This window comes from Acuticoccus sediminis (assembly GCF_003258595.1).
Lineage (GTDB): Bacteria > Pseudomonadota > Alphaproteobacteria > Rhizobiales > Amorphaceae > Acuticoccus > Acuticoccus sediminis.
The window spans coordinates 1,820,890-1,876,802 of sequence record NZ_QHHQ01000001.1; the positions used below are offsets into that span (position 1 = coordinate 1,820,890).

Below are 55,913 nucleotides of genomic sequence, written 5' to 3' on the forward strand. Positions count from 1 at the left end.
GTCGGACTCGGCGGGCTCCGCGGCGGTGCCGCGGGCGGCGGCGTTGAGCGTCCCGGTGGCGAGTTTCGTCAGCTTCCGGTCGGCCGCGATCTCCTGGTCGCGGATCTGCGACAGCATGGACGCGGCGTCGGCGTGCCCCAGCGTCTCCGCCCATGAGACCAGCGTGCCGTAGCGGGCGATCTCGTAGTGCTCCACCGCCTGCGCAGCGGCGGCGATGGCGGCGTCGCGGACCGCGTCGTCCGCGGACTCCTCCATCAGCTCCTGCGCCTCGTCGACGATGCCGTTGATCGCGTCGCAAGTGACGCCCCGTGGGCGCAGGCCGAGGCTCTCGAACACCTTCGTCAGGGTCTCGATCTGGCCTTCGGTTTCCTCCCGGTGGGCCTCGATGAGGCTGGCCAGCTCGTCCGAGGCCGCCTTGCGCTGCATCGCCCGCATGCCCTTCAGCGCCTTCTTCTCAGCGTAGTAAACGTCGCGAAGCGTGTGGACGAACAGGTCGTCCATGGTTTTCATCGCCATCACCATCCTCCACGCGGACCCCAGGCCGCGCCTCTGAATGGCCGAGCCCGTTCGCGCGTTCCTTTCTTAATCTCGGTCAAAGGCGGCGGTGGTTCGCATGGCCGTTGCGTGGCGAAAATGCGTGACTATCATCAGCCGCAACTAAAATAATCCGGGAGGAAATTATGGAGAATGCAGCCCGCGTGCTGGCCTCCGCGGCGGCGCTCGGCACCGTCTTCGTCGCATTCCCCGCCGCCGCGCAAGCGCCCGGCGCGTGCGAGGCGATGGAGCAGGTCGTGATCGACGGCGCCGACGTCACCTCGGCCCGCGAGATCGACGCCGCCAACGGCCTGCCCGCCTACTGCGAGGTGCGCGTCACCGCCCGGCCGGCCATCTCCATCGAGGTGCGTCTGCCGCTCGAGGGCTGGTCCGGCAAGCTCTACCAGACCGGCTGCGGCGGGTTCTGCGGCATCCTCGGGCGCGCCGACTCCGGCGCCGGCGTCATCAACGCCATGCGCCCGGGCCTCGAGAAGGGCTACGCCACCGCGACCTCCGACAGCGGCCACCACGGCCTCTCGGTGGTCGATGCCACCTTCGCGGACGCCAACCCCCAGGGCGAGCGCGACTGGGGCTGGCGCTCCATCGGCGAGACCAACCGCGTCGCCAACGCGCTCATCGAGGCGTTCTACGCCGCCCCCGCGAGCGCGGCCTACTTCCAGGGCTGCTCAACCGGCGGCCGCATGGCCCAGCGAGCCGCGCTCACCTACCCGGAGATGTTCGACGGCATCATCGCCGGCGCCCCGGCGATCGACTATCCGGGCCTCGTCGGCACCGCCTTCTCCTACTTCCTCCAGGCCAACGCGGACGAGGACGGCAAGCAGATCCTGAAGCCCGGCAAGGAGAAGCTCATCGGCGACGAGGTGATGGCCCAGTGCGACGAGGTCGACGGCACGAAGGACGGCCGCATCGCCGATCCGCGGCAGTGCAAGGTGGACCTCTCGTCCATCGCCTGCACCGGCGAGTCGGGCGACGACTGCCTGACCGAGGCCGAGCTCGAGGTCGTCGCGAAGTGGCGGGCCGGACCCCGCAACGCGGCCGGCGAGCAGCTCTATCCCGGCGGGATTCCCGAAGGGTCCGAGCCGTTCTGGAGCCTCTGGCTGACCGGCAAACCCGGCGGAGCGCCGCTGATGACCCCGTTCGCCACGTCGTTCGGCCAGTACATGGCGTTCCCGACCGACCCCGGCCCGACATGGTCGCCGCTCGACTTCGACTTCGAGAAGGATCCCGAGGCGATCTCGATCATGAACAGTGTCTACAACGCCGACGACCCCGACCTCTCGGCCTTCATCAAGGCCGGCGGCAAGATGATCGTCTACCACGGCTGGGCCGACCCGCTGGTGACGCCTTACAAGACGGTCGACTGGTTCGAGAAGGCGTCCGCCGCCGCGGGCGGACAGGAGACGCTGGAGGACAATGTCCGCCTGTTCATGATTCCAGGTATGGACCATTGCGGCCTGCAGCCCGGCCCCGGCGGGATCAGCCAGGCCAACCTCGACCTGCTGACGCCGATCGAGGCGTGGGTCGAAGAGGGGAAGGCCCCCGACGGCGTTCTAAAGGACTGAGAACGTTCGCCCTCTGGCCGGGTTCGGCTGGAGGGCGACGGTCCGTCTAAGATACTACGAAGGCGCCGGAAGGGCTGAGTGTTTCGCTCAACTTTTAATCTGCGACAAAAATTGTACGCCGCGCGCGCAGATTCCCGGGAACAAAAGCCCGCGCAGAGGACTTCACAGGGAGCCACTTGATCGTTCGTCCCGCTGGGAGGTGCCCCCTGATGTCAACGGAAAATGGATCGCCGCGTCACTTCGTCAAGGCCGCGATGAGCGCTCCCTACCTCGAGCGGGACGAAGAGCACGACCTGGCCGTCAAGTGGCGCGATGACAAGGACGAGATGGCGCTGAGCCGGCTGACCGCCGCCCACATGCGCCTCGTCATTTCGATCGCCTCGCGCTTCCGCCACTTCGGTCTGTCGATGGGCGACCTCATCCAGGAGGGCCATGTGGGCCTTCTGGAGGCGGCCGCCCGGTTCGAGCCGGAACGGAACGTCCGCTTCTCCACCTACGCGACATGGTGGATCCGCGCGTCGATCCAGGACTACATCCTGCGCAACTGGTCGATCGTGCGCGGCGGGACGTCCTCGACCCAGAAGGCGCTGTTCTTCAACCTCCGCCGCCTGCGCGCCAAGATGGCCCGCAACGGCACGGGCTCGCCCGATGCGGCGATGTACGAGGAGATCGCCAACGCCGTCGGCGTGTCGAAGGCGGACGTGGAGCTGATGAACTCGCGCCTCTCCGCGCCCGACACTTCGCTGAACGCCCCGGTGATCGAGAGCGACTCGACGGCCGCCGACCGGCAGGACTTCATCCCCTGCGACGCGCCGCTCCAGGACCAGACCGTGTCGGACCAGATCGACACGGACCGCCGCGCCCGCTGGCTGGAGGACGCGCTGCACGAGCTCAACGACCGCGAATTGCGGATCGTGCGGGAGCGGCGCCTCACGGAGGAGGGCGCGACGCTGGAGTCGCTCGGCGAGAAGCTCGGCATCTCCAAGGAGCGCGTGCGCCAGATCGAGAACCGCGCGCTGCAGAAGCTCCGCTCGGCGCTGCTGCGCGACCATGAGCGCCAGGTGTTCGTGAACTGAGCGACGCCCCGGCGTCCGCTCGGGCGCCCGGCACCGCCGGTCGCGCAACGCGTGCGCGATAGATATCGGATCGCCGTGGCGATCCCTGCTCACAAGCCGTTCCGGCGCCCTCGCCGGGACGGCTTGTCCCGTTTGGCCCTTTCGCGCGGGCGGCATCCCATGCGGCCGGAGGGCGGCGGCTACGGGTGCTTCTAGTCGGCGGTTCCGGCCGTTAGAGTGCCGGCGAACCTGATCCCTTCCAGAGGGCCTGTGCGGGTGCCGCTCTGTCGCGCGGCGGCCGCGGGCGCCGTCGAGACGAAGGCGCCCCGCCGATGAGCCCGTCCCGGAGAACCGAGCGCGTATGGATGTGATCGTCTGGTCCGTGGTGGCGCTCTCGCTGAAGGTCGCGCTGGTGGCGACCGTCGCCTCGCTGCCGCTGGCCCTCGTCGTCGCCGTCGTGCTCTCGCGCCTGCGGTTTCCCGGCCATGCCCTTCTGAACGTCGCGGTCCATCTGCCGCTGATCCTGCCGCCGGTGGTGACGGGCTACTTCCTCCTCGTCCTGTTCGGCCGGCGCGGGCCGATCGGCGCCTGGCTCGCCGACATCGGCATCGTCTTCGCCTTCAACTGGACCGGCGCGGCGCTGGCGGCGGCCGTCATGGCTTTCCCGCTCATGGTCCGCTCCATCCGCCTCGCCGTCGATGCGGTGGACGTGCGCGTCGAGGCGGCCTCGCGCAATCTCGGTGCCGGCCCGGCGGCGACCTTCGCCTTCGTCACGCTGCCCCTCATCGCGCCCGGAATCCTGGCCGGCATGGTGGTCGCCTTCGCCAAGGCGCTGGGCGAGTTCGGCGCGACGATCACCTTCGTGTCCAACATCCCCGGCGAGACGCGGACGCTGCCGCTCGCCATCTACACCGAGCTGCAGGTGCCGGGCGGGGAAGAGCGCGCCCTCGTCCTCGTTGCCATCTCGGTCGGCATCTCGGTGGTGGCGCTGCTCGGCTCGGAGATCCTCGCGACCCGCACGGCGCGCTGGGTCGGCGGTCAATGAAGGTTGCGGTGCGTCTCGTCCGCCGGGCGGGCTTTCCCATCGACGTCGCGTTCGAGGCGTCGGGCGGCATCACGGCCCTGTTCGGCCGCTCCGGCGCGGGCAAGTCCACCGTCATCGCGATGATCGCGGGGCTGGAGCGGCCGGAGGCTGGACACGTCTCCGTCGGCGACCGGGTGCTCTTCGACTCTGCGAGCGGGCGCAACGTGTCGCCCCATGCGCGGCGGACCCCGGTGGTGTTCCAGGACGGACGCCTCTTTCCGCACCTCACCGTCGCGGGCAACCTCGCGTTCGCGCGGCGCTTCGGCGGCGGCAGGCCCGCCGCGCTGGAGCCGATCGTCGAGCTTCTGGGCATCGGCCCCCTCATGCGCCGCCGGCCGGGGCGGCTCTCCGGCGGCGAGAAGCAGCGCGTCGCCATCGCCCGCGCGCTCGCGACGTCGCCCGACATGCTCCTCCTCGACGAGCCGCTGGCGGCGCTCGACGAGGCGCGCAAGGCCGAGATCCTGCCCTATCTCGAGCGTCTCCGGTCCGAGACCGGCCTGCCGATGATCTACGTCAGCCACGCCGTCAGCGAGGTGGCACGGCTCGCCGACCGCGTCGTCATGCTGCGGGACGGCAGGAGCGTGGCCGCCGGTCCCGTCGCCGAGGTGTTCGCCGACGCGTCGGCCGCCGCCATCATGGGCCCGCGCGACGCCGGTGCCATCCTCGAGGGGACGGTCGCGCGCCATCACCCTGCGGACGGGCTCACCGAGGTCACCCTGTCGTCGGTCCCCCTGATGCTGCCGCTGGTGTCCGCCGCGCCGGGCACGCGGGTCCGCCTGCGGCTACGCGCGACCGACATCATCGTCACCACCGGCCCGACGGAGGGGATGTCCACGCGCAACGTCATGCCCGCGCGCGTCACCTTCGTGCGCGAGGGGGAGGGGCCGGGCGCGCTCGTCGGCCTCGTCTGCGGCGAGGACCGGCTCATCGCGCGCCTCACGCAGCGCTCGGTGCGCGAACTGGGCCTGACGCCGGGCGTCGCCTGCGCGGCGATCCTCAAGGCGATCGCGGTGCCTCCGGAGGACGTGACCGTCCTCGGCTGACCGTCCCATTGTCGGGTCAGGGTCGAAGCGCAAGATTATGATCATGGCCGTTTCGGGTTCGCCGGCGCGGCATCGTCATATCGTTGAGTGCCGGGGACCAGATGTTTCACCACCCATCCTTCGACGCGCACGAGCGCGTCCTCTTCGCCTCCGACGAGACCGCCGGCTTCCGCGCGATCATCGCCGTACACAACACGGTGCGCGGTCCGGCGCTCGGCGGCTGCCGCGTCTGGACCTATGCGGACGACGATGCCGCGCTGACCGACGCGCTGCGCCTGTCGCGCGGGATGAGCTACAAGTCGGCCATGGCGGACCTGCCGCTGGGCGGCGGCAAGTCGGTGATGATCGTGAAGGAGCGCGGCGCCGCCACCCCGGCGATGTTCGAGGCGCTCGGCCGCGCGATCGCGGACCTCAACGGCAGGTACATCGTCGCCGAGGATGTCGGCTCCTCGCCGAAGGACCTCCTCAACGTGCGCAGGCATACCGCCCACGTGACCGGGCTCGACCCGGAGGACGGCGGCCGCGGCGACCCGTCGCCGACCACCTCGCGCGGCGTCTTCATCGGCGTCGAGGCGACGGCGAAGGCGGTCGGCTTCTCGAGCCTCGAGGGTGTCCACGTCGCCGTCCAGGGCCTCGGCAACGTCGGCTACGGACTCGCCCGGCACCTCAGGGACGCCGGCGCGCGGCTGACCGTCGCCGACATCTCGTCCGAGCGCGTCGCCATGGCCGAGAGGGAGCTCGGCGCGAAGGCCGCCCCCGTGGAGGCGATCGGCGAGGTCGAGGCGGACATCTTCTCGCCCAACGCCCTCGGCGCCGGCCTCAACGCCATGACCATCCCCCGGCTGAAGGTGCGCGCGGTGGCGGGCGGGGCGAACAACCAACTCGCCACACCGGCGGACGACGAGGCCCTCAGGGAGCGCGGCATCCTCTACGCGCCGGACTACGTCCTCAACGCCGGCGGCGTGATCAAGATGGCGGGCGAGTACTACAGGTGGGACGACGCCGAGGTCGACCGGCGTGTCGACGGCATCGCCGACCGCCTGTCGGAGATCTTCACCGAGGCCGCCCGGACCAGCCGCCCCACCGGCGAAGTCGCCGACCGTCTCGCGGAAGCACGCTTCGCCCGGCACTGACGCGCCGTTCCAGCAACCCCGTGGCACACGCTTCGCCGGATGATGGCGCGCGACATGCGCCCCGCCGCCCGTCGGCCTTCCCCCGGTTCGTTGGCGCCGTGGCGGCCCGGCGCCGTCAGTAGAAGGGCCGCACCTCGACCGGCGCGCGGCATGCGGAGACCGCCTTGCGGCCCCATTCGACCGCCTCGTCGAGGTCGGCGCATTGCAGCACCCAGAACCCGTCGACGAACTCGCCGGCGCGCAGGTAGGGGCCGTCGCTGACGGTGACCTCGCCGTCCGGGCCGGCGGCCAGCGAGCGGGCGAGAGGCGGCGGCCGCAGCCCGCCGACGAACACGCGGACTCCGGCGGCGACCATCGCCTCGTTCAGCGCGTCGATATCGCGGTGCATCGCCTCGTCGTCGAAGTCGGGCACGAAGCCGTCGGGCCGGTGAAGCGCGACGAGATACTGCGGCATGATCCGCTCCCCTGTGGCATGGGCGACCGTTCGCCCGTCAGCGCCCGCGCCGAAACCATGAGCGCCCACGCGAACAGAGGCCGGTCGTCAGTGCGCGTCGGCCCAGCTTGCGCCGGCGCGCGCATCGACGTCCAGCGGCACCGCGAGCTTCACCGCGGGCTCGGCGGCGCCCTTCATCACCGTGGATATGATCTTGATCGCCCTGTCGGCCTCGTCCTGCGGCGCCTCGAACAGGAGTTCGTCGTGCACCTGGAGAAGCATCCTGGTCGACAGACCGGCCCTGGCGAGCGCCGGCTCGATGCGCACCATCGCGCGGCGGATGATGTCGGCCGCCGACCCCTGGATCGGAGCGTTGATCGCGGCGCGTTCGTAGAACGCCCGCAGCGACGGGTTGGAGGTGTCGATCTCGGGGTAGTGGGCGCGGCGGCCGAAGAGCGTCTCGACGTAGCCGTTCTCGCGCACGGTCTTCTTCGTCGCCTCCATGTAGTCCCGGATGCCGGGGAAGCGCTCGAAGTACTTCTTGATGTAGGCCGACGCCTCGCCGTTCGGGATGCCGAGCTGGTTCGCGAGGCCGAACGCCGAGATCCCGTAGATGATGCCGAAGTTGATCGCCTTGGCGCGGCGGCGGACCATCGGGTCCATCCCCTCGACCGGCACGCCGAACATCTCGCTCGCGGTGATGGCGTGGATGTCCTGCCCCTCCGCGAACGCCTCGCGGAGCTGGGGAATGTCGGCGATGTGGGCGAGCACGCGCAGCTCGATCTGCCCGTAGTCGGCCGCGATCAGCGTCGTGCCCGGGGCGGCGACGAAGGCGGTGCGGATCTTGCGGCCTTCCTCGGTGCGGATCGGGATGTTCTGCAGGTTCGGCTCGGTCGACGACAGGCGCCCGGTGGTGGTGGACGCCATCATGAAGGTGGTGTGCACCCGGCCCGTCTCGGCGTTGATCTCGTCCTGCAGCGCGTCGGTGTAGGTGGACTTCAGCTTGGAGATCTGCCGCCACTCCAGCAGCTTGACCGGCAGCGGATGGCCCGCCGCGGCGAGATCCTCCAGCACCTGCGCGCCGGTCGACCACGCGCCGGTCTTGGTCTTCTTCCCGCCCGGCAGGCCGAGCTTCTCGAACAGGATCTCCGAAAGCTGCTTGGTGGAGCCGATGTTGAACTTCTCGCCGGCCAGCTCGTAGATCTCGTCCTCGATCCGCGCCAGCGTCTGCGCGAAGTCGCCGGACATGCGCGAGAGGATGTTGCGGTCGACGCGGACGCCGTTCTCCTCCATGCGGGCCAGCACCGGCACCAGCGGGCGCTCCAGCGTCTCGTAGACGCGGCTGACGCGCTGGGCGACGACGCGCTGGCGCAGCACCGGCCAGAGCCGCAGCGCCACGTCCGCCTCCTCGGCGGCGTGCCGGGTGGCGGCGTCGAGCGTGACCTCGCCGAAGGGGATCTTCTTCTGCCCCGTCCCCATCACGTCGCGGTCGTCGAGCGGGGTGTGGTTTAGGTAGCGCTTGGAGAGCCCCGCGTAGTCGTGCAGCCCGTTGCCGGAATCGGCCGTGTAGGAGAGGAGGCCGACGTCGTCGAGCGGCGTCACGTCGAGCCCGGCGCGGCGCAGCGCCAGGTAGTCGCGCTTCATCGCCGTGGAGACCTTGGCGATGCCGGGGTCGGAGAGGGGGCCCTTGAGGAGCGGCAGCGCTTCTTCCAGCGCCATCCCCTCCGGGGCCGAGATGAGGTCCACCGCCTGCCGCCCGAGCGCGAGGTAGCACGCCTTGTTGGGCCCAACGGCGATGGCGATGCCGGCGAGGGGGGAGCGCATGGCCGGCCCGTCGGCGAGGCGCACCGCGATCCCCATGTTGCCGGTGGCGCGCGCGGCCTCGAGCCACTCGCCGAGGCGCTCGGCGGTGGTGACGGTCTCGTACGCGTCGAGGTCCACCACCGCGCCGGAGAGGCTCCGCTCCAGGTGTGCGGCGAGGTCGGCGGGGCTGCCGGCCAACGCAATCTCGTCGGCGGCTTCCTCCGGGCCGCCCTGGGGCATGCCGATGTTGAGGTAGCGCGGGTCGGCGTCGACCTTGCCGTGGTCGACCCCGAAATCCTCCGCCGCGCGGCGGGTGAGGGTCCCGAAGTCCATCGCCTTGAAGAAGGAGACCAGCGGCTCGGGCGGCACGGGCTGCAGCGTCAGCGCCTCGAGGCCCTGCTCGAGCTCCACGTGGTCGTCGAGCCGGACCAGATTGCGCGACAGGCGCGCCTGGTCGGCAAACTCGATGAGGTTCTCTCGCCGCTTGTTCTGCTTGATGGTCTCGGCGCTGGCGAGCAGCGTGTCGAGGTCGCCGAATTCGGCGATGAGCTGGGCGGCGGTCTTCTTGCCGATGCCGGGGACGCCGGGGACGTTGTCGGTGGCGTCGCCGATGAGGGCCTGCACGTCGACCACCTTGTCGGGCGTCACGCCGAAATATTCGACCACCTCGTCGACGCCGATGCGCCGCTCCGGCCGCACGCCCATGCGGCCCTGGCCGGTGCGGCGGCCCTCGCCGGACGCGGGGTCGTACATGGAGACGCGCTCGTTCACGAGCTGCATCAGGTCCTTGTCCGCCGAGACGATGAGGACGTCGGCGCCGTTCTCGGCCGCCTCGCGGGCGTAGGTGGCGATGATGTCGTCCGCCTCGTAGCCGCCCTTCTCGATCGGGGTGAGGCCGAACGCCTCCACCGCGGCGCGCATCAGCGGGAACTGCGGGATCAGGTCGTCGGGCGGGGCGGAGCGGTTGGCCTTGTACTCGGGGTACATCTCGTTGCGGAACGAGGCTTCCGACTTGTCGAAGATGATGGCGAGGTGGGTCGGACGGATGTCCGCCGCGCCGTCCCGGATGAACTGGTAGAGCTTGTTGCAGAACAGGCGGACTGCGCCGGTGGGCAGGCCGTCGGCGCGGTAGTTGTACTTCCGGTCCTGGTTCATGGACTGGAAGTAGGCGCGGAACACGAACGAGGAGCCGTCCACCAGGAAGACGGTGTCACCGGGGCCGGGGGTCTTGAGTTCGCTCATTGCCGTATTCCTCCAGCGGGCGCGGTCTCGCCCGCTCCATCCCGGCGCGAGGCCGGGCGGGCGGACATTGGGGCGCCTTGCCGCCTCGATCAAGCGCCCGGGCGCCTCCGTCCCGAGCTTGCCGACGTCGCGCGGCGGTCCAGGCGGCGGCCCACGCTCCTAAAGAGGGGCGCTCTCGCCGTTCGCCCCGGCACTGTGGTCGGTGAGGCAGAGGGAGTGGTCGCCCAGCGTCTCGATGATGCGGCACTCGGCGATCGGCCCGGCGCTGCAGTCGTCGATCATGCGGGAGAGCTCGGCGCGCAGCGACACGAGGCGGGCGATGCGCCGGTCCACCGCGTCGAGCTGGCGGCGGGCGATGGCGTCGGCGCGGTCGCAGGGCGTGTCCGGCTGGTCCGCCAGCGCCAGCAGCTCACGGATCGCGTCGAGCGGAAAGCCCAGCTCGCGCGCGTGGCGGATGAAGTTGAGGCGCCGCCGGGCGGCTTCGTCGTAGCGGCGCTGGTTGCCGCTGGTGCGCTCGCCCTCGGGCAGGATGCCGATCTGCTCGTAATAGCGCACGGTCTGGACCTTGATGCCGGCCTCCCGCGCCAGGTCGCCGATCGAATACAGGCCTTTCATGCCGTCCACCCCTTGAACCTACAGCGACTGTAGAGAGTAGGTTTGGCAGGTCCAGATTTCAAAGGGGGTCCCCATGAGTGGGCATTGCTGCGGCCATGACGTCAAATTCGACGGGATGTCCGCCGGATTCCGCCGCGCGCTTTGGGCCGTGATCGCCATCAACGGAGTGATGTTCGGGGTCGAGTTCGTCGCCGGTCAGATGGCCGGTTCCCAGGCGCTCAAGGCCGACGCGCTCGACTTCGCGGCCGACACGGCGACCTACGCGATCAGCCTCGCGGTCATCGGCCGGTCGCTGAAGACCCGTGCCACGGCCGCGCTCGCCAAGGGCGTCAGTCTGTCGCTGATGGGGCTGTGGGTTATGGGGACGACCCTTTACCAGGTGCTCGTGCGCGGCGTGCCCGAGGCCGAGGTGATGGGCTTCATCGGCGCGCTGGCCCTCGCGGCCAACCTCGCCAGCGTCGTCCTTCTGATGGGCTACCGGGACGGCGACGCCAACGTGCGCTCGGTGTGGTTGTGCTCGCGCAACGACGCGATCGGCAACGTTGCGGTGATGGTGGCCGCGCTCGGCGTCTTCGGAACCGGGACGGCGTGGCCGGATCTCATCGTCGCGGGAGTGATGTCGACGCTCTTCCTTTCGTCGGCGTTCCTGATCCTGCGGCAGGGAATTGCCGAGTATCGGCGCGGCGAAGCGGGCGATCACGAGCCGCACGACCATGGTCATGCGCATGCACATGACCATGGGACGCAAACCATCTCCTTTAACCAAGCGCCTTGATTCGGGGGATTTGATTCGCGAAGGGTTCGTTAGCCCTGGTCGGCGACACTGTCGTCGACCGCCCACAGTTATGAGTACGCCGTCATGAAGGACGTCAAGCCGCGAGGCGCGCCTGCATCGGGACGGAGCAAGACCGCGAAATCACGCGTCGCCCCTCGCTTCGGCGAGGACGACGCGGCGGCCGGCCGTTCCCAGCAGTCAAGCGACCCGTTCGCCGGTGCGCCCCGACGCGCCTCCGCCTCCGACCCGGAGCGCAGCGCCGGGAGCGCCAAGCGCGCCGCGTCCGGGACCGAGCGGGCGGCGGAAAGCCGCCGCGCCGCCGCCTCACGCTCCACTCCCATCGACGTGGAGTGGGAGGAGGACGTCTACGAGACGGCGTCGCCCGCCGCGAGCCGCGGCAAGTCCGCCAGCGCCAAGGCGAAGGCGAGCGGCACGGCATCGGCCGCCGGCAAGACGACCGCCGGCAAGACGGCGGCGACGAAGGCGGCGACCGCGAAGACCGCGTCCGGCAAGCGGCCGGCGGGAGACAAGCCCGCCTCGTCGCGCCCGGCCGAAGCGCCGCCCGCCTCCGCGAAGACGAAATCGTCCGGCACGAAGTCGGTGAGGGCCAAGGCGATGCCCGCGCGCGGCCGGGCGGAGGCGGACGAGGCCGACGCGCCGAAGAAGGCCGCGGCACGCCGGCGCAGCGAACCGAAGCGGCGCACCCGGGGCGATCGCCCCCGCCGACGCCGGTTCAGTCTGCTGCGCTTCGCCTTCCGCATGACGTTCACTCTGGCGATCCTGGGCGTCATCGGCGTCGGTGCGATCGTCGCCTACTACGCGGCGACGCTTCCGCCGGTGGCCGAGTGGTCCGTCCCCGATCGCCCGCCCAACGTCGCGATCCTCGCCGAGGACGGCCAGCTCATCGCCAACCGTGGCGACACCGGCGGCCGCGCGGTGAAGCTCGAGGACCTGCCGAAGTACGTGCCCCAGGCGGTCGTCGCGATCGAGGACCGGCGCTACTACAGCCACCCCGGCATCGATCCCATCGGCCTGACGCGCGCGATGGCGACGAACCTCACGTCCGGCCGGCTGGAACAGGGCGGGTCGACGCTGACCCAGCAGCTCGCCAAGAACATGTTCCTGACGCCCTCGCGCACCATCGAGCGCAAGATCCAGGAGATGCTCTTCGCGGTGTGGCTGGAGATGAAGTACTCCAAGGACGAGATCCTCGGCATGTACCTCAACCGCGTCTACCTCGGCGCGGGCGCCACCGGCATCGACGGCGCGGCGCACCGCTACTTCGACAAGCCCGCCGAGGAGCTGACCCTGTCGGAGGCTGCGATGATCGCGGGCCTCCTCAAGGCGCCGACCTACTACGCGCCGACGAACGACCTCGAACGCTCGCGCACCCGCGCCGGCCTGGTCCTCGACGCGATGCACGACGTCGGCTTCATCAACGACACCGACTACGAGTACGCCAAGGCGCACCCGGCCTCGGTGGCCAAGCCCAAGGTCGCCACCTCCGGCGGCTACGTCGCCGACTGGGTGGCCGAGGTGCTGCCGGACTTCGCCGGATCGGTGAGCCAGGACATCGTGGTCGAGACCACGGTGAACCTCGAGCTTCAGGAGCTGGCGCAGAGCGCGCTCCAGGGCATCCTCGACAAGGACGGCGCGGCCAAGGGCGTCAGCCAGGGCGCAGTCGTCATGCTCGACGGGTCCGGCGCGGTGAAGGCTCTGGTGGGCGGCCGCAAGTACGGCGACAGCCAGTACAACCGCGCCGTCTCGGCCAAGCGTCAGCCGGGCTCCTCGTTCAAGCCGTTCGTCTATCTGGCCGCGCTCGAGCATGGGCTGACACCCAATTCGATGCGGATCGACCAGCCGACGCGCATCGGCAACTGGGAACCGCAGAACTATAGCCGCAAGTACCGCGGCCCGGTCTCGCTGCAGACGGCGCTCGCCCACTCGATCAACACCGTTGCCGCGCAGCTCGCCGCCGAGGTGGGCCCGAAGACGGTGGTGTCGGTGGCACACCGCATGGGCATCGAGTCGCCGCTGGAGCCGAACGCCTCCATCGCGCTCGGCACCTCCGAGGTCACGCTGCTGGAGCTGACGACCGCCTTCGTCCCGTTCTCCAACGGCGGCATCGGCGTCATCCCGCACGTGGTCCGGCGCATCCGGACCGCCGACGGCCAGCTCCTCTACGAGCGGCGCGGCGGCGGGCCGGGGCAGGTGGTGGACCTGCGCAATGTCGGCATGATGAACCAGATGCTGCACGCGGTGGTCGCCAACGGCACGGGCCACAATTCGCAGATCGACGGCTGGCAGACCGCGGGCAAGACCGGCACGAGCCAGGATTGGCGCGACGCGTGGTTCGTCGGCTACTCGGCATTCTTCACCGCCGGCGTCTGGTTCGGCAACGACGACAACTCGCCCACCAAGCGGGCGACCGGCGGCTCGCTCCCGGCCGAGCTCTGGAAGACGCTGATGAACAAGGTGCAGGAGGGCATGGTGCCGGCCGACCTGCCGGGCATGGACCAGGTGCCGCAGGTCGTCGAGACCGCGCCGGAGAACTACGAGGTGCAGTACGGCCAGCCCGTCGCCAACGCGCCGCAGCAGTTCGAGCCGAACAGCGCCGCCCGTGGCGGTCCGAGCGACTGGATCCCGCCCGATCAGGGACGGCAGAACCGCGGTGGCGGCTTCCTCAGCCGCCTCTTCGGCGGATGACGGAGCCCGTCGCTTGAGCGGAGAGGACGCCGCCACGGCGCCGCTCGACATCGCGGCGCTCACGCCGATGGACGTCGAGCCGGACGCAGCCGGCGAGATGCCGGCACTGGTCGGCGAGATCGTCGCCCTCTGGGAGGCGTGCCGGCTGACCCGCCCATGGAACGACCCCGTCGCCGATCTGCGCCTCGCGGCGCGTGGACCGGACTCGACCGTGCTGCTCGGGCGCATCGCCGGGCGGCTGGCGGCGAGCGTGATGGTAGGCCACGACGGCCACCGGGGCTCGGTCTACTACGTCGCCGTGGCCCCGCACGCGCAGGGTGGCGGCGCCGGCAGGGCGATGATGGCGGCGGCCGAGGAGTGGCTCAAGGCGCGGAACGTGCCGAAGCTGAACCTCATGGTGCGCCGCGAGAACGTGGCCGTGAAGGAATTCTACGCCGCGCTCGGCTATGGAGAGGAGGACGTGATGGTCCTCTCCAAGCGCTTCTGATTTCAGGTCCCTCGCCGGGTCCTTCCAGCGGCGCTCCGGAGCGGCGTCTACGCCCACTCCGGCCCATCCCCGGTATCTCGGCGCTGAAATACGCCTATGCGGCCCTGAGAGCCGCCAGTACGGCGTCGAGCAGGGTCGGGTCGCCGACGGCCACCACCTGACCGGCGAAGCCGTGCGGCAGCGTCGGTCCGATGCGCTGGCCCGACCAGTCCACCAATGCGCCGCCCGCCGCCTCGATGATCGGGACGAACGGGGCGATGTCGACCGGCTTCAGCCCCGCCTCCACCACGACGTCGATCTGCCCGGCGGCCAGCATGGCGTAGGCGTAGCAGTCCGTGCCGTAGCGCACGAGGCGGCAGCGCGTGGCGACCTGCTGGAACGCGGCGTAGTCCTGCGGCTCGAAATGCTGCGGCCCGGTGCTCGCCAGCACCGCCTCCGCCAGGTCGGCGCAGGGCCGCGTGCGCAGCGGCTGCGTCTCGCCGTTGTGGGTGAGCGTGGCGCCTTCGGCCCCGCCGACGAAGCGCTCGCCAACGTAGGGCTGGCACATCATGCCGAGCGTCGGCCCGCTCTCGTCCGCCAGCGCGATCAGGACCCCCCAGGTGGGCAGGCCCGACATGAAGCCACGCGTGCCGTCGATCGGGTCGAGGATCCATGTCCTGCCGCTGGTGCCGGCGACGGCGTCGTACTCCTCGCCGAAGATCGCGTCGTCCGGCCTTTCGGCGGCGAGGAGCTCCCGCATGGCGAGCTCGGCGTTCCTGTCGGCGATGGTGACGGGGTCGAACCCGGTCTCGGCCTTGTTCACGACTCCGGGCAGTTTCCGGAAATGAGGCAAAATCGCGTCGCTGGCAGCGTCGGCGAGGCGGTCCAACAGGTCGAGGTCGCGGTTTTTATTCATCGCATGGGAGCCATGCATAAATGAAACGGTGCTGAGACATTTTTAGCAGGAATTTCCAGACCCCTTCTAACTAGCTGATTTTGCGAGTGTTTTTTGTCGATCGGTTGGTTCGCGTGCGGCGTATATAAAGCGCATGCCAAATCGCTGGGCATTTTTTTGGGGTGTCTACCATTTGCGCATCTTGACGATTGTGCGCCGCGGCTGCATTTGTTGCAGCGCGGGACGACGTTGTCGTCTCGCTGCCCTCCTTGGGCGTTTCCTCCCTAGACTTACGGCCGCTCCTCGGAGCGGCCTTTTTTTTTGTCCGGAGGATGGGCCCGCCCCGGAAGGCCGGGGCGCGGACAGGCGGGAGCCGATCCGGCTCCCCGCAGTGGGGCACGTCATGACGGCGCTCCGCCGGTCGCGACCGCCGCCTACTCGGCCGCCTGCTGCCAGTCGACGCCGGCGTCGTGGGCGACGAACCAGTCGATGAGCCGCCCCGCCGTCGACATCAGCGCCAGCCGCAGCCCGTCGAAGCCCGCGTTCCGCTCGAACGTCGACTCGTTCATATAGAGCGCGCGGTTGATCTCGATCTGGATGGCGTGGATCGCAGGGGGGTGGCCGTAGCGCTCCGTGATGTAGCCGCCGGCGTAGGGGCGGTTGCGACCCACGGTCAGCCCCTGGTCGCGCAGGAGGCGTGCGAACTCCTCCGACAGCATTCCCGAGCAGCTTGTGCCGTAGCGGTCGCCCAGGACCACGTCGACGCGGCTGGAGTCGCCCATGTCGTGACGGATGGCGCCGGACGGCATCGAGTGGCAGTCGACGAGGACGGCGGCGCCGAAGATCTGGACGCGGGCGGTGAGCTGCTCGGCGAGGGCCTGATGATAGGGGTGGTAGAAGCGGACCAGGCGGTCTTCCGCCTCCGCGGCGGGCAGGCGCGAGGCGTAGATATCCTGCCCCTCGCCGACGATGCGGGCGATCACGCCGAGACCGCTGGCGACGCGGGGGCTGTCGGGCTGCGTCGGCAGAGGAGGGGGCGCGTCGAACATCGACGGGTCGATTTCGCTGGCGTCACGGTTTAGGTCGAGGAAGACGCGGGGGAAGCGGGCCCGCAGCAGCGGTGCGCCGAGGGACGGCACCCCGTCGAACAGCTCGTCGACGAACGTGTCCTCGGATCGTCGCAGGGTCAGCCGGTCCAGCCGGGCGCGGGACAGCAGCGACTTCGGATACACCGTGCCGCTGTGCGGGGCGCTGAACACGAACGGCACCGGCGGGGCGGTCGGCTCGATGAGGTCGAACGTCGTCCCTTCCGAAAAGTCGTCGACGATCACCATCCTCACACCCCTCCGCCCGCTGTCGATCGAGCGTCATACCACGACCTGCGCCCCTGTCAGATCGAATCGATTCGCTCGAGCGTAGTAAGTAACTCCTAAGCGAGACGTTTGACCGCGACTTAAACCGCTCGGAGTCACAGTCGCCGCGTCATTGTAACGAGGGACGCGGCCCATCCGGGCTGCGGCGACAGACCGTGCGAATTCTGCTGGCCGAAGACGATGAGGATATGCGCCGCTTCCTCGAGCGCGCACTCGAGCGGGCGGGCTACGACGTCGTCGCCGTCGATGACGGCGAGACCGCTTACGAACGACTTCAGGAAGAGCCGTTTTCTCTTCTGCTGACCGACATCGTGATGCCCAACATGAACGGCGTCGAGCTCGCGCGACGCGCGACGCGCCTCGATCCGGACCTCGCGGTGATGTTCATCACCGGCTTCGCGGCCGTGGCTCTCGACGGCGAACACCGCACACCTCGCGGCGCCAAGGTGCTTTCCAAGCCCTTCCACCTGCGTGAGCTGGTCCGCGAAGTGGGCCGCATGCTGGAATATGCCTGAAGCGGGAAAAACGCTCTTGCCCCCCGCCGGGAGTGCCGCTATACGGGGCTCTCGCTGACGGCAGGGCGGTTAGCTCAGCGGGAGAGCACTACGTTGACATCGTAGGGGTCACTGGTTCGATCCCAGTACCGCCCACCACCTCCGATCCCCAGGTCGACCTTCAAGAGACATCGCCGGACGAGACGCACAGGGGCCTTCCCCTCGCTGATCACGGCTGTCCTGTGCGGCGTTCCACCGCAGCCTGTTCGGTGCCCGGCGCCCTCGCGTTTACCCTCCGGACATCCGCCGTCGACCGCGCCGATCGGCGGCTGCCGCAGCGTGCGGGCAGGGCGAAACGCGAAAATTGTCTCGAACAGCGCAGCGCGCCTTAACCAAATTCCGAAAACCGCCCTAAACGGATGCCGGCGTAAACCGGGTCCATGCAAAACCGCCTGACCTTTCCGCTGATCCTCTTCGGTCTGTTGGCGCTTGCCGGCTGCGGCAGCGCGCCGCCGTCGTCCATCAACGACGTCTGCGCGGTATTCTCGCAGCGCGACGGGTTCTTCACCGACTGGTACAAGGACGCCCAGCGCACCGAACGGCGCTACGGGATCCCCGTCCATGTGCTGATGGCGACGATGCGCGTCGAATCCGGGTTCGACGGCGACGCCAGACCGCCCCGCAAGAAGTTCCTCGGCGTCGTGCCGTGGAAGCGCCAGTCGACCGCCTACGGCTACAGCCAGGCGCTCAACGGCACCTGGGACCAGTACCGCCGCGAGACCGGCAAGTCCCTCGCCCGCCGGACCAACTTCAGTGACTCGGTCGATTTCGTCGGCTGGTACTATTCCAAGACGGTCGAGAAGTACGGCGTGCCGCGCGACGACGCCTACTCGCTCTACCTCAGCTACCGTTCCGGCTGGTCCGGCTTCGGCCGCGGCGTCTGGCAGAACGACAACGGCGCCAAGAAGAGCGCCACCCGCACCGCGAACTTCGCCATGAACTACCGCTCCCAGCTTCGCGGCTGCTACTGACCGAAGCCGGCCCCGGACGGGCCGGCGAGCCCTCGCGCGAACTGCGCCAGCCGGCGTGTGGTCGAATTGCGCCAGCCGGCGCGTTGGCGGATTGCGCCGTTCGGCGCGTTGACGTGTGGCGTCGGCCGGCGCGTTGACAGCCCGCTCGCCCGGCGTTCACAAATTCCCGGGCGGGAACGCCGTGTCCCTCCCGCGGGACCGTTGGGGCGAGGTGCAGGAAATGACGCTCGGCGTGTTGGGCGATACCGGCCGTTCGGCGGGCGGCGCCTTGCCAGCGCTCCGCCGCGCTGCGGCCCGCTGATGGACCGCGTGGCGCAGGCCGGGGCCATCGACCCGGTCACCCTCACCGTCATCGAGAAGGGCCTCCAGCAGGTCTGCTCGGAAATGGACCTCGTCCACGAGAAGACGTCCTTTTCGCCCGTAATCTCCGAGGGTCTCGACCGCTCCAACGGCATCTACCACGTCGAGGACGGGCGCATGATCGCGCAAGGGGCGCTGGGCCTGCCGATCTTCCTCGGCGTCATGCAGGAGACCACCCGCGCCGTCATCGCCGACCGCAGGGACCTGAGGGACGGCGACGTCGTCCTCGTCAACGACCCGTACTTCGGCGGCACGCACCTGATGGACGTGAAGATGGTGCGGCCGTTCTACTATCGCGGCAAGCTGTGGTGCTACCTCGCCAACACCGGGCACTGGCCGGACACCGGCGGGATGGTCCCCGGCGGCTTCAACTCGACCGCGACGGAGATCTACCAGGAAGGCCTTCGCCTTCCGCCCGTCCGCCTCGTGCGCGAGGGGGTGATGGACGAGGACATCGTCAGGATCGTCCTCGCCAACGTGCGCGTCAGCTCCGAGCGCATCGGCGACATCAAGGCGCAGATCGCGGCGCTCGCGACGGGCGTGCGGCGCCTCACCGCGCTGCTCGACCGCTACGGGGAGGCGACCGTCGAGGCCGCCATCGCCGAACTCGAGGCCCGCGGCGAGGCGCTGATGCGGGCCCACGTCGCCGCGATCCCGGACGGCACGTATTCGGCGAGCGCCTTCATGGACTCGGACGGCGTCGTCAACGAGGCGCTGGAGATCGCCCTCGATGCGACCGTCGCCGGGTCCGACATCACGCTCGACTTCTCCCGCTCGTCTGCGCCCTGCGCGGGGCCGATGAACTCGGTCTGGGCCTCGACCCTGTCGGCGGTCTACGTCGGGCTGAAGCACATCTTCCCCGACCTTCCCATGAACGCCGGCTGCTTCAAGCCGGTGCGCGTCACCGGAACCGCCGACACGTTCCTGGAGGCGAGGGAGCCGCGCCCGGTGGCCGGCTGCGCCTCGGAGACCTCGCAGCGCATCGTCGAGGCGGTCTGCCTGACGCTCGCCCACGCGCTCCCCGACCGCTCCTTCGCCGCGGGCGCGGGGTCGAGCGGCAACCTCTCGCTCGGCGGCTTCGACCCGGCGACTGGGCAGGCCTATATCATGTACACCTTCTCCGGCGGCGGCTACGGCGGCTGGTGGGGCGGGGACGGGCTGACCAACGGCTGCTCCACCATCGGCATCTCGAAGAACCAGCCGGTGGAGATCCTCGAGCAGCGCTACCCGCTCCTGTTCGAGCGCTACAATCTGCGCGAGGGGTCGGCCGGCCGGGGCGAGTACCGCGGCGGCTTCGGGATCGACTACCGCTTCCGCCTCCAGCGCGGGCAGGGCAAGGCCTCCTTCCTGATGGAGCACGGCCGTTTCGGCCCGCCGGGCATCCTCGGGGGCGAGGCGGGTCTTCCCAACGAGATCCGCATTTCCCAGGGCGGCAGCGTCACGCGCCCCGAGCACATCTCCAAGGGGGAGGGCTACGTCCTGCGGGAAGGGGACTGGATCGAGGTGCTGACGCCGGGTGGCGGCGGGTACGGCGACAAGGCCGACCGCAGCGCCGAGGCACGCGCCGCCGACAGGCAGTACGGTCAGTCCGAGGACTAGCGCCGCGTCTCGGAGCGGTCGGGCCGACGGGGCGGACCGCGCGGGCTCAGTCCTCCGGGGCGACGAAGTCCAGGATCGCGGCGGCGTCGAAGCGGCCGTCCAGCGTGCCGTAGCCGGCCCGGAACCGCTCGCGCAGGCGCGTCGCGATATAGGCGTCGGCGATCACGCGGGGCAGGTTGCGGCGCATCGCCGAGGCGGCCGCCACCATCGCCAGCTGCTCGGCGAAGGCGCGCGCCAGAGCGATGTCCGCCACCGCCCGCTCGCCGAGGTCGAGCGTGTCCTCGATGATGTCCGCGTTGGTGTTGCCGAGGTCGGCGCCGAGCTCGCCGAGCGCGTCGCGCAGCACCTGCCGGTCGCGCTCGACCTGCATCACGAGGTCCAGCGCCGCCTCGTTCGCCGTCCCGTCCCACGCGCTGAGGGCCGTCACGTCCGCATGGATGCGGGCGGAGGGGTGGAGTGCGTCGAACGCGGTCCCGCCGATCGCCTCGTTGCAGGCGAGCGACAGCGCCGGCGCGGCGCCCACGGTGTAGAGCCGGGCGGCCGGGGTGACGAGACGGGCGAGCGCATGGTCGCCGTCCCGCTCGAACGCCTGGTCGAAGGCGGCGGCGACGCGCATGCACAGGGCCGTGTGCGCCGCGCTCTCGAGCGCGAGGTCGGCGAGGACGCGGGCATGCAGCGGATGGCTCACGAGAAGCTTGCCGGATGTCTCCCGGTAGCGCGCGTGATGGACGGCGCGCCCGACGGCGGCGCGGATCGCCCCGGCGGCGATGATCGCCCCGTCGAGCTGCAGGAGGGTGCGCACGTCACGCAGGACGTGCAGGCCGCGGCCCGGCTCGCCGAGGATCTGTCCCGTCGCCCCGTGGAACGAGACGCTGGCGACCGCCTGCGAGGCCAGCCCGCCCACGTCGCGGAGCGCCTCGATGTCGATCGCGTCCTCGTTCTCGGCCGCGTACCGGGGGATCATCGCGGCGGTCGGCCCCTCGGCGGTACGCGCCAGGACGAGCGCGAGGTCGGCCGTCGGCGCACATACGAACCACTTCTCGCCCGTCACGCTGAGCCGGTCGCCGGCGACGATCTCGCCGTGCATCGCCACGGCGCTGCGGTCGGCACTGCCATCGCGCTCGGTCAGCGCGAGGGTCACGGTCGCACCGTCCTTCTCGCCGAGCGGGAGGGGCTTGCGGTCGTAGCGGCGCGTCGCGATCAGCGGGAAGAGCTGCGCCTCGAGGTCGCTGGCATAGGCGAGGGCGGCGACGGAGGCGTGGGTGGAGGAGATCACCGTCAGGTGGCCGCGGTCGCACTGGGCGGTCAGGAAGAGGGCGGCGGCGCGCAGTCGGTGCTGGCGGCGATCGTCCCCGTCTTCCCAGGCGGAGGAGGTGAGGCCGGTCGCGATGCTCCGGTTCATCATCGCGTGGTAGGCGGGGTGAACCTCGACCTGGTCGACGCGGTAGCCGTCGAAGTCGGTGCGGCGGAGCTGCGGCGGCGCGGCGGCGGCGATGCGCGCGACCTCCTGCGCCTCGGCCGAGCCCCAGTAGCCGCCGAGGGTCCGCAGATGCTCCTCGGTCGCCTCGTCGAGCGCGGAGTCGAGCGTCGCGGTCAGGACGGGGTCGGACCCGAAGGTGTTGAGGCCCGCGTATTCGGGAGGACGGACGGTGGACGACGCGGGCTCTGTCGCGCGGCGAATGCCGACGCGCCGGTTCAGCGTGTCGTCCATCGTCTTGTGCAAGCCGGCATCCCCACCCGCGGACCGTTAAAGTTTGCCCGTGGGTAAGATGTAACCGGACGGCGCCCCAGCATCAACGCCCGACTTGCGTCGCTTACAGCTTTCGGCCACCAATCGCGGCGTTCAACGCGGTGCGACGACGGCGCTATCCCGAGTCGTCCACAGCGTCGAGACTGGCGGGGCCGCGGACGGCGCGACCGTCGCATCCGGCCCGTCCGGACGGGCTCGCAATGGGAGGCGTTCAGAAAGACAATGCCGGATCCGATCAGCTGGGCCGCGGTGTGGCCCTATTATTCCGCGGTCCTCGTGGCGAGCTACCTGTGCGGCTCAATCCCCTTCGGCCTCCTGCTCACGCAGTATGCCGGGCTCGGCGACGTGCGGAACATCGGCTCCGGCAACATCGGCGCCACCAACGTCCTGCGCACCGGGCGCAAGGACCTCGCCGCGGCGACGCTGCTGCTGGATGCGCTGAAGGGCGTGGTCCCCGTCCTCATCGCCTGGCACCTCGGCGGGCCGGACTTCGTCGTGACGGCGGCGTTCGGCGCCTTCCTCGGGCACCTCTTCCCGGTGTGGCTCGGGTTCCGCGGCGGCAAGGGCGTCGCGACCTACATCGGCGTCCTTCTGGCGACGTCCTGGCCGGCGGGCCTCGCCTTCGCCGGCATCTGGCTCACCACGGCGATCGTGACGCGCTACTCCTCGCTCGCCGCGCTCCTCGCCTCGCTGGCGACGCCGATCATCCTCGCGATCCGCAGCGAGTTCCAGTACGCCGAGATCTTCGGCGTTCTGACGGCGTTCCTGTGGTTCAAGCATTCGGCCAACATCGGCCGCCTCCTGAAGGGCACCGAGAGCCGGATCGGCAAGAAATGAAGGGGCTCGCGAATGAGGCGGAGCGGTTCGACTGGCTGCGCCTCATCCGCTCGGAGAACGTCGGCCCCGAGACCTTCCACACCCTGATCCGCCGCTTCGGCACCGCCCGCGCCGCGCTCGACGCGCTGCCGGACCTCGCGGCGGCCGGCGGCGGACGGCGCCCCATCGCGGTCGCCGAGCCCGGACGTGTCGAGCGCGAGCTCGCCGCGGCGGAGCGCATCGGGGCGCACTTCGTCTACTACGGCACGGCTGCCTATCCGGCGCTCCTCTACGAGATCGGCGGTCCGCCGCCGGTCCTCGCCGTGCGCGGCGACACGTCGATCGCGAGCCGGCCGGCGATCGCGGTGGTCGGCTCGCGGCAGGCCTCCGCAGCCGGGCGCACCATCGCGCGGACATGGTCCGAGGCGTTCGGGGCGGACGGGTGGGCGGTCGTCTCGGGCCTGGCGCTGGGGATCGACGCCGAGGCGCACCGCGCGGCGCTCGCCACCGGCACGGTCGCGGTGGTGGCCGGCGGCGTCGACCGGCCGAGCCCCGAGGCCAACGTCGACCTGTGCGACCGGATCGCCGAGGAGGGCGCCGTCGTTTCGGAGATGCCGCTCGGCACCGAGCCGTTCTCACGGCTCTTCGTCCGGCGCAACCGCCTGATTGCCGGCCTGTCGCGGGGCGTCGTCGTGGTCGAGGCGGCGGCCCGGTCCGGCGCGCTCTACACCGCCGATTTCGCGGCCACAGCGGGGCGCGAGGTGTTCGCCGTGCCCGGTTCGCCGCTCGATCCGCGCGCGGCCGGGTGCCTGAAGCTCCTCAAGGAGGGCGCGACGCTCGCCACCGAGGCCCGCGACGTGCTGGTCCAGCTCAGCGCCATGGATGCGCCGATGCTGCCGGGGTTCTCCGAGGATGAGCCGCTCCCCGAGGACGCCCCCGCCGGAGCCGTCGGAGAGGTGCACGCCGCGCTGTCGCTGACGCCGGTCTCGGTCGACACGCTGGTGCGCCTGACGCGGCTGCCGACCGCGACGGTGATCGCGACTCTGGTGGAGCTGGAGCTTGCCGGGCACGCCGAGCGCGAGCCCAACGGCATGGTCCGCGCCGCGGTGCCGGGCTGAGGCGAGGCGCTAGAGGAGCGGCGGAGCGGTCGGTGTCGCGACGGTCGGCGTCGTGCTGTGGCGCAGATGGTCGAGCACCGCCCCGGTGATGTCCCTGACGCCGGCCGACCCGCCGTGCTCGCAAGTGCGCAGGCCGTCGTCGGCGAAGGCGCTGTCCACCGCCCGGCCAATCAGCACCGCGGCCTCGACGCTCGCCGGCAGGTCGTGCCGGTGGCCGAGCCAGTCCAGCATCATCGCGGCGGAGAGGATTGCGGCGGTCGGGTTGGCGCGTCCGGTGTCCATGATCTCTGCGGCGGCGCCGTGGGCGGGCTGGAAGGCGGCGTGAACGTCGCCGACGCAGGCGGTCGGCGCGAACCAGAGGCCGCCGACGAGCCCGGCCGCGAGGTTGGCGAGAACACCGCCGAAGGGCGCCTCGGTCAGCACCACATCGAGGAGCCATGGCTTGCCGACGAAGGCGGGCATGCCGGCGTCGACGTCCATCGGCACCGCCGCGACCGCCGGGTAGGCGTTGGCGACCTCGCCGAGCGCCTCCCGAAGCGGGCCGGCACCGGGCGCGTCCATCAGGGTCACGGTGGGCTTGCGTCCGGCCTTGCGGCGCCGGAGTGCGGTCTCCAGCGCGAAACGGCTGATGCGCTCGCCGCAGGTCCGGGTCCGTCCCTCGCCGGCGGGACCCCCGCCGACGCCGGGATTGTCGCTGGGTGAAGGGTCGTCGACAGGCGCGTAGACGATCGCGCAATCGATCCGCGCCGCGTCAGCGCTGCCGAGCGGTGTGGGGACGCCGGGGATGGCCCGGACGGGCCGCAGATCGGCGTAGAGATCGAGCGTCGAGCACAGGTCGAGCCGTGGCGCGACCGCCGGCCCGTGGAACTCCGGCACATCGCCCACCCGGCAATGACCGCAGCGCGGATCCTGCAGGCCCATGGGGCCGAGCAGTATGGCATCGGCCGCCTCGCAGGCGCGCCACGTGGTGTCGGGGAGGGCGGTCCCGGTCTGGTGCAGCAGCGTCTCTCCGGCCGGGTGGGTGCGGGTCCGCAGCGTCGGGCCTCCGGTCGCCTGGAGGGCCGCTTCGGCGATGGCGAGCGCGGGCGGCGTGATCTCGGCGCCGACGCCGTCACCGGGGAGCACGGCGATGTCGAACGATGCTCGCATAGGACCCCAACGTCGCTCGCCGGCCGCCGGGGCCTCGTCGCCGGCGACCGGGTCGAAGCACCGATCGTGGACCTCGGGCGTCGCCGTTGCAACGTGTCGTTTCGTGGGGGACGGCGCCGTCCCCGCCCGGAGCCTGCCGTCAGTACGTGGCCGGCTTGTGGGTGCAGACGGTGGTGATCTGGTAGGTCCAGCGCTGGAGGCGTTGGCTCCAGACCCGGATCTTCTTTTCCGTGCACTGCTTGGTGACGATCAGCGGGCGGGGCATGGGGCCGCCGTGGATGACGATCGCGCCGTGCCGTCCGAGGGAGGTGCCGTCGGCGGCCTTCGGCACGAAGACGCGCGGCCCGGCGCAGACCTCGGGCGCCACCATGACCAGACCGATCCCGAACGCGGCGGTGAGGATCGTGGACTTGAAGATCATGGTTCTCTCCAGCGTGGGCCCCGGCCGGTCCGGTCCGGCGACGCACTGGAGATGGGCGGCGGGTCAGGCGGAGAGTGTGTCGGAAGGCACACCCCGGCTGCCTGTGAGGGGTGTCGGACACGGGGTGTGACGGGGGCGCCTTTCCGGCCCGGCGGAACGGTCCCGGGTGGGCGGCTCAGGCGAGGATGTTCTGCACCAGGTGGGACAGGACGCTGCCGGGGTCGGCGAGCTCGGCGACGATGCTCGAGTGGTGGTGGTTGTCCATGAACTCGATCGTCGCCTCCCCGCCGGATTCGATGACCGCTTCGTACATGCGGGCGGACTGCCGGCGGAACTCCACCGTCTCGCTCGCCCCGGTCCGCAGGTGGAGCGGGCAGTCGAGGGTGTCGGCGCGGTGGAGCGGAGAGAACTCCTGGACCTCGCTCGGGGTCAGGCACAGCTCGGCCTGGATGAAGGCATAACGGAGCGGGTCGAGGTCGAAGATGCCGCTGATCGCGATCACCGCGTCCGGAGGCCGGGTCATGCGAAGGGCGGCCTCGACGGCGAGATGCGCTCCGGCCGAGTGGCCGACCACCACCACGGTATCGCTGCGCTGCAAGGCGACTTCGCAGCCCCGGACGACATCGTCGATGACGTCGGCCATCCGCGTCTCGGGCATCAGGCGATAGTCGACGTTGAAGAAGGACGCGTTGCTCGCCGCCGCCGTCTCCGCGACGAAGACGAAGTTGTCCGCCGAGAAGCGCCGCCAGTAGCCGCCATGAACAAAGACGAGCGCATGCGTATTGCGGCCAAGTTTGGTATGCCAAACCGCCTGCAAATCTTCGGGGCCGGTAGAAATCCGCTCCGGCCGGCCGAGGGCGTCGGCCAGCGCCGACAGCGCTTCATGCCGGTCCTGCCAGGCGGCAAAATCGGGAACTGTCACGGCATTTTCGAGCTGGGAGTTCCAGAACCGCTCCGTCTCGCGCCGCATCGCTCCCCTCCTTCGTCCCGGGTCAGGAGATAAGTTCTGCCCCAATCCCCAAACATTAGAAGTGTTATAAGTGATAAGGTTCCGTATCAATTCTGCAAAATGCTCCAAACTTGTCGAGATTCATCGGGGATCACGTGTTCGTGATTGATAAACCGGGCAGTTGTTTAAATGAAATCGAAGTTGTCGTGGGTGTTCGCAACATTGCATTATCTGCTCATGCGGCGCGCCGCAGCGACACATCACCGGCACATCCATGGTTTTGACACACAAAGGATATGCGGAACGGCCGGACAATCTTTGGATATTTGTTCGCGACCAATGAAAAAGGCCACCCGAAGCGGGTGACCTTTTTCCGATCGCGCGGCCGGACCAGTCCTAAAGTGCCGGTCCGGCGATCTCTGCGGGGCGGGCGTGTCAGCGGGCGAGCAGGCCGCCCACGACGCCGCCGACCACCGCACCGGCGAACGCGGCCGCGCCCGGACTGATGGTCTCCTGGTGGACCGGGCGGCGGCTCACCACGCGCGGCGGACGCGGCTCGGTCGTCCTCGCGGTCGTCGTGCGCCGGGTGCTGGAGCTGCTGCGCGAGGTCGCGGTGCGCCTCGTGCTCGTGGTGCGCTTCGAGGTTGAGGCGCTGCGCGAGACGGAGCGGGTCTGCGTGGCACGGCTCGACGTGGCCGCCGGCGGCGGTGTCCGGGTGACGGTCCGCAGTTCAGGGAGCGGCTTCTCCTCGAGCTCGTCGGCCGTGTCGACCGTCAGGATCTCGAGCTGGAGCGCGTTGAGGTAACCCGTTGCCGGGAGCGCCTTCGCCTCCTGGAACCCGGCGATGCCGCCGCGCGTCTTCGGGCCGAAGAGGCCGTCGGGATAGCCGACGTCGTAGCCCGCGAGGTTGAGGCGATGCTGCACCTCGCGCGCCTTCTCGCGGTCCATCAGCAGGGCCTGCTCCGTCTCCGCGGTCGCCGGGGCGGCCTTCACCGCGGCGGTGACCTTCAGCGTCAGCGGTCCGGTCTCGAACGTCGGCGGAGCGGCCGGGGCCGCGAGGCTCGGCGCGGCGCCGATCGACGGGCCGAGGCCGACCGGCGGCACGGATGGCGGCGTCGTCGCGGCGACCTGACGCTCCAGCTCACCGATGCGGCTCTTCGCCAGCGGCGCGAAGAGGCCGTTGGGGAAGGTGATCAGGTAGTTGTTGTAGTCCGCCACGCGGCCGCTCTTCTCGGCGTACTTCCAGAGCAGCTCCTGCGCCTCGAGGCTGACGGTGCGGGTGTCCTGCACGGCCGGGGGCGGCGAGGCGGGGGGCGTCGACGTGGCGCGCGCGGTGACGCCGCCGACGCCCGACGGGACCGAGCGGTCGGCACCGCCCGTCGTCGACGGGGCCGGCTCGAGGGAGGCTTCGGTCGCCGCCGGCCGCGGCGTCAGGATCGGCGGGACGGAGGGCGCGACGGCGGCGGTCTCGAACGTCGGCGGCGTGGCCGGCGCGGGATCGGCGGCGGGGTGCAGGAAGACGCGGCCGGTCAGCGAGGTGTTCAGCCACGGGCGCTGCTGCTCGCGGGTCATCTCCAGCACGTCGCCGGTGACGAGGGACATGGCGCTGGTGATGTCGAGGTCCGGAGTGCCGATGTGGCGCAGCAGCGCGGTCGTGAAGGGCGAGTGCTCGCCGCTGCCGTCCTGCGCCACCTGGCCCGGGCTCGTCGCGAACGCGATGGCGATGCCCTTGCCCGCCGTGGCGGCGGACATGTTGGCGAGGCCGCGCCCGGTCGCGATCGAGCGGGTCGACGTGCTCGACAGCGCCTTCGGGTCGTTCAGCGGGTTGTCGCGGCAGGCGTCGAGGAAGACGATGTTCACGCCGTCCGAATACTGCATCTGGTTGGTGATGAGGTCGGCGCGCACGGCCTCGAGGTCGAGGTAGCTCGCGTCACGGAACTTGGCATCGATGGGGATGAGGTAGTTGCTCCCCGCGTGCGCGACGCCGTGGCCGGCGTAGAAGAACACGCTGAGGTCCGCCTCGCCCACCTCGCGGGCGAAGCTGAGGAGGGTCCGGTTCATCTGCGCGAAATCGACGTCGTAGCCCTCGACGACGGTGAAGCCGAGCTCGCGGAGCTTGTCCGCCATCGCCCTGGCGTCGGCGACCGGGTTCTTCAGCGACGGCGCGTGCTGGTAGGCGCCGTTGCCGATCACCAGGGCGACGCGACGCTCGGTGTAGGCCTCCGCCGGGACCGTCGCGATGACGGTCGCCGCGGCGATGACGGCGGTGAACAATCGGACCAGCTGTCTCATCACATTCCCCCTCGAAACGGCTTTAAGAAAGTGGCTGAAGGTTCACGATCTCGACGCGCCGGTTCGCGGCGCCCTCGGGATCGCTGGGATCGGCGAGGCGCGTGGCCCCGTAGCCGATGGAAATCATTCGCTCGCTCTCGATGCCGTAGAAGGCGTGGAGGTGCTCCACCACCGTGTCGGCGCGGCGCACGGAGAGCGCCTGGTTGTATTCGTCGGTGCCGCGGGAGTCGGTGTGACCGGCGATGTGGAACGTCATCGTCTTCAGCCGCGGGTCGCCGAGCGCCTGGCCGAGCGCGCGCAGGGCCAGCATCCCGTCGTTGGTGAGGCGGTGCGAGTCGTACTCGAAGCTGATCGTCAGCGAGATCGACGGCAGGCCGTGGTCGGCGGGCAGCGTCCGGGGCAGCTCGCCGGTGATCTTGATGCCGCGCGTCTTCGTCGAGGCGGTGGGCTTCGGGCTCAGCGCCGCGATGATCTCCTCGGGCGGGACGATGCGGCTCGTCTCGTCCTGCCCGCCCGCCGTCGCCGGTCCGGCGAGGAGTGATGTCATGGCCGCGACCGCGAACGCGTGGGTCAGCCGGCGGTGTAAGGTTCGGTGACTTTGCGTCATGGCTCAAGATCCTGACGTAATGGCGATATGGAGGACGGCCGCGCTCACCTCCCGGGCGAGCGCGTCGGGATCAGGGTTGTCGTTGAGACCTGCGCGCAGCAGCGACAGGTAGAACCGGTCGTCGGCGATCTGCGGCGCGTTGCGCGTGGCAAGGCCCGGCATGACGAACTGCCCGTCGCCGTTCTCAAGATCCTCGAGCTGGAAGATCGGGCTCTTTGCGGCGATCACGATGACCGCCTCGTCGCCGGTGGGCAGCGCCGCCTCGTAGCTCTGCCGGCCCTCGCGGCCGTCGCCGTAGAGGAGGCGCGTGCCCGGCGCCACCTGCTGGCGCAGCGGCCCGCCGCGCGGGGCGAGGTTCGTCACGTTGCCCTGGTTGTCGAGGTAGGCGACGTAGAGGAAGGCCGGGAAATCGGGCGAGACGACCTCGAAGGCGAGCGAGTCGCCGACGGCCACCTTCTCCAGTCCCGAGAGCAGCCGCACCGTCGGCCGCGAATGGGCCTGGAGCGGCGCGTCCAGCGTCTTCAGCGCCTCGCAGACGGGGTAGGGGCGGATGCGGATGCCGGCGATCTGAGCCGTCGTGATGCCGGAGCGGGCGGCATTCGCGGTGATCTCCGACATCTCCTCGGCGCTGGCGACGAAGCCGCCGTAGCGGGGCGAGCCGTCGACCTCGCCGGTGGTGTAGACGTGGCTGCACGGCGCGAGGCGGACACCGGCGATCTCCGACACCGTGGACGTGATCCGCCGGTCCATCTGGACGCCCGGCGTCGGCCGCGGCGGCTTGAAGGACGTGATCATCACCGAGGCGTCGACGAGGTCGCGCTCGAGCGCGCTGTAGGCGATCCAGCCGTATCCGTCGCCGGCCCAGGCCTCGCCCCAGGAGTTCTGGATGAGGTAGGCCTTGCGGTGCTCGTCGTAGCCGACGATCACCACGGTGTGGTTGTCGATGAAGCCGCTGTTGGGGTCGAGCGAGCCGTAATAGATCTCGCCTTCGCGCAGGTCCGACAGCGTGGTCGGCCGCTCGCCGGTGCGCCCCAGCATGCCGAACAGGCGGAAGGTTGCGACCACCGGGTGCCCCTGCGCCAGCTTCTGCTTGATCGTGTCGTGGGTGCGCTGGGAGACCGGGCCGTCGGACGGGTGCCACACCATCTCGGCCGAGATGATGCCCAGCGACGGGTCGACCGGACCCTTGAAGGTTTCCGCGCTCGGCTGGCAGATCGCGTTGTTGGGCACCGCGACGCCGTTGACGAGGCCGTGGCCCATCTCGCTGTAGGCGGCGGCGATCGTCGCGCCGGCGTCCTTGCAGGGAACGTCCGTCTCGCGGATGCGGCCGTGGAGGTAGGCGGCGCTCGGCGTGTAGGCGACGGTGCCGGGCTCGACGCGGTTCTCCAGCGCGGAATAGTAGCCCCGCACGGCGTAGGCCGTGGCGTAGGCGACGCACGAGCCCGCCTCCTGTTCGAGCGGCGGCGGCATCTTCGGCGAAAGGTCGATCGCGTCGGGGATGTAGGCACGGGTCAGGGAGGCGCGGCCGAACGCGGCGACGTCCGCCGCCGACATCGGCTTCGCGCCGTAGAGCCCAATGGTACGATCTTGGTCGAACGCAACGGCCGGGCTGCAAAGCGCAGTGCATGCGGCCAGCACGAAGACGCCGTACCTAAATCCAAAGTTATTTACCCTTGCCCGATATTTCATTTGCGAACCCACGGCTCGTTATATTCGCAAACCCGATGTGGGTGCCGGGGAGAGATCTTAAATGTCTGGCAACCTATCCTTACCCTCGGCAGGCCATTAAAGCGACCGTCCTGTGACCGAGGTCACGTCCAAATGATCATTCGTGCTGGCCCGGCGCCGCACGGAACCGGCCCGCGGCCCGGCTTTGCCGCCAGAATGGCTGAGGGCAGGGCCGTCGGCAGCGAACATCGAGGCAGGCGAGGCGCGCAGACGAAAAAACGGACGCCACGGGGGGCGTCCGTTTGCATGGGTCCGAAGGCCGGGACGGTCAGTCCGGCGGCCGGGACGACCAGTAGTGGCCCGTCACGCTCGCTGGCCCATGGCGCTCAGTGGTGGGGCGTCGCCTCGAAGGAGGCCTTCTGCGTGTCGCTCGCCTCCGTCTGGTACTTCGACTTCCACTCCTCGTAGGGCATGCCGTAGACGATCTCGCGCGCCTCCTCCTTGTCGACGGTGAGGCCGCGGGCGTCCGCCTCCTCGGCGTACCAGCGCGAGAGGCAGTTGCGGCAGAAGCCGGCAAGGTTCATCAGGTCGATGTTCTGCACGTCCGTGCGCGCCCGCAGATGGTTGACGAGGCGCCGGAAGGCGGCCGCCTCAAGCTCTGTTCGTTCGGCATCGGTCATGGGTGCAAGCTCCGCTTCTTCGACACCCCATAGGTGGCGCACAATGGCGCCACGAAAAAGGGGCACCGAGGCGCCCCTTTCCCGCAACGTCTTCGCGGGGCCCGCTCAGAGGCCGAAGCAGTTGGCGTAGTAGGTGACCGTCGCCGGCCAGTCCGAGAAGACGCCCACGACGCCGACGTCCTGCGCCAGGACGTCGAGCACGGCGTAGTAGTCGGAGTCGGTGTCGATCGCGTCGGTCACGGAGTTGTAGTACCAGCCGCCGCCGCTCGCGAGCGGGCCGGAACGCTCCAGCGACCAGGAGATCAGCTTCAGGCCCGCCTCCCTGGCGGCCGTGGCGTAGTCGGAGGCGACGATGGCGCCGTCGTCGTCCAGCGCCACCAGCATGTTGATCGACGGGGCGAGGTATTTGATGCCCATCGAAGCGATCTCGGCCGGGGTGTCGACCCAGGTGGACTGGTCGTCATGCTTCCAGTCGTCGCCCGGCTCCACCAGGAAGACGGCCTGCTCGCCGAACTCCGGCTCGTGCTCGACCCAGTACTTCACCACGTCGATGTTGAAGGACTGCGGGAAGACGTCGGCGGCCGGGATGCCGGCCTCCTTGTACTCGTCGATCATCTTCTGCGCGTAGTCGTCCATGGAGAAGCCGTCGAACGGCATCGCCTCGGCCGGGTCCTTCAGCTCGGGCGTGAACTTCGCGCCGAGCGACTTGAAGAGGGCGATCGACTGCTTGTGCGTCAGGAGCTCGGCCCCGTCGGCGAAGAGGGTGGTGCGCCAGGTCGGCACGCCGCCGAGGTAGGCCTCCGCGGTGGTGGCCGTCTTGTCGGCGGCGTCCATCTTCGGCGCCAGCGTCTCGAACTCGGCGAGGGTGAGGTCGGAGGTGCGGCACTCGGCGGCGGCCGGCGTGTCGCCCGACGCCGGCGTGAAGGGCTTGGTGCACTTGTCGGCGAGGTCCGTCACGACGATGTTCGTCGTGGTGTGCAGGTCGTTCTGCGCGTGGCGGCAGACGAGCTCCTTGTCGGCCGTGAAGGCGACGTCGCACTCGAGGATGCCGGCACCCTGTCGGGCCGCGGCGAGGTTCGACTGAACCGTGTGCTCGGGGAACTGCAGCGGGGCGCCGCGGTGGCCGATGGAGAAGGTCGTCCGGCTCGGCGTCTGGCCCGTGCAGGAGAGGAGCTTCTCCTTCAGCGCGCCGTCGGGCAGCTTGTCGATGAGGAAGAAGGGACGCACACCGTAGGTGAGCGGCTCGTCGGCCTGCGCCGGAGCGACGAGCGGAAGGAGCGCGAGAGCGGCGCCGAGAGCGAGACGTTTCATCAAGGGTCTCCGAAATGGAGACCACGCATAGCGTCCCCTTCGTGTCGCTCCGCCGACAGTCCTGCGAACCTTGTGTGACAGCCGGCAATGGCAGCGAAGGCCGCCGGATCGCGGCCCCGCCCGCGCCGGGTCAGGCGCTCGTGCGGGCGGCGGCGATGACGCGCTTCATCTCGACGATCGCCGGGCCGAGGCCGACGAACACCGCCGCGCCGATCAGGAAATGGCCGATGTTCAGCTCGACGATGTTGGCAATCGCGGCGACCGGGCCGGTGGTCTCGTAGTCGAGCCCGTGGCCGGCGTGGCACTCGAGGCCGAGCTGGTCGGCGATCCGGGCGGCCTCGGCGATGCGGGCGAACTCGGCCTCGCGCCGCTCCGGCGCGGCGTCGCAGTAGGCGCCGGTGTGCAGCTCGATGACCGGGGCGCCGACGCGCTGCGCGGCCTCGACCTGCGCCGGGTCCGGATCGATGAACAGCGAGACCCGGATCCCCTTGTCGGCGAGGGCGCCGACGTAGGCGGGTAGGCGGTCCTGCGCGCCGATGACGTCGAGCCCGCCCTCGGTCGTCACCTCCTCGCGCTTCTCAGGCACGAGGCAGCAGGCGTGCGGCCGCAGCCCGGTCGCGATCGCCAGCATCTCGTCGGTGGTGGCCATCTCGAGGTTGAGCGGCAGCGCGCTCTCGGCCATCAGGCGGCGCACGTCCTCGTCGCGGATGTGGCGGCGGTCCTCGCGCAGGTGCGCGGTGATGCCGTCGGCCCCCGCCTCCGCCGCCAGCAGCGCGCCCCGGACCGGGTCGGGGTGCCTGCCGCCGCGTGCGTTGCGCACCGTGGCGATGTGGTCGATGTTGACGCCGAGGCGTGGCAGGGACGGAACGGTCACGTCGCTCTCCGATTTGAGGCAAGTTCCTCCGCCAACCGGATCGCCGCCACCAGACTGTTGGGACGCGCGACACCCCGACCAGCGATGTTGAAGGCCGTACCATGGTCGGGCGACGTGCGCACGAACGGAAGGCCGAGGGTGACGTTCACCCCGTCGTCGAAGGCCAGCGTCTTGATCGGGATCAGCGCCTGGTCGTGGTACATGCAGAGCGCCACGTCGTAGCGTGCCCGGGCGCTCTCGTGGAACATCGTGTCAGCGCTGCGCGGCCCGTCGATCGCGAGGCCCTCCGCCGCGAGGCGCGCGACGGCCGGGGCGATCACCTCCAGTTCCTCGCGGCCGATCTCGCCGTTCTCGCCCGCGTGCGGATTGAGCCCGGCGACGACGATGCGCGGCTCGGCGATGCCGAACATCGCCCGCATGTCGTGGTCGACGATGCGCGCGGTCTCCTCCAGCGCCTCCGCCGTCAGCGCGCCGGGCACGTCCTTCAGCGGGATGTGGATCGTCACCGGCACGACGCGGATGCCGGGGCCGGCGAGCAGCATCACGGTGCGCTCGACGTTCGCGAGCTCGGCGAGGAACTCGGTATGGCCGGGGTGCCTGAAGCCGGCCTGGAGCAGCACCGCCTTGTGGATCGGGTTGGTGACGATGCCGCCGACCTCGCCGCTCTCCGCCAGGCGCACGGCCATGCGGATGGCCTCCAGCACGGCCTCTGCGTTCGCCGGATCGGCGACGCCCGGCTCGGCGGAGACGGAGCGGCCGAGCGGCAGGACGGGGAGGGCGCGGCGGAACACGCACTCGGCCTCGGCGGGCGAGCCGACAACCTCGATGGGCGTCGCGCTGCCCATCCGGCCGGCGAGGGCCCGGATGCGATCCGGATCGTCGATGAGCATGAAGGCCGGCCCGCTGGCAGCCAGCATCTGCCACGCCGCCAGCGTGATCTCCCCGCCGACCCCGGCGGGCTCGCCCATCGTCAAAGCCAACATCAGATCAGGACGCCCGCCACGACCTCGTCGTCGGTGATGTCGCGGTAGACGAAGCCTGCCGCGTCGAGCCGCGCCTTCAGAAGGTCGAAGTTCTCCCGCGAGGGGGTCTCGATGCCGAGGAGGATCGAGCCGAAGTTGCGCGCCGACTTCTTGAGGTACTCGAACCGCGCCACGTCGTCGTCCGGCCCGAGGAGGTCGAGGAACTCGCGCAGGGCGCCGGGACGCTGCGGCAGGCGCAGGATGAAGTACTTCTTGGTGCCGGCCGCGCGCATCGCCCGCTCCTTCACCTCGGGCAGGCGCTCGAAGTCGAAGTTGCCGCCGGAGGTGATGCAGACGATCTTGCGGCCCCGGAGCCGCTCCGGCGGGAAAGAGCGCAGCGCGTCGATCTGCAGCGCGCCGGCGGGCTCCAGCACGATGCCCTCTATGTTGAGCATCTCGAGGATCGTCTCGCAGAGGCGGTCCTCCGGGACGAGGATCACCTGCGCCGGGTGGCGGGAGCCGAGAACCGCGAAGTTCGCCTCGCCGATCTGCGCCACGGCGGCGCCGTCGACGAAGTTGTTGACGTGGTCGAGCGTGACGCGATGTCCGGCGATGAGGCTCCGCTGCAGCGAGGGGGCGCCGGCGGGCTCGACGAAGACGATCTCGGTCTTGGGCGAGAGCGCCTCGAACACCTGGACCACGCCGGCCGCGAGGCCGCCGCCGCCGACCGGGACGATCAGCATGTCCGGCGCCTCGTCGAGCGCCTCCAGGATCTCGAGGCCGACGCTCGCCTGGCCCTCGATGATGTCCGCATGGTCGAAGGGCGGGACGAAGACGGCGCCGGTCTCCTGCGCGAACAGGCGGGCGGCCTTGTAGGACTGGTCGAACGTGTCGCCGGTGAGGCGCACGCTGATGGCGTCGCCGCCGAAGGTCTGCGTCTTGTAGATCTTCTGCTTCGGCGTCGTCGTCGGCATGAAGACGGTGCCGGTGACGCCGTGGTGGGCGCACACGAAGGCGAAGCCCTGCGCGTGGTTTCCGGCGGAGGCGCAGACGAACTGCCGGGCGTCCGGGTTCGCGGCGAGCGCCTTGCGGAAGAAGTTGGCCGCGCCGCGCAGCTTGTAGGAGCGGACCGGGGTCAGGTCCTCACGCTTGAGGTAAATGTCGGCCCCGTAGCGCTCGGACAGGTGCGCGTTGCGCAAGATCGGGGTCGGCGCAAGGAGCGGACGAATGGCTTCGGCGGCGTCCTTGGCTCGCGTGAGGAAATCTTCGGAAAGGGATGCGGTCGCGGGGCTCATGGCGCGTCTGTAGCGGATGGCGGCCCCCAAGGGTAGGGGATCGTTGCGGCTTCGACGCAGCTCAGGGTCACGCCTCCCACTGGGCCGCGCGGGAGGCCGCCCGGTCGCCCGGCCGCGCGCGACCGGACCCTCAGCGGACCGAGATGATCCGCGTCGGCGTCGAGCGCGAGAGGGTCGGGTAGTAGGAGCCGACGGTGCCGCTGCAGCCCTCGCCGTCCACCGCCAGGAACTCGCCCGAAGCGACGGTCGTGCGTTCGAGCGCGGTGATGGTGGCGAGCGGGCGGCCGCGCCGGCCGGGCCAACGGTAGCTGATCGCCACCGTGACGGGGTGCGGATTACCGTTCACCACCTCGACGTTGGTGAAGTAGCACCCGTCGGCGCGGACGAGCAGGATGCCCTCGCGCACCAGCACGCCGCGGCGCAGCTTGTCGGCGAACTGGAACTGCGTCGCCTCGGCGCCGCCGGGCAGGTCGGCCGCCAGGAGCGGCGCGGCGGGGGCGGCGGCGAGCGCACCCGCAAGCGCAAGCGCGAGGGTGGCGAAAAGCTTACGGAAGGTCAGCATGGGGCACCTTTGGCTCTAGAGGAGTTGCCGCAGTGTTTTGGCCACCTTCGCACCATAATCTGGCAAGAATAGGCCATTCGAACCGCAGGCTGTGAGCCAAGGGCCGATCGGGAAGATCGGCCGCACCCGGGCGAGAGCCCCCGCGCGGCCGATCGAAGGACTTACGCGTTGGCGTAGAATTCCTTTTCCCACGCCCGGTGCTGGCGCACCGGCTCGCGCACGAACGGCATCATCCGCGCCATGCGCAGCAGCGCCTTGTTGAGCCGGTCGAGCGCGGGGGGCAGTGGGCGATGGACGTCGATCAGGAGCACCACGCGCACGCCGTCGGTGTCGTTCCAGACCTCGTGCTGGTAGGTGTCGTCGAACACCACGCACTCGCCTTCCTTCCAGTAGACCATCTCGTCCCCGACGGCCATGCGGCAGTCCTTGGACGGCTCCGGCACGACGAGGCCGAGGTGCGCGCGCACCAGCCCCTTGTAGACGCCGCGGTGGGCGCGGATGTGCGAGCCGGGGGCGAGGATCGAGAAGAACGCGGCCTCGAGGTCGGGGATCTTGTCGAGCAGGGCCGCGGTCTGGGGGCACCGCTCGCAGTTGCGGTCGGCGCGCTCGCCGAAGGCGGTGAAGAAGTAGGTCTTCCACCCGTCGGTCTTGATGATCTTTTTCTGCGTCTTGGAGATGTACTGCATCGTCGGCAGCGCATCGCGCAGCTCGATGACGTTGGCGAGCTCCTCGCGGATGATGTGCGCGTTGGCCTCGAGCTGGCCGGCCCACGGGAAGTCCCTGTTGTCGAAGACGGGCTTGTCGCCGACGAGCGAACCTTTGCCCATGACGGATTCCAGCTTGCGGACCGCGGCCTTGCTCGGCCAATTGATCGCCGCCTTGATCCGCCTCCCGAGGGTTTTGGATTTGGGTTTGGACGTCTTTTCAGGTGTTGTCATTTGCATGGCGTGTCGCCTTGTCGCCTTGGCAATCGGCGCCTAACGGCTGGGATCGGAGTATGAAGACTATATTCGTCGATGCGGACGCGTGCCCGGTCAAGGACGAAACGATCCGTGTCGCGGATCGCTACCAGTTTCAAGTCGTGATGGTGTCGAATGGCGGCATCCGGCCGCGCCGGGAGCCGTTCGTCGAGACCGTCGTGGTGCCCGCGGGGCCCGACGAGGCGGACAAGTGGATCGCCGACCGCGCCGGCCCGGGAGACATCTGCGTGACCTCCGACATCCCGCTCGCGGCGCGGGTTCTGGAGGGTGGCGCCACGGCGGTGCGGCCCAACGGCGAGGCGTTCACCAGCGCCTCCATCGGCAACGAGCTCGCGACGCGCGACCTGATGGCGGACTGGCGTGCGGCCAATCCGCTCTCCGCCGGCGGTGGTGGCAAGACGTTCACGCCGCGCGACCGTTCCCGCTTCCTGCAGACGCTGGACCGGCTGGTGCGCGCCGCCGTCCGGGTCGGCGAGGGCCCGGCGGGCGCCTGACGCCGCGCTCGGCATCGCCCGGCGGGGCGCCCTCGGCCCGGCGGGGCGCGGCGGGTCGTCCGGCCGGGGCCGGGCGATGATGAGCGGCAAGGCAGGAGCCGGCCGGATAAGCGGCACCTGCGTCGCCTCGTCCCGGCACGGCGGCGCCGGGACAAGGTGGCCGGCGCCATGCGCCGCGCACGTTCCCCGAGGGGCGCGCGCGGGGCCGATCGCCGGCGCAGGCATCAGCCCATCGTCGAGTTGAACGCGCCGCCGTCCAGCAGGACGTTCTGGCCGACCATGAAGCCGACGTGCTCGGAGCACAGGAACGCGGCGACGCTGCCGAACTCCGCCGGGGTGCCGAAGCGCCCGCGCGGGATCGCCGCCTGCGCGCCGGCGCGTGCCTCCTCGACGGTGATCCCCTCGTTCTTCGAGCGGGCGTTCATCAGCGCGCCGATCCGGTCCGTGTCATGCTGGCCGGGCAGGATGTTGTTCATGATGACGCCGTGCTTGGCGACCTGCCGCGCGGTGCCCGCGACGAAGCCCGTGAGGCCGGCGCGCGCGCCGTTGGAGAGGCCGAGCTGCGGGATCGGCGACTTCACCGAGCCCGACGTGATCGACACCACGCGGCCCCAGCCGCGCTCGATCATCCCCGGCAGCACCAGCGTGGTGAGCAGGATCGGGGTCAGCATGTTGGCCTCGAACGCGGCCTGCCACTGGGCACGGCCCCAGTCCGACCAGACGCCGGGGGGCGGGCCGCCGGCGTTGTTGATCAGGATGTCGGGCGCGGGCTCGGCCTCGAGCACCTGGGCGCGGCCCTCGTCCGTGGTGATGTCGCACGCGACGGCCTTCACCTCGACGCCGTAGGTCTTGGCGATCTCGGCGGCGGTGGCCTCCAGGGTGTCCTTCGTGCGCGCGTTCAGCGTCAGGTGAACGCCGGCGGCGGCGAGCGCTTCGGCGGACCCCCGTCCCAGACCCTTGGACGACGCGCAGACGATGGCCCGGCGGCCCTTGATGCCCAAATCCATAATATTTCCTCGGTCGATGTTTTGAATATGCGTGCCATGCCACGTCTATGACTGGCAAGCGGGCTCATCGCGCACGTTTGAAGGGCATCGGGGGAAGGGGTTACCTGAGATCATACGAAATGGAAGCAATCGCAGGGTTTTCTGATGAAATTGCTTGGCAACAGAGCACTGATGTGCATTCGTTAAGGTCTATGCGGGGCCGTTCGACACACGCTGCGCGTCAAGGAATTCTTGGGGCTGACCGTACCTGGGCGATAGCCGGCGGGGCGAAGCCCGAACATTTTGCCGCAATCTTTGCGGCTCGGGCGATACGCCGTGGCACGCCGATTGCTGCGGCAGAGACAGCAGACGCAACCTCAACCACTGATGGCTTGGGTGAGCGGAACGGTGCGCTGGTCGCCTCCGTTCAGGCGGAGCGGTCGCGTCTGCAATAGTTCGCGGTCTGGTGCGGGCCGGACGCGAAGGGGACCGGGAGATAGGAGGCCTTTGAATGGCGACAGGCACGGTCAAGTGGTTCAACGGAACCAAGGGGTATGGGTTTATTCAGCCGGACGAGGGCGGGGCGGACGTATTCGTTCACATCTCGGCAGTTGAACGCGCCGGAATGAACTCTCTGAGCGAGGGGCAGCGAGTCTCGTACGAGCTGTACAAGGATCCCAAGCGCGGTCGCACCTCGGCCGAACAGCTGAAGGCGATGTAGCGCCGCCCCCCACACCAACGCGACGAGCGCCGACGAACGCCCCGTTTGTCGGCGCTTCCCTTCCGCCGCCGCGCCCCGCGGATACGGCGACGCGTCGTCCGAATTCAACGTCGATCCTCGATCTCCCGACCGATGCGCGTGGAGCGGCTGAGCGATTGTCGCTCTCGCGCATCGGGTCCGAGACGAGCCGGCCGGCTCAGAGATGCTCGCGCACCAGCCCGGCCATCGCCCCACCGTCGGCGCGCCCGTCGAGGCCGGAGGCCACCCCCTCCCGGTCCGCCACCGGACGGTTCTGGCTGACCTTCCATTTGCCCTCGAGGCTGGTGATCTCGACCGTCACGCCGACGATGCCCCGAAGCTGGGCAGCGACGAACGGCGCGGGTGCGTCGTTCACCTGCCACGGCGCCGCCTCGGCCGCCTCGTGGCGCGTCGTGAGCGCGTTCACCTGCGCGCGCAGCCACTCGGTGTCCTCGATCACCCTGGCCCGCCCGCGCGCCTGGACGATGGCGTAGTTCCATGTCGGCACGACCTTCCCGGTCTCGCGCTTGGTCTCGTACCAGGTCGGGGTGACGTAGGCGTTGGCGCCCTGGAAGACGACGAGCACGGGCATGCCGTCGAGCCCGCGCCACTGGTCGTTGGCGCGCGACATGTGCGCGAGGAGCGTGCCGTTCTCGGACGCCTGATCGTCGAGCAGGAAGGGGATCGGATTGGCGACCGGGCCGTCCTCGCCGTTGGAGACGAGCAGGCCGAGCGGGTGCGCACGGATCAGCGTGAAGAGGACGTCCCGCCGCTCTTCGCGAAATTGAGGGGGCTGGTACATGGTCGGCCTCATGAAAACTGGCGCCCGCCGGGGCGCGCGGCCCCGCCCGGGCGGTCCGTCCTATACGGCAATTCCGGGCGTTCGGGCGTTCAAATGGTGAGGAGGAGGGTGCGCTACCAGGTGGTGGTCGGGCGGTCCATGACCGTGCGGCCGAAGAGGCTCGCGGCGAGGTCCACCATCAGCGTCGCGGTGCGCCCGCGCTCGTCGAGGAAGGGGTTCAGCTCGACGAGGTCCAGCGAGGCGACGAGGCCGGATTCGTGCAGCAGCTCCATCGCTAGGTGCGCCTCGCGCACGGTCGCCCCGCCCGGCACCGTCGTGCCGACCGCCGGGGCGACGTCCGGGTCGAGGAAGTCGACATCCAGCGAGACGTGGAGGCGCGCCCCGGCCTCCACCGCGCGGCGGATCGCCCGACGGATGAGCTCGCCCATGCCGAACTCGTCGACGTCGCGCATGTCGTGCACCGTGACGCCGTGCGACTTCAGCAGCTTGCGCTCGTCCGGGTCGACGGAGCGGATGCCGATCATCGTGATCTGGCGCGGGTCGAGGGGGGTGATCGGCCCGCCGTAGATGAGGTCCGCGCCCGGCAGGCCGGACGCGATGGCGACCGGAATGCCGTGCAGGTTGCCGCTCATCGTGGTCTCGATGGTGTTGAAGTCCGGGTGGGCGTCGAGCCAGACGATGTGGGTCCCGGGGGCGACGTCCATCAGCGCGGCGAGGGAGCCGGCGGCGATGGAGTGGTCGCCGCCGAGGAGCACGGGCACGTTCCCCCGGGCGAGCGCCTGGGCGAAGGCGCGGCGCACCGCGCGCACCCAGCCGGCCGTCGCGCCGACGCCGTGGGCCGGGGCGTGGGCGGCGTCGTCGATCTCGACGGTGTCCGGGACGAGATCCCGGTCCTCGGCGATGACGTGGCCGAGGTCCCTGAGCGATTCGATGAGCCCCGCGGTGCGGTAGGCGGCGGGGCCCATGATGCAGCCGCGCCGATAGGTTCCCGTCTCCGTCGGTGCGCCGAGCACGGACATCGTCGCCATGAGCCTCTCCCGCGTCATGTGTCCCGAGGGCCGCGTCCTCGCGCAGGCTCCTGACGCCCGCACCTTCTTCTCGTCGGGACCGCTCCCGTCAAGGCGGGACGACGGCGCCCGGTGGTCACGCGCCGCGCCGGACATCCGGAGGTGAAGCCGCGTGCGCCGGGGTGCCGACCCCGGCGGGCCGCGGTCAGACCTGGTCGATGACGTGGGCGAAGGAGCCGCAGACGGTGCCGAGGCGGGTGCCGATGGCGCCGAGGCTCTTGCCGTCCGCGTCGCTCGCCTCGAAGAGGGGCGGGCCCTCCTTTTCGACCGTGGCGTAGTGGAACTCGTGCCCGCGCAGGGTCCGGGCGGGGAGGAGGCCGCTGTCGTGCTTCAGCTCGCGGTAGCCGAGGGTGCGGTGCGGATCGGCGAAGCTCGTCGTGATCGGGAGGAGGCCGGCCATGGCATGCGGCGTCCCCTCGGCGTCGACGAGGGTCTCGCCGAGCGCCATGTAGCCGCCGCACTCGCCGATCACGAGCGCGCCGCGCGCGGCGGCGCCGGCGACGCCCGCCTTCCAGCGCGTGCCGGCGGCGAGCCGCCCGGCGTGCAACTCGGGATACCCGCCGGGGAGCACGATGGCGTCGGCGCTGTCGTCCGGCGCCTCGTCGCCCAGCGGCGAGAAGGGGTGCAGCGTCGCCCCCTTGCTGCGCCAGCCGTCGAGGATGTGGGTGTAGGTGAAGGAGAAGGCCTGGTCCGACGCTATGGCGATGCGCTGGCCGGGTGGCGGCAGCGGCTCGGGCAGCGCCGGTGCGGCGCGGGGCGGACCGTCGAGCGCCTCGATCGCGGCGATGTCCACCGTGCCGGCGATGATGCGGCCGATGGTGTCGATGCGGGAGGTGATGTCGGCGTACTCGCCGGCCTGGTAGAGGCCGAGGTGGCGCGAGGGAAACGACAGCCGCTCGTCCCGCGGGATCGTGCCGAGGCAGGGGATCTCGGTCGCGCTGAGGGCCTCGCGCAGCATGCGGGCGTGCTTGACGCTGCCGACGCGCGTCAGGATCACGCCGGCGATCTTCACCGTCTTGTCGAAGGTGGCGAAGCCGTGGACGAGGGCGGCGATGGACTGGCTCTGCCGCGAGGCGTCGACCACCAGGATGATCGGCAAGGCCAGGAGGCGGGCGACGTCCGCGGTGGAGCCCACGCCGCCGGAGGGGCCGTCGAACAGCCCCATCACGCCTTCCACCACGAGGCTGTCGTGGTTGGCGAGCGCGGCGACCAGGGTGGGCCGCATGGCCCAGAGGTCGAGGTTGAGCGCCGGCCGCCCGGCGGCGGCGGCGAGGAACGCGGTGTCGATATAGTCCGGCCCGACCTTGGCCGGGTGGACACTGTGCCCGCGCGCCACGAGGGCTGCGATGAGACCCGTGGTGACCACCGTCTTTCCGGACCCCGACTGCGGAGCGGCGACGATGAACTTCACGAGCCTACCACTGATCGAAACGGCGCCATCGTCTCCATTGCTTCTCGCCCACCATGCAGTCGGCGCCCACGCTCATCTGCGGGGCGCTGTGCTGGGCTTTCTGCACCCTCGGCTCGGCCCCTGCAATCTCCAGGATCAGCTTTCGGCGGATCGCCTGACCGAACTGCTCCTTGCTCTCGACGGTGATCATGAACGAGCCCATGCCGCCGATCACGCAGTTGTTGTAGTACTCGTCCAGGTTCTCGATCTGGAAGAAGTCGCCGCGGATGCGCTGCTTGATCATGATCGGCAGCCCGTTGATGGTGATGCCCTGGCGGATCACCTTGTCCCGCGCGTCGGTCACCATCGGACCCATGTTGTTGGGGCCGTCGCCGGAGATGTCGATCACGCGGCGGAAACCGTCGATGCCGTTGTCGAAGAGGGCGGCGCTGAGGAGGAGGGCGCTCGAGATCGAGGTGCGGCGCATACGCCCGATCGAGGCCTCGGAGAGGGCCGTGGCGAAGGCCTCGGCCTCCGCCTGGCTGCTGATGATCGTCCACGGGACGACGGTGCGTTGCAGGCCGACCCCGGCCCACTCCACATAGGTGACGGCGATCCGTCCCCAGTCGCCCCGACGGATTTCGGTGACGACCTGCGGATCGCGGATGGCGTTGACGTAACCCTCCCGCTGGAGGCGTTGCTCGTCGAGGTCCATCGACCACGACACGTCGACGGCGAGAACGAGCTCCACGTCGACCACGGGAGGGATGTCCTGAGGCCAAGCGGCCGGTATTGAAGTCAGACTGAGGAAGAAGGCAGATACGATCGCGCGCAGCATCCCAGACTCCACATGCAATGGACAGAATGGATCACCCTTGGGGCGTGCCTTAGCCGTCTATGCGACCTTCATACCAAGGTGACCTGACCGTTGGTGGTGGTCAACGCAACCAAAGGGTTACATGACACGACCGGAGGCCACTTCCGAGCCGAACAGACCCCTGCGGTCGGGGTGGACGACGGGTGCGTGCGCCACCGCCGCCGCCAAGTCCGCGTACGCCGCGCTGCTGCTGGGTTCCTTCGAGGATCCTGTCACAATCGCTTTACCACGCGGTGGATCAGCAGCGTTTGCCCTCGCGTATGAGTTGCGCGAGGGGGATACAGCCACAGCGGGTGTCATCAAGGACGCCGGCGACGATCCGGACGTCACCCACGGCGCGCTCATCCTCGCCACCGTCCGCCCGTGCGACACGGGTGTGACATTTCGCGCGGGGAAAGGCGTCGGCACGGTGACGCGCGCCGGACTGCCGGTGCCGGTCGGCGAACCGGCGATCAATCCGGTCCCGCGGGCGATGATCACGACCGCCCTCACCGAGGTGGCGGACCGGCGCGGCATCCCCGTCGGCGCCGAGGTCACGATCTCGATCCCGGGCGGCGAGGCGCTGGCGCAGAAGACGTGGAACCCGCGTCTCGGGATCGTCGGCGGCCTCTCCGTGCTCGGCACCACCGGGATCGTCACGCCCTACTCCTGCTCGGCCTGGATCCATTCGATCCACCGCGGCATCGACGTCGCCCGCGCGGCCGGGCTCGGCCATATCGCCGCCGCGACCGGCTCGACGTCGGAGAAGGCGGCGCAGGCCGCGCTCGGCCTGCCGGACATGGCGATGATCGACATGGGGGACTTCGCCGGCGGCGTCCTCAAGTACCTGCGTCACCACCCGGTGCCGCGCCTCACCATCGCCGGCGGCTTCGCCAAGCTCGCCAAGCTTGCGGCGGGGGCCATGGATCTGCATTCCTCGCGGAGCCAGGTGGACCACGCGCGGCTCGCCGCCTGGGCGCTGGAGGCGGGCGGCGGCGAGGCGACAGCCGCGGCCGTCGCCGCGGCGCCGACGGCGATGGCCGCGCTCGAGATCGCCCGGCAGCACGGCATCGACCTCGCCGCGACCGTCGCCCGGCACGCGGGGGAGGCGGCGAGGGAACGTCTCGACGGGGCATCCGTTGGCGTTGACGTAATGGTGGTGGATCGCTCGGGGCATATCGTGGCGCATGGCTAGAATTCTGCTCCTCGGCGGGACCGAGGAGGCCCGTCGGGTCGCCGAAATGCTGGACGAGAAGGGGGCGAGCTTCATCGTCTCGCTGGCGAGCGCGTCGGCCTCGCCCTACCCGGGGCCGGAGCGGCGCGGCGGCTTCGGCGGCGAGGACGCCATGGTGCGCTACCTCGAGAACGAGGGCGTCGAGGTGGTGGCGGACGCGACGCACCCCTTCGCGGCCGAGATCAGCCCGATGGCCAAGCGCGCCGCCAAACGCGCCAAGGTGCGCTATCTCCGCCTGGAACGCCGGCCCTGGCGCCGCTCGGCGGCCGACCGGTGGATCGACGTCCGCTCGCTGGAGGAGGCGGCCGCCGCGCTCGACAACGGCTCGGACGTCTTCCTGACGGTGGGGGCGCACAGCCTCCAGCCGTTCCTGATGCGGCGCGACCTGCGGCTCGTCGTGCGCACGATCGAGAAGCCCGACCTCGGCACGCGGCGCGACGTGACCGTCATCCGCGACCGCGGTCCGTTCAGCATCGAGGACGAGCGGGCGCTCTTCGCCAGGTACCAGTTCGACGCGATGGTGACGAAGAACTCCGGCGGCGACGCGACCGCGGCGAAGCTCGTCGCCGCGCGCGAGCGGCGGATGCTCGTCTACATGGTGCAGCGCCCGCGCGGCCAGCCGTGGGTCAACTGCCGCACGCCCGAGCAGCTCGTCCGTCGCCTGCGCTGGTACATTTGAGGTGATTCCCGGAGGAAGGGACCTGAGCGGGCGCCGGGCGGGCGCAGGGCCGCGGGCAGGCGCGGCCGCTCAGCCCCGGTGATCCAGCGCGGTCCGGGCGAGCGCGTCGACGACCCGCGCCAGGATCGCGCCGATGCGCGCGCCCCCGTCCGGGTCGAGCGCGAAGGGCGGCGCCTCCTCCATGTAGAGGGACTGGGCCATCTCGATCTGCACCGCGTGGATGTTGTTCGTCGGGCGCCCGTGTCGGCGGACCGTCCAGCCGCCGCGGAAGCGCCCGTTCAGCACGGTCTCCCCGTTCTCCCGGAAGAGCCGCGTCGCGACCTCCTCGAAGCGGCCGCCGCAGGTCCTGGTGTAGTCGGTGCCGACGTTGAACGGCGTCAGCGTGCCCTCGAAGAGGTGCGGGATCACCGAGCGGATCGAGTGGACGTCGAGGAGCACCGCGATGCCGTGCCTGTCCCTCAGCCGCGCAAGCTCGCCCGCGAGCGCGTCGTGGTAGGGCGCATGGTACGAGAAGCGCCGCTCGTCGACGTCCGCCACCGTCGGCTCGCGCCCCTCCTTCCAGATCGCGCGGCCGTCGAAGTCGGTGAGGGGGACGAGGGCGGTCGTCGCCTGGCCCGGGTAGAGGGACGTCCCGCCCGGGTCGCGGTTGGCGTCGATCACGTAGCGGTGGAAACCGGCCTTGATGACGCTCGCCGGCCCCCCGATCCCGTCGACGATCGTGTCGAGGTGCCAGTCGGCGTCGGCGAGCAGGGCGCCGTTCTCGTCGAGGCGTTCGGCGATGGCGTCAGGCACGTTGAGGGAGGCGTGCGGGACCGACACGAGGACGGGGCCCTCGCCCTCGGTCAATCGGAACGGCGTCGTCATCGGGCGGGCATGGTGGTGGCACGGGACATTGATGGAACTCCAGCGGCGCGAGACCGGCCGCCTTCGCCGGCGGTCACGCGATGATTGGTTTGGCGGCGGCGAGGCCGGATGCGGCGGACCGGTCGGTTTCGAACTCGCTTTCGAGCCATGGGACGTTCCCCGTCGGACCGGAGCACCGCAGACCGGACTCTGGTGGCGAGGGCGCCGGCCGATCCGGCCGACGAAGCCCGCCGGCCGGGCCGAGCCCTGCGCCCTGCTGGCGACCGGCACGGCGACGTACGCGCCGGGCCTCGGGGCCATCCCCGCGGCGAACTCACTCCGGCGCCGCATGGTCCGTCAAGGGGACGCCGACGCAGTCCGCGACCGCGGCACCCACAGACGGCGGGCGGCGTACGGCTGTCGGCAGGACGATCCGCGGCTATGACCGCGCCGCCGCCCTCCGGCCGGCCGCGGAGCCGGTGAACGCCGACATCCTGCTCCCCGCGCTTCCCGACGTCCACAGCCATCGGGCGCCGCGGGGGCTCGGGCTTCACCAAGGAACAGGGGCGTCGCCTGTTCCTCGGACCCAGCCGTCGCTGATTGAAGCCCTGAGGCGGGAGGAGGCGCCGCGCAAGGCACACTGCGTTCTTCGGCCTTGCACGGCGCCTCCTCCCGCCTCCTGACGGGCTTCAGCGACGGCTGGCTCCAAGGAACAGGCTCGGGATCCGCCGTGCCCGCGGCGGCGCGGGGCGGCGGCGCCGCAGGGAGGGCAAGGCCGGTGGAGGTGATCCCGGGGCTCAGACGTTGCGGGCCTTGTCCATCAGGGCGATCAGCTCCATCAGTTTGACGCGCCGGGCGTCGGAGTCGTCCGCCGCCATCGCGTCGTCGACACAGTGGCGCGCATGGTCCTCGAGCAGCAGCTTGTCGACACCCTTGAGGGCCGAGCGGATCGCGGCCGTCTGCGCCAGCACGTCGGCGCACGTGCGTTCCTCCTCGACCATGCGCGTCACGCCCCGCACCTGGCCCTCGAGGCGCGCCAGGCGTCGCAGCACCGCGCTCTTGTTGTCCGCCTCGTCCATCGTCCTGCCTGGTTGGTCGATCCGTCCTTCGCTGACCGGAGCCGGGAGTGTAACCGATCACACGGTGTTCGCAGGGGGCCGAACCGGGATTTCCGTCCCCGGAAGGGGCGCCGCCGGGCGGGCTGTGACCGATATGGCCCGGCCGGGACATGCGCCCGGGGAGCGTTGCCTATCGACAGGGCAGCCGGCGCGGATCCGTCGTTGCATTTCAGGGCCGAGCCGATAGATACGGGGTCCTGCTTACCTGCATCCGTGGGCAGAGATTGAGCGAGTGCAATGATTACAATCACCTTCCCCGATGGCGCCACGCGTGAGTTCGAGGCCGGCGTGACCGGCGCCGACATCGCCGCGTCCATCTCCAAGTCGCTGGCCAAGAAGGCCGTCGCGATGGTCGTCGACGGGTCCCTCTCGGACCTTGCCGACCCCATCGACCACGACGCGCGCCTCAAGATCGTCACCCGGACGGACGACGAAGCGCTGGAGCTCATCCGTCACGACGCCGCGCACGTGATGGCCGAGGCCGTCCAGGCGCTGTGGCCGGGCACGCAGGTGACCATCGGCCCCGTCATCAAGGACGGCTTCTACTACGACTTCTATCGCGACACGCCCTTCTCCACCGACGATCTGGCGAAGATCGAGGCGAAGATGCGCGAGATCATCCAGCGCAACGCCCCCTTCACCAAGGAGGTCCGCTCGCGCGACGAGGTCCGCGAGATCTTCCGGGAGATGGGCGAGGGCTTCAAGGTCGAGCTGGTCGACGCCATCCCCGAGGACCAGGACGTCAAGCTCTACCGCCAGGGCGAATGGTTCGACCTCTGCCGCGGCCCGCACATGACCTCGACGGGCCACATCGGCGACGCCTTCAAGCTGATGCGCGTCGCCGGTGCCTACTGGCGCGGCGATTCGAACCGCGAGCAGCTGACGCGCATCTACGGCACCGCCTGGGCCGACAAGAAGGGCCTCGACGCCTATCTCCACATGCTGGAAGAGGCCGAGAAGCGCGACCACCGCCGCCTCGGCCGGGAGATGAACCTCTTCCACTTCCAGGAGGAGGCGCCCGGCGCCGTGTTCTGGCACGAGAAGGGCTGGCGCGTCTTCCAGTCGCTCATCTCGTATATCCGCCGGCGCAACGACGCCGCCGGGTACCACGAGGTGAACACGCCCGAGCTGATGGACATCTCGCTGTGGCAGGCCTCCGGTCACGCCGAGAAGTTTGCCGACAACATGTACATGACCCAGACGCCGGACGAGCGCACCTACGCGATCAAGCCGATGAACTGTCCGGGCCACGTCCAGGTGTTCAAGAACGGGCTGCGCTCCTACCGCGAGCTGCCGCACAAGGTCGCCGAGTTCGGCAAGGTCCACCGCTACGAGGCCTCGGGCGCGCTCCACGGCCTGATGCGCGTGCGTGCCTTCACCCAGGACGACGCCCACGTCTTCTGCACCGAGGAGCAGATCGCGGCCGAGTGCCTGAAGATGAACGACCTCATCCTCTCGATCTACGAGGACTTCGGCTTCGAGGACGTCATCATCAAGTTCTCCGACCGGCCCGAGGTCCGCGTGGGCGAGGACGCGGTCTGGGACAAGGCCGAGAAGGCGCTCATCGACGTGCTGAACTCGACCGGCCGGCCGTGGTCGACCAACGTCGGCGAGGGCGCGTTCTACGGCCCGAAGCTCGAGTACACGCTGCGTGACGCCATCGGCCGCGAGTGGCAGTGCGGTACCGTGCAGGTGGACCTCAACATGCCGGGTCGCCTCGGCGCCTTCTACATCGGCGCCGACGGCGAGAAGCACACGCCTGTCATGCTGCACCGGGCGATGGTCGGCTCGCTGGAGCGCTTCTTCGGCATCCTGATCGAGCATTTCGCCGGCCACATGCCGATGTGGCTGTCACCGATGCCGGTCATGGTGGCAACCATCGTGTCGGACGTCGACGTCTATGCCGTCGAGGTCCGCAAGGCCCTGGAAGCCGCCGGGATCCACGCCGAGACCGATCTTCGCAACGAGAAGATCAACTACAAGGTCCGCGAGCACTCCGCCGCCAAGGTGCCGGTGATCGCCGTCGTCGGCGCCCGCGAGGCGGAGGAGAAGACCGTCAACGTGCGCCGCCTCGGCTCGCGGGAATCGACGACGATGTCCCTCGACGCCTTCGTCGCGATGATCGCCGATGAGGTCACGCCTCCGGACGTGCGCCGCGTCGCGGCCGCCCGCAGCCGCGCGGCGGGCGCCAGGGACCAGCGCATCGACGTGGTCGAGGTGTTCGAGGGCTTCGTCGTCAACGACGCGGTCCTGGGCCGCTCGTCCGACGTCTTCGCCACCCGCGAGGAGGCGGTCGAGACCGCCCGCCGCATCCTCGCCGAGCGCGGCGGCGGCACCGTCTCGATCTCCACGCTCGCCGGGGAGACTGACCGCCACAGCGTCGAGGGGGCCGACGCCGCCGAGTAAGCCGCCGCCGCATCGCACCCGCGGAAGGACCGGCGCCCCGCGCGCCGGTCCCTTCGCGTGCCGCCGGACGGGTGGTTCCGGGTGCGTGCGCCGGTGGCCGCAACCTCCCCGGGAGGGGCGGCACATTTCGGCCCTATTCCCACGAATTGGTGATCACCCGGCGCCCCCGCACGGGTGACATCGGGCGTTTCCTGCGGTTTGCTGCCTGCGATTTCAGTTCGGAGGTTTCAGCATGGCGCCCGTGGTCCGGCCCCTGGCCATCCTTTTGACCCTTCTGGCCTTCGTTTCGGCCAGCGGATCGGCGCGGGCGCAGGATCGGCCCTGGCTCACCGACGTCGCCGACGAGGTGCGCGACCTGGCGCTGCAGACCTCCTGCTTCGGCGGCCGTCCGCCGCAGACGCTCTACGTTCTCGGCGTCAGCGGCTCGCGCGATCTCGTCGACGAGGCGGACCAGACCGACATCCTCGGCTCGATCACCGCCGAGCTCGGCGACCGTACGCGCATGCGCATTACGAAGGCGGACACGTTCCAGATCATCGCCGGCGCCGCGTCGGGCACGGGCGAGCCGCAGGCCCAGGAGATCCGCGACCTGATCAGCCGCGCCGACCGCGCCGACATCACCGTCACGCTCCGCCCCTTCCGCCGCAACGCCGACAAGCTGTCCGCCGAGGTGATCCTGTGGGCGCGCAACTCGGCCGAGGGGAAGGGGATCACCTGCACGCCGTCGTTCATCGTGCAGATCCCGGTGGGCGATCCGCAGTGCAAGAGCGCGTTCGAGACGGTGCGGCTCGACGGCAGCATCCCCAAGCTGGAGGCCTACACGCTGTTCTTCAGCCACTGCCCGCAGGTCGCGGAGGTGCAGCGCCTCATCGCCGCAACCCGGGCGCAGGAGGCCCAGGCCACCTGCGAGCGCGCCTTCGATGCGGCGGCGCGCGAGAACACCGTCGGCGCCTTCGACACCTTCATCGCCAGCAACCCGGAGTGCCGGCTGGTCGCGACCGCGCGCAGCATCCGCGACCAGCTCGCCCTGCGTCAGGAGGCGCAGCGGCGCTGCGCGGACGGGTTCGAGGCGGCCAAGACCGCCGACACCGCCGACGCCTACGCCCGCTTCGCCGACCAGTCGCCGCAGTGCAACGAGGCCGCGCTCGCCCTGCAGCTCAGCGAGCTGAAGCGCCAGCGGGAGGCGGCGGCCGAGGCGGAGCGCGCCGCCGAGCAGCGTGCGGCCGACCAGAAGGCGCAGGAGAAGCGGGCCGCCGCGGAGCGGGACGCCGAGCGCCTCGAGGCCGAACGGCGCGAGGTTGAGCGGCGCGCGGCCGAGCTCCTCGCCGCCGAGCAACGGGCGGCGGAGCAGCGGGCCGCCGAGCAGCGCGCCGCCGAGCAGAGGGCGGCGGAGGAGCGCGAGGCGGAGCGACGCACCGCCGAGCAGCAGGCCGCCGCTGCCCGGCAGGCGCAGCCGCCCGCGTGGAACCCCCCGCCGCCGCAACAGCCGGTCTACTGCTATGTCGCGGACGTGCGCCCGCCGGACGCGTGGCTGGCGCTGCGCACCCATCCAAGCACCCGTCGCGGCTCCAGCCTGCGGCGACTGCCGTCCGGCACGCCCATCCAGATGCTCGGCGAGCAGAGCGGGAGCTGGCATCGCGTGCGTATCCAGGACGGCACGGTCGGCTGGATCTCGTGGGAAATCGCGCGCTGGATCCGCTGCTAGGCCGGGCGGTCGGGCTGCGTTCTGCACAGTCCCGTGACCGGGACGGGTTGCCGAGATCAGTGCTAGCGCACATATTTGAGCGCCGACGATAGTCGCGGCGCCGTTCGCGCCGCTCCCCGACGGTCGGCCGCCTCACGCGCCGGCTCCCTGAAAGGAAAGGCCGATGGTCACCTACAACATCCTCGACCTGTCGCCGATTCCCGAGGGTGGGACCGCGGCAGACGCTCTCGCCCGGTCCACCGACCTCGCCCAGCACGCGGAACAGTGGGGCTACACGCGCTTCTGGGTCGCTGAGCACCACAACATGCCCGGCATCGCCAGCTCGGCGACGGCGGTCCTCATCGGCCACCTCGCCGCCAATACCAAGACGATCCGGCTCGGCTCCGGCGGAATCATGCTGCCGAACCACGCGCCGCTGATGGTGGCCGAGCAGTTCGGCACGCTCGAGACGCTCTATCCCGGCCGCATCGACCTCGGCCTCGGCCGCGCGCCCGGCACCGACCCGGTGACCACCCGGGCGCTGCGCCGGTACGGCGATCAGGCCGACCAGTTCCCGCAGGACGTCGCCGAGCTCATCGCCTACCTCGACTCCCGCCCCGGCGAGACGCGGGTCAGCGCGATCCCCGGCGCGGGCACCCACGTCCCGGTCTGGATCCTCGGCTCCTCGACCTTCGGGGCGGAGCTCGCGGCGGTGATGGGTCTTCCGTACGCCTTCGCCTCCCACTTCGCGCCGAACATGCTGGAGGACGCGCTCGCGGTGTACCGCCGCAACTTCCGCCCGTCGGACCGGCTCGAGCAGTCCCGCTTCGCGCTGGCGGTCAACGTCTACGCGGCGGACACCGACGAGGAGGCGCAGTACCTGCGTTCCTCGCAGCTTCAGGCGGTGGCGAACCTGCGCAGCGGCAGGCCCGGCCCGCTGCCGCGCCCGGTCCGGGACCTCACCGCCGTGGTGAGCCCCAACGTCATGCCGCTCGTCGAGGGAATGCAGCGCTTCTCCGCCGTCGGCTCGCCCGCGACGGTGCGCCGGACGCTCGCCAACATGATCGCCCACTACGAGCCGGACGAGATCTTCGTCGTCGCGGCGATCCACGACCACGAGGCGCGGCTGAAGTCCATGCGGATGGCGGCTGAGGTGCTGGCCGATCTTCCGGCCGCGGCGGCGGCCGAGTAGGCCCCGGAATCGACAAACCGGCCGGCGCCGGCCATTGAATGGGGCAAGACCAGTCTGGAGCCGGCCCTTGCCCCCACGCCATCGACCCGACGCCGCCGCCCGGTGGCGCCAGCCGGCCGCATGACAGATCAATTGTTCGACCAATTGTCAGACCGCCCCGTGCCGGCGCGCCCCGCCGACGCGCCGGCGACCCTCTTCCAGCGCAGCGTCGGCGAGGCGGCGGTGACCGTCGCCGACAAGGGCGGGCGCGTCACGACGCCGACGGTGCGTCAGGCCGGCTCGGCCAAGCTCCGCTTCCCGCGGATGGCCCCCGGCAGCGACAGCGTCGAGGCGCTGATCCTCAACATCTCCGGCGGCCTCGTCAGCGGCGACCGCTTCCGCACAGAGATGGCGGCCGAGGCGCATACCCTCACCGTCGCGACCCTCGCCTGCGAGCGCGTCTATCGCTGCGAGGACGGGCCCGCGGAGGTCCTCCAGGTCGTGCGGGCGGGGGAGGGCGGCACGGTGCGCCACCTGCCGCAGCCGACGATCCTGTTCGAGGGGGCGAAGCTGCGCCGCCGCACGCTGGTGGACCTCGCCGAAGGGGGGGGCCTCACCCTTTGCGAGGGCCTCGTGCTGGGCCGCGCCGCGATGGGCGAGCGCGTCACCACCGCCGACGTGCGCGACCGCATCGAGGTGCGCATCGCCGGCCGGCTCGTCTACGTCGACGCCTTCGGCCTCACCGACGAGGTCATCGCCCGCGCGTCCGGGCCGGCGGCGCTGGACGGGGCGCGCGGCGTCGGGCTGGTGCTCCACGTCGGCGGCGGGACGGCCGACACGGCGCGCGCGGCGCTCGACGGCGCCAATGCCCGCTGGGGAGCGAGCACCATGGGCGCCTTGACGGTGGTCCGGGTTCTTGCGCCGGACCACACAAGTTTGCAGGATGCGCTCGGCCGGGCTTCAGTCGCGTTGTCCGGCGCGCCGCTGCCGCGCGCATGGCAGCTCTAGTGCAGGCGCGCGGTCCTCGCGGCCTGCTTCATCGTGGGACGACCGCATGAACCTTTCGCCGCGGGAGAAGGACAAGCTCCTCATTTCCGTCGCCGCCGACGTAGCGCGCCGCCGGCGCGAACGCGGCGTGAAGCTGAACTACCCCGAGGCGATCGCCCTGATCTCCGACTTCGTGATGGAAGGCGCCCGCGACGGACGCTCCGTCGCCGACCTGATGGAGGCCGGCGCCGCCGTGGTGCCGAAGGAAGCCGTCATGGAAGGCATCGCCGAGATGATCCACGACGTGCAGGTCGAGGCCACCTTCCCGGACGGCACCAAGCTCGTCACCGTCCACAATCCCATCCGGTAGGGCGCCGTGCTGAAGCTGAAGCCCAACTGCGAGTGCTGCGACCGGGACCTGCCGCCGGAATCGCCGGACGCTCGCATCTGCACCTACGAGTGCACCTTCTGCGTCGACTGCGTCGAGGGGCCGCTCGGCGGCACCTGTCCGAACTGCGGCGGCGAGCTCGTCCGCCGTCCGGTGCGTCCGCCGCACATGCTGGCGAGGCATCCCGCGTCCACCGAACGCGTCCTCGGCTCGAAGCCGGAGTGCGTCGCTCTCAGAGGTGCAGCATGATCCCCGGCGAAATCATCACTCCGGACGGCGACATCGAGCTGAACGCCGGCGCCGACGTCGTCGAGGTGCTCGTCGCCAACACCGGCGACCGCCCGATCCAGGTCGGCTCGCACTACCATTTCTACGAGACGAACGCGGCGCTCTCCTTCGACCGGGAGGCGGCGCGCGGGCGGCGGCTCGACATTCCGTCAGGCTCGGCGACCCGGTTCGAGCCGGGGCAGGAGCGCACGGTGCGCCTCATCCCGTACCTCGGGGCACGGATCGTGCACGGTTTCAACGCGAAGGTGGCCGGCCCGCTCGACTGATCCCCGGTCCGCGCCCCCTCCAGCAAAAACGGGAGGCTCAGCCATGTGCGGACAATGCGTGATCGACAACGTGCGGCAATCGATGATGAGCCGCCGCAGCCTGCTCCTGGGCGCTGCGGCGACCGGCGCGGCGGCGGCCGCACTCGGCACGCCGCGCCCGGCGCTGGCCCAGACGGCCGAGGCGGGCGGCGTCTCCGGCCGCTTCTCCGGCGTCGCCGATCTGACCCATACCCTGGTGCCGGACTTCCCGACTTTCTCCGGCAAGCCGCAGTTCGAGGCCAACCAGGTCTACTTCCGCGACAAGGACGGCTATAACCTCTCGATCCTCACCATCGACGAGCACACCGGCACCCACGTCGACGCCCCGCTCCACTTCTCGACGGACGGGCAGTCGGTGGACGAGATCCCGGTCGCCAACCTCGTCGCGCCGCTGGTGATCGTCGACATCGCCGCCCGGGCGGCCGACGACGCCGATGCGCAGGTGACGCCCGACGACCTCAAGGCCTGGATCTCCGCCAACGGCGAGATGCCGGACCGGTGCTGCGTCGCGATGCACTCCGGCTGGGCGGAGAAGGTCGGCGGCGACGGCTTCCGCAACGCCGACGGCGACGGCGTGATGCATTTCCCCGGCTTCCATCCGGAAGCGGCGGCGATGCTGATGGAGGAGACCGGCGCCATCGGCATCGGGGTCGACACATTGTCGCTGGACCACGGCGCGTCGGCCGATTTCGGGACCCACAACTCTTGGCTCCCGACCAACCGCTGGGGCGTCGAATGCCTCGCCGGGCTGGGCGCGTTGCCGGCGAGCGGGGCGATGATCGTCCTCGGCGCACCCAAGCACAAGGGCGGCTCCGGCG

Annotated in this window: 51 protein-coding genes, 1 tRNA gene and 1 pseudogene (1 of these 53 running past the window's edge); 26 read left to right on the top strand and 27 right to left on the bottom strand. The window is 70.3% G+C overall.

Annotated elements, in window-relative coordinates:
- Positions 1-33: 33 nt before the first annotated feature.
- Positions 34-516, bottom strand: a pseudogene (locus DLJ53_RS07995) (YciE/YciF ferroxidase family protein); the annotation flags it as partial.
- 164 nt (positions 517-680) lie between these two features.
- Between DLJ53_RS07995 and DLJ53_RS08000 the strand changes: the two are divergent.
- From DLJ53_RS08000 to DLJ53_RS08020, 5 genes are all read left to right on the top strand, one after another.
- The gene (locus DLJ53_RS08000) at positions 681-2,117 is read left to right on the top strand and encodes a tannase/feruloyl esterase family alpha/beta hydrolase (protein WP_111343805.1); all 1,437 of its coding nucleotides are present in this window, start codon (positions 681-683) and stop codon (positions 2,115-2,117) included.
- A gap of 209 nt (positions 2,118-2,326) precedes the next feature.
- Positions 2,327-3,193 carry an RNA polymerase factor sigma-32 gene (locus tag DLJ53_RS08005; protein ID WP_111343807.1) on the top strand — a complete coding sequence of 289 codons (867 nt, stop codon included), beginning with the start codon at positions 2,327-2,329 and terminating at the stop codon, positions 3,191-3,193.
- Between the two features lie 340 nt (positions 3,194-3,533).
- Entirely contained in the window at positions 3,534-4,217 is a 684-nt protein-coding gene (gene modB / locus DLJ53_RS08010) for a molybdate ABC transporter permease subunit (protein WP_111343808.1), read from the top strand.
- Between the two features lie 8 nt (positions 4,218-4,225).
- Entirely contained in the window at positions 4,226-5,299 is a 1,074-nt protein-coding gene (modC, locus tag DLJ53_RS08015; protein ID WP_342353585.1) for a molybdenum ABC transporter ATP-binding protein, read from the top strand.
- A gap of 101 nt (positions 5,300-5,400) precedes the next feature.
- Positions 5,401-6,432, top strand: coding sequence for a Glu/Leu/Phe/Val dehydrogenase family protein (locus DLJ53_RS08020; protein ID WP_111343812.1), 1,032 nt, complete (start codon positions 5,401-5,403; stop codon positions 6,430-6,432).
- Between the two features lie 115 nt (positions 6,433-6,547).
- On the opposite strand, the gene DLJ53_RS08025 is transcribed toward DLJ53_RS08020, so the two are convergent.
- From DLJ53_RS08025 to DLJ53_RS08035, 3 genes are all read right to left on the bottom strand, one after another.
- The gene (locus DLJ53_RS08025; RefSeq protein WP_111343813.1) at positions 6,548-6,886 is read right to left on the bottom strand and encodes a YciI family protein; all 339 of its coding nucleotides are present in this window, start codon (positions 6,884-6,886) and stop codon (positions 6,548-6,550) included.
- A gap of 87 nt (positions 6,887-6,973) precedes the next feature.
- Positions 6,974-9,910 (bottom strand): DNA polymerase I, encoded by a 2,937-nt coding sequence (gene polA / locus DLJ53_RS08030; protein ID WP_111343815.1) that lies wholly within the window; start codon positions 9,908-9,910, stop codon positions 6,974-6,976.
- 159 nt (positions 9,911-10,069) lie between these two features.
- Complete coding sequence (locus DLJ53_RS08035; protein WP_111344205.1) at positions 10,070-10,516, bottom strand: MerR family transcriptional regulator; 447 nt, start codon at positions 10,514-10,516, stop codon at positions 10,070-10,072.
- Between the two features lie 82 nt (positions 10,517-10,598).
- On the opposite strand from DLJ53_RS08035, the gene DLJ53_RS08040 reads away from it, so the two are divergent.
- The 3 genes from DLJ53_RS08040 (at position 10,599) to DLJ53_RS08050 (ending at position 14,493) form a co-directional block, all read left to right on the top strand.
- The gene (locus DLJ53_RS08040; protein ID WP_111343816.1) at positions 10,599-11,300 is read left to right on the top strand and encodes a cation efflux transmembrane domain-containing protein; all 702 of its coding nucleotides are present in this window, start codon (positions 10,599-10,601) and stop codon (positions 11,298-11,300) included.
- Positions 11,301-11,384: 84 nt separating this feature from the next.
- The gene (locus tag DLJ53_RS08045) at positions 11,385-14,006 is read left to right on the top strand and encodes a transglycosylase domain-containing protein (RefSeq protein WP_202913026.1); all 2,622 of its coding nucleotides are present in this window, start codon (positions 11,385-11,387) and stop codon (positions 14,004-14,006) included.
- A gap of 67 nt (positions 14,007-14,073) precedes the next feature.
- Positions 14,074-14,493: a GNAT family acetyltransferase gene (locus DLJ53_RS08050; protein WP_111344209.1), complete on the top strand. Its 420-nt coding sequence runs from the start codon at positions 14,074-14,076 to the stop codon at positions 14,491-14,493.
- 94 nt (positions 14,494-14,587) lie between these two features.
- Here DLJ53_RS08050 and DLJ53_RS08055 read toward each other — a convergent pair whose 3' ends face one another.
- Positions 14,588-15,388, bottom strand: coding sequence for an inositol monophosphatase family protein (locus tag DLJ53_RS08055; protein WP_211100550.1), 801 nt, complete (start codon positions 15,386-15,388; stop codon positions 14,588-14,590).
- 413 nt (positions 15,389-15,801) lie between these two features.
- A complete protein-coding gene (locus DLJ53_RS08060; protein ID WP_111343819.1) occupies positions 15,802-16,701 on the bottom strand; it encodes an N-formylglutamate amidohydrolase in 900 nt (299 codons plus the stop codon).
- A 194-nt stretch (positions 16,702-16,895) separates the two neighbouring features.
- Between DLJ53_RS08060 and cpdR the strand changes: the two genes are divergently transcribed.
- The 4 genes from cpdR (at position 16,896) to DLJ53_RS08080 (ending at position 20,224) form a co-directional block, all read left to right on the top strand.
- Positions 16,896-17,255, top strand: coding sequence for a cell cycle two-component system response regulator CpdR (cpdR, locus tag DLJ53_RS08065; protein WP_111343821.1), 360 nt, complete (start codon positions 16,896-16,898; stop codon positions 17,253-17,255).
- A 63-nt stretch (positions 17,256-17,318) separates the two neighbouring features.
- Positions 17,319-17,393, top strand: a tRNA-Val gene (locus tag DLJ53_RS08070).
- Positions 17,394-17,674: 281 nt separating this feature from the next.
- A complete protein-coding gene (locus DLJ53_RS08075) occupies positions 17,675-18,265 on the top strand; it encodes a transglycosylase SLT domain-containing protein (protein ID WP_111343823.1) in 591 nt (196 codons plus the stop codon).
- A 300-nt stretch (positions 18,266-18,565) separates the two neighbouring features.
- On the top strand, positions 18,566-20,224 hold the full coding sequence (locus tag DLJ53_RS08080; protein ID WP_111343825.1) for a hydantoinase B/oxoprolinase family protein: 1,659 nt from the start codon (positions 18,566-18,568) through the stop codon (positions 20,222-20,224).
- A gap of 46 nt (positions 20,225-20,270) precedes the next feature.
- Here DLJ53_RS08080 and DLJ53_RS08085 read toward each other — a convergent pair whose 3' ends face one another.
- Complete coding sequence (locus tag DLJ53_RS08085; protein WP_111343827.1) at positions 20,271-21,947, bottom strand: acyl-CoA dehydrogenase family protein; 1,677 nt, start codon at positions 21,945-21,947, stop codon at positions 20,271-20,273.
- A 249-nt stretch (positions 21,948-22,196) separates the two neighbouring features.
- Here DLJ53_RS08085 and plsY point away from each other — a divergent pair, with 249 nt between their 5' ends.
- Positions 22,197-22,811, top strand: a complete 615-nt coding sequence (plsY, locus tag DLJ53_RS08090) for a glycerol-3-phosphate 1-O-acyltransferase PlsY (protein ID WP_111343829.1) — start codon at positions 22,197-22,199, stop codon at positions 22,809-22,811.
- The gene (dprA, locus tag DLJ53_RS08095) at positions 22,808-23,908 is read left to right on the top strand and encodes a DNA-processing protein DprA (protein WP_111343831.1); all 1,101 of its coding nucleotides are present in this window, start codon (positions 22,808-22,810) and stop codon (positions 23,906-23,908) included. Before plsY ends, dprA begins: the two co-directional genes overlap by 4 nt.
- Before the next feature lie 9 nt (positions 23,909-23,917).
- Here dprA and DLJ53_RS08100 read toward each other — a convergent pair whose 3' ends face one another.
- From DLJ53_RS08100 to DLJ53_RS08160, 13 genes are all read right to left on the bottom strand, one after another.
- Complete coding sequence (locus tag DLJ53_RS08100; RefSeq protein ID WP_111343833.1) at positions 23,918-25,057, bottom strand: isocitrate/isopropylmalate family dehydrogenase; 1,140 nt, start codon at positions 25,055-25,057, stop codon at positions 23,918-23,920.
- A 139-nt stretch (positions 25,058-25,196) separates the two neighbouring features.
- On the bottom strand, positions 25,197-25,478 hold the full coding sequence (locus tag DLJ53_RS08105; protein ID WP_111343835.1) for a hypothetical protein: 282 nt from the start codon (positions 25,476-25,478) through the stop codon (positions 25,197-25,199).
- Positions 25,479-25,653: 175 nt separating this feature from the next.
- The gene (locus DLJ53_RS08110) at positions 25,654-26,448 is read right to left on the bottom strand and encodes an alpha/beta hydrolase (protein ID WP_111343837.1); all 795 of its coding nucleotides are present in this window, start codon (positions 26,446-26,448) and stop codon (positions 25,654-25,656) included.
- A gap of 414 nt (positions 26,449-26,862) precedes the next feature.
- The gene (locus DLJ53_RS08115; RefSeq protein WP_111343838.1) at positions 26,863-28,719 is read right to left on the bottom strand and encodes a caspase family protein; all 1,857 of its coding nucleotides are present in this window, start codon (positions 28,717-28,719) and stop codon (positions 26,863-26,865) included.
- Between the two features lie 22 nt (positions 28,720-28,741).
- Complete coding sequence (locus tag DLJ53_RS08120; protein ID WP_162408996.1) at positions 28,742-29,266, bottom strand: OmpA family protein; 525 nt, start codon at positions 29,264-29,266, stop codon at positions 28,742-28,744.
- Positions 29,267-29,329: 63 nt separating this feature from the next.
- Entirely contained in the window at positions 29,330-30,880 is a 1,551-nt protein-coding gene (locus DLJ53_RS08125; RefSeq protein WP_111343842.1) for a C1 family peptidase, read from the bottom strand.
- 500 nt (positions 30,881-31,380) lie between these two features.
- Positions 31,381-31,674: a DUF1244 domain-containing protein gene (locus DLJ53_RS08130; protein ID WP_111343844.1), complete on the bottom strand. Its 294-nt coding sequence runs from the start codon at positions 31,672-31,674 to the stop codon at positions 31,381-31,383.
- 105 nt (positions 31,675-31,779) lie between these two features.
- The gene (locus DLJ53_RS08135) at positions 31,780-32,985 is read right to left on the bottom strand and encodes a glycerophosphodiester phosphodiesterase family protein (RefSeq protein ID WP_111343846.1); all 1,206 of its coding nucleotides are present in this window, start codon (positions 32,983-32,985) and stop codon (positions 31,780-31,782) included.
- A 130-nt stretch (positions 32,986-33,115) separates the two neighbouring features.
- Positions 33,116-33,859 carry a pyridoxine 5'-phosphate synthase gene (locus DLJ53_RS08140; protein ID WP_111343848.1) on the bottom strand — a complete coding sequence of 248 codons (744 nt, stop codon included), beginning with the start codon at positions 33,857-33,859 and terminating at the stop codon, positions 33,116-33,118.
- Positions 33,856-34,842: a 4-hydroxythreonine-4-phosphate dehydrogenase PdxA gene (pdxA, locus tag DLJ53_RS08145; protein WP_111343850.1), complete on the bottom strand. Its 987-nt coding sequence runs from the start codon at positions 34,840-34,842 to the stop codon at positions 33,856-33,858. Before pdxA ends, DLJ53_RS08140 begins: the two co-directional genes overlap by 4 nt.
- Positions 34,842-36,116: a threonine ammonia-lyase IlvA gene (ilvA, locus tag DLJ53_RS08150; RefSeq protein WP_111344211.1), complete on the bottom strand. Its 1,275-nt coding sequence runs from the start codon at positions 36,114-36,116 to the stop codon at positions 34,842-34,844. Before ilvA ends, pdxA begins: the two co-directional genes overlap by 1 nt.
- Before the next feature lie 130 nt (positions 36,117-36,246).
- Complete coding sequence (locus DLJ53_RS08155) at positions 36,247-36,678, bottom strand: hypothetical protein (RefSeq protein ID WP_111343852.1); 432 nt, start codon at positions 36,676-36,678, stop codon at positions 36,247-36,249.
- 161 nt (positions 36,679-36,839) lie between these two features.
- Complete coding sequence (locus DLJ53_RS08160) at positions 36,840-37,505, bottom strand: aspartyl/asparaginyl beta-hydroxylase domain-containing protein (RefSeq protein ID WP_202913028.1); 666 nt, start codon at positions 37,503-37,505, stop codon at positions 36,840-36,842.
- A 170-nt stretch (positions 37,506-37,675) separates the two neighbouring features.
- Here DLJ53_RS08160 and DLJ53_RS08165 point away from each other — a divergent pair, with 170 nt between their 5' ends.
- Positions 37,676-38,152: a YaiI/YqxD family protein gene (locus tag DLJ53_RS08165; protein ID WP_111343856.1), complete on the top strand. Its 477-nt coding sequence runs from the start codon at positions 37,676-37,678 to the stop codon at positions 38,150-38,152.
- A gap of 224 nt (positions 38,153-38,376) precedes the next feature.
- On the opposite strand, the gene DLJ53_RS08170 is transcribed toward DLJ53_RS08165, so the two are convergent.
- Positions 38,377-39,159, bottom strand: a complete 783-nt coding sequence (locus tag DLJ53_RS08170; RefSeq protein WP_111343858.1) for an SDR family oxidoreductase — start codon at positions 39,157-39,159, stop codon at positions 38,377-38,379.
- Between the two features lie 490 nt (positions 39,160-39,649).
- Here DLJ53_RS08170 and DLJ53_RS08175 point away from each other — a divergent pair, with 490 nt between their 5' ends.
- A complete protein-coding gene (locus tag DLJ53_RS08175; protein WP_111343860.1) occupies positions 39,650-39,859 on the top strand; it encodes a cold-shock protein in 210 nt (69 codons plus the stop codon).
- A gap of 196 nt (positions 39,860-40,055) precedes the next feature.
- Here the strand turns inward: DLJ53_RS08175 and DLJ53_RS08180 are convergent, their stop codons facing one another.
- The 4 genes from DLJ53_RS08180 to DLJ53_RS08195 all read right to left on the bottom strand — a co-directional run bounded on the left by DLJ53_RS08180 (position 40,056) and on the right by DLJ53_RS08195 (position 43,896).
- Positions 40,056-40,679 carry an FMN-binding negative transcriptional regulator gene (locus DLJ53_RS08180; protein WP_111343861.1) on the bottom strand — a complete coding sequence of 208 codons (624 nt, stop codon included), beginning with the start codon at positions 40,677-40,679 and terminating at the stop codon, positions 40,056-40,058.
- A 113-nt stretch (positions 40,680-40,792) separates the two neighbouring features.
- Positions 40,793-41,707, bottom strand: coding sequence for an arginase (rocF, locus tag DLJ53_RS08185; protein WP_111343863.1), 915 nt, complete (start codon positions 41,705-41,707; stop codon positions 40,793-40,795).
- Positions 41,708-41,891: 184 nt separating this feature from the next.
- Complete coding sequence (locus DLJ53_RS08190) at positions 41,892-43,157, bottom strand: cobyrinic acid a,c-diamide synthase CobB (protein ID WP_226575173.1); 1,266 nt, start codon at positions 43,155-43,157, stop codon at positions 41,892-41,894.
- A 4-nt stretch (positions 43,158-43,161) separates the two neighbouring features.
- On the bottom strand, positions 43,162-43,896 hold the full coding sequence (locus DLJ53_RS08195) for a DUF1194 domain-containing protein (protein WP_226575175.1): 735 nt from the start codon (positions 43,894-43,896) through the stop codon (positions 43,162-43,164).
- 199 nt (positions 43,897-44,095) lie between these two features.
- Here DLJ53_RS08195 and DLJ53_RS08200 point away from each other — a divergent pair, with 199 nt between their 5' ends.
- On the top strand, positions 44,096-45,187 hold the full coding sequence (locus DLJ53_RS08200; RefSeq protein ID WP_111343868.1) for a cobalt-precorrin-5B (C(1))-methyltransferase: 1,092 nt from the start codon (positions 44,096-44,098) through the stop codon (positions 45,185-45,187).
- Entirely contained in the window at positions 45,180-45,905 is a 726-nt protein-coding gene (locus tag DLJ53_RS08205; protein WP_111343870.1) for a cobalt-precorrin-6A reductase, read from the top strand. Before DLJ53_RS08200 ends, DLJ53_RS08205 begins: the two co-directional genes overlap by 8 nt.
- Before the next feature lie 69 nt (positions 45,906-45,974).
- Here the strand turns inward: DLJ53_RS08205 and hutG are convergent, their stop codons facing one another.
- Positions 45,975-46,769, bottom strand: coding sequence for an N-formylglutamate deformylase (gene hutG / locus DLJ53_RS08210; RefSeq protein WP_111343872.1), 795 nt, complete (start codon positions 46,767-46,769; stop codon positions 45,975-45,977).
- 776 nt (positions 46,770-47,545) lie between these two features.
- On the bottom strand, positions 47,546-47,827 hold the full coding sequence (locus DLJ53_RS08215; protein ID WP_111343874.1) for a metal-sensitive transcriptional regulator: 282 nt from the start codon (positions 47,825-47,827) through the stop codon (positions 47,546-47,548).
- A gap of 276 nt (positions 47,828-48,103) precedes the next feature.
- Between DLJ53_RS08215 and thrS the strand changes: the two genes are divergently transcribed.
- From thrS to DLJ53_RS08255, 8 genes are all read left to right on the top strand, one after another.
- On the top strand, positions 48,104-50,272 hold the full coding sequence (gene thrS / locus DLJ53_RS08220) for a threonine--tRNA ligase (RefSeq protein WP_202913029.1): 2,169 nt from the start codon (positions 48,104-48,106) through the stop codon (positions 50,270-50,272).
- A 232-nt stretch (positions 50,273-50,504) separates the two neighbouring features.
- Complete coding sequence (locus DLJ53_RS08225; protein WP_111343876.1) at positions 50,505-51,977, top strand: SH3 domain-containing protein; 1,473 nt, start codon at positions 50,505-50,507, stop codon at positions 51,975-51,977.
- A gap of 163 nt (positions 51,978-52,140) precedes the next feature.
- On the top strand, positions 52,141-53,148 hold the full coding sequence (locus tag DLJ53_RS08230; RefSeq protein WP_111343878.1) for an LLM class flavin-dependent oxidoreductase: 1,008 nt from the start codon (positions 52,141-52,143) through the stop codon (positions 53,146-53,148).
- Between the two features lie 159 nt (positions 53,149-53,307).
- Positions 53,308-54,135 carry an urease accessory protein UreD gene (locus DLJ53_RS08235; protein ID WP_162408998.1) on the top strand — a complete coding sequence of 276 codons (828 nt, stop codon included), beginning with the start codon at positions 53,308-53,310 and terminating at the stop codon, positions 54,133-54,135.
- Between the two features lie 46 nt (positions 54,136-54,181).
- Positions 54,182-54,484: an urease subunit gamma gene (locus DLJ53_RS08240; RefSeq protein ID WP_111343881.1), complete on the top strand. Its 303-nt coding sequence runs from the start codon at positions 54,182-54,184 to the stop codon at positions 54,482-54,484.
- Between the two features lie 6 nt (positions 54,485-54,490).
- Positions 54,491-54,751, top strand: a complete 261-nt coding sequence (locus DLJ53_RS08245) for a DUF1272 domain-containing protein (protein ID WP_111343883.1) — start codon at positions 54,491-54,493, stop codon at positions 54,749-54,751.
- Positions 54,748-55,056 carry an urease subunit beta gene (locus DLJ53_RS08250; protein ID WP_111343885.1) on the top strand — a complete coding sequence of 103 codons (309 nt, stop codon included), beginning with the start codon at positions 54,748-54,750 and terminating at the stop codon, positions 55,054-55,056. Before DLJ53_RS08245 ends, DLJ53_RS08250 begins: the two co-directional genes overlap by 4 nt.
- 43 nt (positions 55,057-55,099) lie before the next feature.
- On the top strand, positions 55,100-55,913 hold the 5' portion of the coding sequence (locus DLJ53_RS08255; RefSeq protein ID WP_111343887.1) for a cyclase family protein. 38 nt of this gene lie beyond the right edge of the window; 814 of the gene's 852 nt are visible here — the first part of the coding sequence; it begins with the start codon at positions 55,100-55,102; its stop codon lies beyond the right edge, outside the window.

What these genes read in the sequence shown, in the direction of transcription:
- DLJ53_RS08100 (WP_111343833.1), bottom strand. Translation starts at nt 25,057, where the DNA reads ATGCGAGCATCGTTCGACATCGCCGTGCTCCCCGGTGACGGCGTCGGC.
- DLJ53_RS08205 (WP_111343870.1), top strand. Translation starts at nt 45,180, where the DNA reads ATGGCTAGAATTCTGCTCCTCGGCGGGACCGAGGAGGCCCGTCGGGTC.
- DLJ53_RS08165 (WP_111343856.1), top strand. Translation starts at nt 37,676, where the DNA reads ATGAAGACTATATTCGTCGATGCGGACGCGTGCCCGGTCAAGGACGAA.
- DLJ53_RS08250 (WP_111343885.1), top strand. Translation starts at nt 54,748, where the DNA reads ATGATCCCCGGCGAAATCATCACTCCGGACGGCGACATCGAGCTGAAC.
- plsY (WP_111343829.1), top strand. Translation starts at nt 22,197, where the DNA reads ATGCCGGATCCGATCAGCTGGGCCGCGGTGTGGCCCTATTATTCCGCG.
- DLJ53_RS08240 (WP_111343881.1), top strand. Translation starts at nt 54,182, where the DNA reads ATGAACCTTTCGCCGCGGGAGAAGGACAAGCTCCTCATTTCCGTCGCC.
- DLJ53_RS08075 (WP_111343823.1), top strand. Translation starts at nt 17,675, where the DNA reads ATGCAAAACCGCCTGACCTTTCCGCTGATCCTCTTCGGTCTGTTGGCG.
- hutG (WP_111343872.1), bottom strand. Translation starts at nt 46,769, where the DNA reads ATGACGACGCCGTTCCGATTGACCGAGGGCGAGGGCCCCGTCCTCGTG.
- DLJ53_RS08000 (WP_111343805.1), top strand. Translation starts at nt 681, where the DNA reads ATGGAGAATGCAGCCCGCGTGCTGGCCTCCGCGGCGGCGCTCGGCACC.
- thrS (WP_202913029.1), top strand. Translation starts at nt 48,104, where the DNA reads ATGATTACAATCACCTTCCCCGATGGCGCCACGCGTGAGTTCGAGGCC.
- DLJ53_RS08060 (WP_111343819.1), bottom strand. Translation starts at nt 16,701, where the DNA reads ATGGTGATCGTCGACGACTTTTCGGAAGGGACGACGTTCGACCTCATC.
- DLJ53_RS08080 (WP_111343825.1), top strand. Translation starts at nt 18,566, where the DNA reads ATGGACCGCGTGGCGCAGGCCGGGGCCATCGACCCGGTCACCCTCACC.
- DLJ53_RS08115 (WP_111343838.1), bottom strand. Translation starts at nt 28,719, where the DNA reads ATGAGACAGCTGGTCCGATTGTTCACCGCCGTCATCGCCGCGGCGACC.
- DLJ53_RS08175 (WP_111343860.1), top strand. Translation starts at nt 39,650, where the DNA reads ATGGCGACAGGCACGGTCAAGTGGTTCAACGGAACCAAGGGGTATGGG.
- DLJ53_RS08125 (WP_111343842.1), bottom strand. Translation starts at nt 30,880, where the DNA reads ATGTCGGCGGCGGACGTCGCCGCGTTCGGCCGCGCCTCCCTGACCCGT.
- rocF (WP_111343863.1), bottom strand. Translation starts at nt 41,707, where the DNA reads ATGGCGACGATGTCCGTGCTCGGCGCACCGACGGAGACGGGAACCTAT.
- polA (WP_111343815.1), bottom strand. Translation starts at nt 9,910, where the DNA reads ATGAGCGAACTCAAGACCCCCGGCCCCGGTGACACCGTCTTCCTGGTG.
- ilvA (WP_111344211.1), bottom strand. Translation starts at nt 36,116, where the DNA reads ATGAGCCCCGCGACCGCATCCCTTTCCGAAGATTTCCTCACGCGAGCC.
- DLJ53_RS08050 (WP_111344209.1), top strand. Translation starts at nt 14,074, where the DNA reads ATGGACGTCGAGCCGGACGCAGCCGGCGAGATGCCGGCACTGGTCGGC.
- DLJ53_RS08040 (WP_111343816.1), top strand. Translation starts at nt 10,599, where the DNA reads ATGAGTGGGCATTGCTGCGGCCATGACGTCAAATTCGACGGGATGTCC.
- DLJ53_RS08170 (WP_111343858.1), bottom strand. Translation starts at nt 39,159, where the DNA reads ATGGATTTGGGCATCAAGGGCCGCCGGGCCATCGTCTGCGCGTCGTCC.
- DLJ53_RS08025 (WP_111343813.1), bottom strand. Translation starts at nt 6,886, where the DNA reads ATGCCGCAGTATCTCGTCGCGCTTCACCGGCCCGACGGCTTCGTGCCC.
- DLJ53_RS08200 (WP_111343868.1), top strand. Translation starts at nt 44,096, where the DNA reads ATGACACGACCGGAGGCCACTTCCGAGCCGAACAGACCCCTGCGGTCG.
- dprA (WP_111343831.1), top strand. Translation starts at nt 22,808, where the DNA reads ATGAAGGGGCTCGCGAATGAGGCGGAGCGGTTCGACTGGCTGCGCCTC.
- DLJ53_RS08110 (WP_111343837.1), bottom strand. Translation starts at nt 26,448, where the DNA reads ATGCGGCGCGAGACGGAGCGGTTCTGGAACTCCCAGCTCGAAAATGCC.
- DLJ53_RS08230 (WP_111343878.1), top strand. Translation starts at nt 52,141, where the DNA reads ATGGTCACCTACAACATCCTCGACCTGTCGCCGATTCCCGAGGGTGGG.
- DLJ53_RS08135 (WP_111343846.1), bottom strand. Translation starts at nt 32,985, where the DNA reads ATGAAACGTCTCGCTCTCGGCGCCGCTCTCGCGCTCCTTCCGCTCGTC.
- pdxA (WP_111343850.1), bottom strand. Translation starts at nt 34,842, where the DNA reads ATGTTGGCTTTGACGATGGGCGAGCCCGCCGGGGTCGGCGGGGAGATC.
- DLJ53_RS08120 (WP_162408996.1), bottom strand. Translation starts at nt 29,266, where the DNA reads ATGACATCACTCCTCGCCGGACCGGCGACGGCGGGCGGGCAGGACGAG.
- DLJ53_RS08160 (WP_202913028.1), bottom strand. Translation starts at nt 37,505, where the DNA reads ATGGGCAAAGGTTCGCTCGTCGGCGACAAGCCCGTCTTCGACAACAGG.
- DLJ53_RS08130 (WP_111343844.1), bottom strand. Translation starts at nt 31,674, where the DNA reads ATGACCGATGCCGAACGAACAGAGCTTGAGGCGGCCGCCTTCCGGCGC.
- DLJ53_RS08215 (WP_111343874.1), bottom strand. Translation starts at nt 47,827, where the DNA reads ATGGACGAGGCGGACAACAAGAGCGCGGTGCTGCGACGCCTGGCGCGC.
- DLJ53_RS08045 (WP_202913026.1), top strand. Translation starts at nt 11,385, where the DNA reads ATGAAGGACGTCAAGCCGCGAGGCGCGCCTGCATCGGGACGGAGCAAG.
- DLJ53_RS08055 (WP_211100550.1), bottom strand. Translation starts at nt 15,388, where the DNA reads ATGAATAAAAACCGCGACCTCGACCTGTTGGACCGCCTCGCCGACGCT.
- DLJ53_RS08020 (WP_111343812.1), top strand. Translation starts at nt 5,401, where the DNA reads ATGTTTCACCACCCATCCTTCGACGCGCACGAGCGCGTCCTCTTCGCC.
- DLJ53_RS08105 (WP_111343835.1), bottom strand. Translation starts at nt 25,478, where the DNA reads ATGATCTTCAAGTCCACGATCCTCACCGCCGCGTTCGGGATCGGTCTG.
- DLJ53_RS08155 (WP_111343852.1), bottom strand. Translation starts at nt 36,678, where the DNA reads ATGCTGACCTTCCGTAAGCTTTTCGCCACCCTCGCGCTTGCGCTTGCG.
- DLJ53_RS08005 (WP_111343807.1), top strand. Translation starts at nt 2,327, where the DNA reads ATGTCAACGGAAAATGGATCGCCGCGTCACTTCGTCAAGGCCGCGATG.
- DLJ53_RS08225 (WP_111343876.1), top strand. Translation starts at nt 50,505, where the DNA reads ATGGCGCCCGTGGTCCGGCCCCTGGCCATCCTTTTGACCCTTCTGGCC.
- DLJ53_RS08180 (WP_111343861.1), bottom strand. Translation starts at nt 40,679, where the DNA reads ATGTACCAGCCCCCTCAATTTCGCGAAGAGCGGCGGGACGTCCTCTTC.
- modB (WP_111343808.1), top strand. Translation starts at nt 3,534, where the DNA reads ATGGATGTGATCGTCTGGTCCGTGGTGGCGCTCTCGCTGAAGGTCGCG.